The 56,965-nt window shown below is 73.5% G+C and carries 49 protein-coding genes (2 of these 49 only partly in view); 12 read left to right on the top strand and 37 right to left on the bottom strand.

The genetic code is table 11. The features are described from left to right. Both ACZ4U4_RS17000 and ACZ4U4_RS17005 read left to right on the top strand, forming a co-directional pair. Positions 1-811 carry the 3' portion of a DUF3533 domain-containing protein gene (locus ACZ4U4_RS17000; RefSeq protein WP_467874458.1) on the top strand. The gene continues 251 nt to the left of window position 1, outside the view, so only the last 811 of its 1,062 coding nucleotides appear in the window; its start codon lies beyond the left edge, outside the window; the stop codon is at positions 809-811. A 335-nt stretch (positions 812-1,146) separates the two neighbouring features. Beyond that, positions 1,147-1,650, top strand: coding sequence for a subtilase-type protease inhibitor (locus tag ACZ4U4_RS17005; RefSeq protein ID WP_467874461.1), 504 nt, complete (start codon positions 1,147-1,149; stop codon positions 1,648-1,650). A gap of 105 nt (positions 1,651-1,755) precedes the next feature. On the opposite strand, the gene ACZ4U4_RS17010 is transcribed toward ACZ4U4_RS17005, so the two are convergent. From ACZ4U4_RS17010 to ACZ4U4_RS17060, 11 genes are all read right to left on the bottom strand, one after another. Next, positions 1,756-2,823 carry a S1 family peptidase gene (locus ACZ4U4_RS17010; protein WP_467874463.1) on the bottom strand — a complete coding sequence of 356 codons (1,068 nt, stop codon included), beginning with the start codon at positions 2,821-2,823 and terminating at the stop codon, positions 1,756-1,758. A 488-nt stretch (positions 2,824-3,311) separates the two neighbouring features. Next, the gene (locus ACZ4U4_RS17015; protein WP_467874605.1) at positions 3,312-4,358 is read right to left on the bottom strand and encodes a slipin family protein; all 1,047 of its coding nucleotides are present in this window, start codon (positions 4,356-4,358) and stop codon (positions 3,312-3,314) included. Between the two features lie 210 nt (positions 4,359-4,568). Beyond that, a complete protein-coding gene (locus ACZ4U4_RS17020) occupies positions 4,569-5,474 on the bottom strand; it encodes a S1 family peptidase (protein WP_467874465.1) in 906 nt (301 codons plus the stop codon). Between the two features lie 303 nt (positions 5,475-5,777). Continuing rightward, on the bottom strand, positions 5,778-6,569 hold the full coding sequence (locus ACZ4U4_RS17025) for a DUF1684 domain-containing protein (RefSeq protein WP_467874468.1): 792 nt from the start codon (positions 6,567-6,569) through the stop codon (positions 5,778-5,780). After that, positions 6,566-7,942: an NtaA/DmoA family FMN-dependent monooxygenase gene (locus ACZ4U4_RS17030; RefSeq protein WP_467874470.1), complete on the bottom strand. Its 1,377-nt coding sequence runs from the start codon at positions 7,940-7,942 to the stop codon at positions 6,566-6,568. Before ACZ4U4_RS17030 ends, ACZ4U4_RS17025 begins: the two co-directional genes overlap by 4 nt. Beyond that, positions 7,939-8,976, bottom strand: a complete 1,038-nt coding sequence (locus ACZ4U4_RS17035; protein WP_467874472.1) for an LLM class flavin-dependent oxidoreductase — start codon at positions 8,974-8,976, stop codon at positions 7,939-7,941. The genes ACZ4U4_RS17030 and ACZ4U4_RS17035 overlap by 4 nt, the downstream gene beginning before the upstream one ends. Before the next feature lie 28 nt (positions 8,977-9,004). After that, on the bottom strand, positions 9,005-10,012 hold the full coding sequence (locus tag ACZ4U4_RS17040) for an ABC transporter substrate-binding protein (RefSeq protein WP_467874475.1): 1,008 nt from the start codon (positions 10,010-10,012) through the stop codon (positions 9,005-9,007). Between the two features lies 1 nt (position 10,013). Next, on the bottom strand, positions 10,014-10,784 hold the full coding sequence (locus ACZ4U4_RS17045; RefSeq protein WP_467874477.1) for an amino acid ABC transporter ATP-binding protein: 771 nt from the start codon (positions 10,782-10,784) through the stop codon (positions 10,014-10,016). Further along, complete coding sequence (locus tag ACZ4U4_RS17050; RefSeq protein ID WP_467874479.1) at positions 10,781-11,665, bottom strand: amino acid ABC transporter permease; 885 nt, start codon at positions 11,663-11,665, stop codon at positions 10,781-10,783. Before ACZ4U4_RS17050 ends, ACZ4U4_RS17045 begins: the two co-directional genes overlap by 4 nt. Beyond that, entirely contained in the window at positions 11,649-13,559 is a 1,911-nt protein-coding gene (locus tag ACZ4U4_RS17055) for an FAD/NAD(P)-binding protein (protein WP_467874481.1), read from the bottom strand. The genes ACZ4U4_RS17050 and ACZ4U4_RS17055 overlap by 17 nt, the downstream gene beginning before the upstream one ends. Continuing rightward, positions 13,556-14,434, bottom strand: coding sequence for an amino acid ABC transporter permease (locus ACZ4U4_RS17060; RefSeq protein WP_467874483.1), 879 nt, complete (start codon positions 14,432-14,434; stop codon positions 13,556-13,558). Before ACZ4U4_RS17060 ends, ACZ4U4_RS17055 begins: the two co-directional genes overlap by 4 nt. Before the next feature lie 508 nt (positions 14,435-14,942). Between ACZ4U4_RS17060 and ACZ4U4_RS17065 the strand changes: the two genes are divergently transcribed. From ACZ4U4_RS17065 to ACZ4U4_RS17075, 3 genes are read left to right on the top strand one after another with little or no spacing between them, the layout of a single operon-like run. Then, complete coding sequence (locus tag ACZ4U4_RS17065) at positions 14,943-16,046, top strand: LLM class flavin-dependent oxidoreductase (RefSeq protein WP_467874485.1); 1,104 nt, start codon at positions 14,943-14,945, stop codon at positions 16,044-16,046. Further along, positions 16,043-16,540: a GNAT family N-acetyltransferase gene (locus tag ACZ4U4_RS17070; protein ID WP_467874487.1), complete on the top strand. Its 498-nt coding sequence runs from the start codon at positions 16,043-16,045 to the stop codon at positions 16,538-16,540. Before ACZ4U4_RS17065 ends, ACZ4U4_RS17070 begins: the two co-directional genes overlap by 4 nt. Next, positions 16,537-17,493: an ABC transporter substrate-binding protein gene (locus ACZ4U4_RS17075; RefSeq protein ID WP_467874489.1), complete on the top strand. Its 957-nt coding sequence runs from the start codon at positions 16,537-16,539 to the stop codon at positions 17,491-17,493. Before ACZ4U4_RS17070 ends, ACZ4U4_RS17075 begins: the two co-directional genes overlap by 4 nt. Before the next feature lie 66 nt (positions 17,494-17,559). On the opposite strand, the gene ACZ4U4_RS17080 is transcribed toward ACZ4U4_RS17075, so the two are convergent. Genes ACZ4U4_RS17080 through ACZ4U4_RS17095 form a run of 4 tightly spaced genes read right to left on the bottom strand, consistent with a single transcriptional unit; the run spans position 17,560 to position 21,479 of the window. After that, on the bottom strand, positions 17,560-18,162 hold the full coding sequence (locus tag ACZ4U4_RS17080) for a GTP-binding protein (protein WP_467874491.1): 603 nt from the start codon (positions 18,160-18,162) through the stop codon (positions 17,560-17,562). Continuing rightward, positions 18,146-18,484, bottom strand: coding sequence for a DUF742 domain-containing protein (locus ACZ4U4_RS17085; RefSeq protein WP_467874494.1), 339 nt, complete (start codon positions 18,482-18,484; stop codon positions 18,146-18,148). The genes ACZ4U4_RS17080 and ACZ4U4_RS17085 overlap by 17 nt, the downstream gene beginning before the upstream one ends. Next, positions 18,481-18,906, bottom strand: a complete 426-nt coding sequence (locus ACZ4U4_RS17090) for a roadblock/LC7 domain-containing protein (RefSeq protein WP_345093419.1) — start codon at positions 18,904-18,906, stop codon at positions 18,481-18,483. The genes ACZ4U4_RS17085 and ACZ4U4_RS17090 overlap by 4 nt, the downstream gene beginning before the upstream one ends. Further along, positions 18,903-21,479 (bottom strand): sensor histidine kinase, encoded by a 2,577-nt coding sequence (locus ACZ4U4_RS17095; protein WP_467874496.1) that lies wholly within the window; start codon positions 21,477-21,479, stop codon positions 18,903-18,905. The genes ACZ4U4_RS17090 and ACZ4U4_RS17095 overlap by 4 nt, the downstream gene beginning before the upstream one ends. 397 nt (positions 21,480-21,876) lie before the next feature. On the opposite strand from ACZ4U4_RS17095, the gene ACZ4U4_RS17100 reads away from it, so the two are divergent. After that, on the top strand, positions 21,877-22,323 hold the full coding sequence (locus tag ACZ4U4_RS17100; RefSeq protein WP_391641667.1) for a cell division protein SepF: 447 nt from the start codon (positions 21,877-21,879) through the stop codon (positions 22,321-22,323). Between the two features lie 136 nt (positions 22,324-22,459). On the opposite strand, the gene ACZ4U4_RS17105 is transcribed toward ACZ4U4_RS17100, so the two are convergent. Both ACZ4U4_RS17105 and ACZ4U4_RS17110 read right to left on the bottom strand, forming a co-directional pair. Further along, the gene (locus ACZ4U4_RS17105) at positions 22,460-23,656 is read right to left on the bottom strand and encodes an acyl-CoA dehydrogenase family protein (RefSeq protein WP_467874498.1); all 1,197 of its coding nucleotides are present in this window, start codon (positions 23,654-23,656) and stop codon (positions 22,460-22,462) included. Positions 23,657-23,790: 134 nt separating this feature from the next. Further along, complete coding sequence (locus ACZ4U4_RS17110) at positions 23,791-25,413, bottom strand: MFS transporter (RefSeq protein WP_467874500.1); 1,623 nt, start codon at positions 25,411-25,413, stop codon at positions 23,791-23,793. Between the two features lie 214 nt (positions 25,414-25,627). Here ACZ4U4_RS17110 and ACZ4U4_RS17115 point away from each other — a divergent pair, with 214 nt between their 5' ends. After that, positions 25,628-26,818: a hypothetical protein gene (locus tag ACZ4U4_RS17115; protein ID WP_467874502.1), complete on the top strand. Its 1,191-nt coding sequence runs from the start codon at positions 25,628-25,630 to the stop codon at positions 26,816-26,818. Positions 26,819-27,130: 312 nt separating this feature from the next. Further along, positions 27,131-28,156, top strand: a complete 1,026-nt coding sequence (locus ACZ4U4_RS17120; protein WP_467874504.1) for a phosphatase PAP2 family protein — start codon at positions 27,131-27,133, stop codon at positions 28,154-28,156. A gap of 107 nt (positions 28,157-28,263) precedes the next feature. On the opposite strand, the gene ACZ4U4_RS17125 is transcribed toward ACZ4U4_RS17120, so the two are convergent. Beyond that, positions 28,264-28,479, bottom strand: coding sequence for an I78 family peptidase inhibitor (locus ACZ4U4_RS17125; protein WP_467874506.1), 216 nt, complete (start codon positions 28,477-28,479; stop codon positions 28,264-28,266). Positions 28,480-29,030: 551 nt separating this feature from the next. Here ACZ4U4_RS17125 and ctaD point away from each other — a divergent pair. Beyond that, the gene (ctaD, locus tag ACZ4U4_RS17130; protein ID WP_467874508.1) at positions 29,031-30,719 is read left to right on the top strand and encodes an aa3-type cytochrome oxidase subunit I; all 1,689 of its coding nucleotides are present in this window, start codon (positions 29,031-29,033) and stop codon (positions 30,717-30,719) included. 7 nt (positions 30,720-30,726) lie between these two features. Here the strand turns inward: ctaD and ACZ4U4_RS17135 are convergent, their stop codons facing one another. The 3 genes from ACZ4U4_RS17135 to ACZ4U4_RS17145 form a co-directional block, all read right to left on the bottom strand. Next, positions 30,727-31,620, bottom strand: coding sequence for a hypothetical protein (locus ACZ4U4_RS17135; protein ID WP_467874510.1), 894 nt, complete (start codon positions 31,618-31,620; stop codon positions 30,727-30,729). Next, the gene (locus ACZ4U4_RS17140; RefSeq protein WP_467874513.1) at positions 31,617-32,873 is read right to left on the bottom strand and encodes a glycosyltransferase family 4 protein; all 1,257 of its coding nucleotides are present in this window, start codon (positions 32,871-32,873) and stop codon (positions 31,617-31,619) included. Before ACZ4U4_RS17140 ends, ACZ4U4_RS17135 begins: the two co-directional genes overlap by 4 nt. Before the next feature lie 280 nt (positions 32,874-33,153). After that, positions 33,154-33,750 (bottom strand): transglycosylase family protein, encoded by a 597-nt coding sequence (locus ACZ4U4_RS17145; protein ID WP_467874515.1) that lies wholly within the window; start codon positions 33,748-33,750, stop codon positions 33,154-33,156. Between the two features lie 361 nt (positions 33,751-34,111). Here ACZ4U4_RS17145 and ACZ4U4_RS17150 point away from each other — a divergent pair, with 361 nt between their 5' ends. Both ACZ4U4_RS17150 and ACZ4U4_RS17155 read left to right on the top strand, forming a co-directional pair. Beyond that, positions 34,112-34,903, top strand: a complete 792-nt coding sequence (locus ACZ4U4_RS17150; RefSeq protein ID WP_467874518.1) for a hypothetical protein — start codon at positions 34,112-34,114, stop codon at positions 34,901-34,903. Positions 34,904-35,132: 229 nt separating this feature from the next. Next, positions 35,133-35,414, top strand: a complete 282-nt coding sequence (locus ACZ4U4_RS17155; RefSeq protein WP_467874520.1) for a hypothetical protein — start codon at positions 35,133-35,135, stop codon at positions 35,412-35,414. A 62-nt stretch (positions 35,415-35,476) separates the two neighbouring features. Here the strand turns inward: ACZ4U4_RS17155 and der are convergent, their stop codons facing one another. From der to ACZ4U4_RS17225, 14 genes are all read right to left on the bottom strand, one after another. Continuing rightward, positions 35,477-36,940, bottom strand: a complete 1,464-nt coding sequence (gene der, locus ACZ4U4_RS17160; RefSeq protein WP_467874522.1) for a ribosome biogenesis GTPase Der — start codon at positions 36,938-36,940, stop codon at positions 35,477-35,479. A gap of 90 nt (positions 36,941-37,030) precedes the next feature. Continuing rightward, a complete protein-coding gene (locus ACZ4U4_RS17165; protein WP_467874525.1) occupies positions 37,031-37,687 on the bottom strand; it encodes a lysophospholipid acyltransferase family protein in 657 nt (218 codons plus the stop codon). Next, positions 37,684-38,406 (bottom strand): (d)CMP kinase, encoded by a 723-nt coding sequence (gene cmk / locus ACZ4U4_RS17170; protein ID WP_467874527.1) that lies wholly within the window; start codon positions 38,404-38,406, stop codon positions 37,684-37,686. The genes ACZ4U4_RS17165 and cmk overlap by 4 nt, the downstream gene beginning before the upstream one ends. Before the next feature lie 98 nt (positions 38,407-38,504). Continuing rightward, positions 38,505-39,590, bottom strand: coding sequence for a prephenate dehydrogenase (locus ACZ4U4_RS17175; RefSeq protein WP_467874529.1), 1,086 nt, complete (start codon positions 39,588-39,590; stop codon positions 38,505-38,507). 224 nt (positions 39,591-39,814) lie between these two features. Further along, positions 39,815-40,819 carry an ADP-ribosylglycohydrolase family protein gene (locus tag ACZ4U4_RS17180; RefSeq protein WP_467874532.1) on the bottom strand — a complete coding sequence of 335 codons (1,005 nt, stop codon included), beginning with the start codon at positions 40,817-40,819 and terminating at the stop codon, positions 39,815-39,817. Positions 40,820-40,886: 67 nt separating this feature from the next. After that, a complete protein-coding gene (locus tag ACZ4U4_RS17185) occupies positions 40,887-41,984 on the bottom strand; it encodes a pseudouridine synthase (RefSeq protein ID WP_030285149.1) in 1,098 nt (365 codons plus the stop codon). Then, positions 41,984-42,664, bottom strand: a complete 681-nt coding sequence (gene scpB / locus ACZ4U4_RS17190; RefSeq protein WP_467874534.1) for an SMC-Scp complex subunit ScpB — start codon at positions 42,662-42,664, stop codon at positions 41,984-41,986. The genes ACZ4U4_RS17185 and scpB overlap by 1 nt, the downstream gene beginning before the upstream one ends. Next, entirely contained in the window at positions 42,661-43,764 is a 1,104-nt protein-coding gene (locus tag ACZ4U4_RS17195; RefSeq protein ID WP_467874537.1) for a segregation and condensation protein A, read from the bottom strand. Before ACZ4U4_RS17195 ends, scpB begins: the two co-directional genes overlap by 4 nt. A gap of 89 nt (positions 43,765-43,853) precedes the next feature. Next, positions 43,854-44,408 (bottom strand): hypothetical protein, encoded by a 555-nt coding sequence (locus tag ACZ4U4_RS17200; protein ID WP_467874540.1) that lies wholly within the window; start codon positions 44,406-44,408, stop codon positions 43,854-43,856. Further along, the gene (locus ACZ4U4_RS17205; RefSeq protein ID WP_030285155.1) at positions 44,393-45,409 is read right to left on the bottom strand and encodes a ParA family protein; all 1,017 of its coding nucleotides are present in this window, start codon (positions 45,407-45,409) and stop codon (positions 44,393-44,395) included. The genes ACZ4U4_RS17200 and ACZ4U4_RS17205 overlap by 16 nt, the downstream gene beginning before the upstream one ends. Positions 45,410-45,910: 501 nt before the next feature. Continuing rightward, the gene (ald, locus tag ACZ4U4_RS17210) at positions 45,911-47,026 is read right to left on the bottom strand and encodes an alanine dehydrogenase (protein ID WP_467874607.1); all 1,116 of its coding nucleotides are present in this window, start codon (positions 47,024-47,026) and stop codon (positions 45,911-45,913) included. A gap of 166 nt (positions 47,027-47,192) precedes the next feature. Beyond that, on the bottom strand, positions 47,193-49,511 hold the full coding sequence (locus tag ACZ4U4_RS17215; protein WP_467874543.1) for a tetratricopeptide repeat protein: 2,319 nt from the start codon (positions 49,509-49,511) through the stop codon (positions 47,193-47,195). A gap of 520 nt (positions 49,512-50,031) precedes the next feature. Further along, complete coding sequence (locus ACZ4U4_RS17220; RefSeq protein ID WP_467874546.1) at positions 50,032-50,658, bottom strand: NUDIX domain-containing protein; 627 nt, start codon at positions 50,656-50,658, stop codon at positions 50,032-50,034. 93 nt (positions 50,659-50,751) lie between these two features. Then, positions 50,752-52,446, bottom strand: coding sequence for a CTP synthase (locus ACZ4U4_RS17225; RefSeq protein WP_467874548.1), 1,695 nt, complete (start codon positions 52,444-52,446; stop codon positions 50,752-50,754). Positions 52,447-52,854: 408 nt separating this feature from the next. Between ACZ4U4_RS17225 and ACZ4U4_RS17230 the strand changes: the two genes are divergently transcribed. Then, positions 52,855-54,666, top strand: a complete 1,812-nt coding sequence (locus tag ACZ4U4_RS17230) for a glycoside hydrolase family 15 protein (RefSeq protein WP_467874609.1) — start codon at positions 52,855-52,857, stop codon at positions 54,664-54,666. Between the two features lie 68 nt (positions 54,667-54,734). Here ACZ4U4_RS17230 and ACZ4U4_RS17235 read toward each other — a convergent pair whose 3' ends face one another. Continuing rightward, positions 54,735-56,084 (bottom strand): MFS transporter, encoded by a 1,350-nt coding sequence (locus tag ACZ4U4_RS17235; protein ID WP_467874550.1) that lies wholly within the window; start codon positions 56,082-56,084, stop codon positions 54,735-54,737. 115 nt (positions 56,085-56,199) lie between these two features. Then, positions 56,200-56,965, bottom strand: partial view of a beta-1,3-glucanase family protein gene (locus ACZ4U4_RS17240; RefSeq protein ID WP_467874553.1) — the 3' portion only. It continues 398 nt past the right edge of the window; 766 of the gene's 1,164 nt are visible here — the last part of the coding sequence; the start codon falls outside the window, past its right edge; its stop codon occupies positions 56,200-56,202.

Consider the following 56,965-nt stretch of genomic DNA (forward strand, 5'->3'; position numbering starts at 1 on the left):
GCTGCCCTCCCGGGAGGCGGCGCTCCAGCAGTTGCGGGACCGGAAGATCGATGCGGCGCTGGTCGTCGACCCGCGCTCGACCACCGACCGGCTGCTGGTCGCGAGCGGCGGCGGGGCGGCGCTGTCGCAGGCGACGGAGGCGGTCGTCGGGGCGGCGCTGAAGGCCGAGGGGCGGACCGTGCACACCGAGGACGTACGGCCCGCGGCGGACGGCGACTCGCGCAGTCTGTCGTCGTTCTACCTGGTCGTCGGGTGGTGCGTGGGCGGATATCTCTGTGCCGCGATCCTGGCGATCAGCGCGGGCGCGCGCCCGGCCAACACCCACCGCGCGGTGATCCGGCTGGGCGCCCTCGCGGTCTACTCGATCGTCGCCGGGCTGGCCGGGGCGGTGGTGATCGGGCCGGTGCTGAACGCGCTGCCCGGCAGCCTGTTCGGGCTGTGGGGACTGGGCGCGCTGATCGTCTTCGCGGTGGGGGCGACCACCCTGGCGTTCCAGACCCTGCTGGGCGTCATCGGTATCGGGCTGGCGATCCTGGTGATCGTGGTGTTCGGCAACCCGAGCGCGGGCGGTGCGTATCCGTATCCGCTGCTGCCGCCCTTCTGGCGGGCGATCGGTCCCGCGCTGCCGCCGGGCGCCGGCACCTGGGCGGCGCGCTCGATCGCCTACTTCGGCGGCAACGGTATGACCTCGGCACTGCTGATCCTCGGCGCCTGGGCGGCGGGCGGCACGCTCCTCAGCATCGTCCTCGCGGCGCTCCGCGACCGGGACCGCCGGAACAACGCGCTGGCGCCGGTGACCCCGCGCCCCTGAGCGGACGCGGCGGCGGCCGGCGGGCCCCGGAAGCGCCGCTTCACTCCCCTGTACGCACCGCCTTCGGGCCAATCGGGGAGCGCCGGGCGACGGCCGCCGCCGGGGGCCGCGGCCGGAACCGCACGGCCGGGCCGGGCGGGCTCCGGGCGGACACCCCGCGCCAGCAGCGAAGGCACCACTCCGCCGCCGGATCTCCACATCTCCACCACATCCTTCGCGCCACTACCCACGGCTTTCATCCATCGACTCGAAGTGAGCGACGGAGATGCGGACGCCCGGCGGCTGGGCCAGACTCCCGTCCGGTATCTGCACCTACGGGCAAAGGAGTGTTCGCAATGCGGTACATCGTTGGGGTCGTCGCGCTTGGCACGGCCGTGGTCACCGGCACGCTCGCCACCACTGCGCAGGCCACCACCTCGCCGGTCACCACCGCCGCCCCGGTCGCGGTCGTCGCCCCGGCAGCGGCCGCCGCGCCGGCGGCCGACCGCACCCAGGCCCGGTCCGCCGGGCTCTACGCCCCGACCGCCCTCGTCCTGACGGTCGGCCAGGGGGAGCACCGCGCGGACGCCGCGGTGCAGCGCGCCGTGACGCTGAGCTGTGCGCCGACGGCGTCCGGCACCCACCCGCTGCCCGGCACGGCCTGTACCCGGCTGCGCGCGGTGAACGGCGAGTTCGACCGGGTGACCCGCACCGACAGCACCACGGTGTGCACCCGCGAGTGGAACCCGATCGTGGTGACGGCGGACGGCGTCTGGCAGGGCAGGCGCGTCGCGTACACGCACACCTTCGCCAACTCCTGTGAGCTGCGCTCCGCCGCGAACACCGTCTTCGCCTTCTGACCGGGCCCGGACGCGCCCCGGCCCCCGGACGCCGTACACGTCCGGGGGCCGGGGGCACCGTCCCACCGCGCCGGAGATCCGGCAGGGGCAGGGACCGGTGGAGCGTCAGCCGATCTCGGCGCCGTACTTCTGCAGGGCCGCGGGGACCGGCTGGAAGTAGGTCTCGCCGCCCTGCGAGCAGTCGCCGCTGCCGCCGGAGGTGAGGCCGAGGGCGGACTCACCGTCGAAGAGGGCGCCGCCGCTGTCGCCGGGCTCGGCGCAGACGTCGGTCTGGATCAGCCCTTCGACCGAACCCTCCTGGTAGTTGACGGTGGCGTCGAGCGCCTTGACCGTGCCGTCGTGTACCTGGGTGGTGCTGCCGCTGCGCTTCACCTTCTCACCGACGGTCGCGTCCGCGGCCTTGGTGATCTTCTGGGGGCTGCCGCTGTAGAGGTCCACCTCGCTGGGGTGCTCGGTGTCCCCGGTGTACTTGACGATCGAGAAGTCGTTGCCCGGGAAGGTCGAGTCCTCGGTGGTGGCGATCTCCTGGCCGCCCTGCTGGTCGGACCAGCTCTTGACCGCGTTACCGCAGTGGCCGGCGGTCAGGAAGTACGGCTGGCCGTCCTTGACGACGTTGAAGCCGAGCGAGCAGCGGGCGCTGCTGCCCCAGATCGCGTCGCCACCGGCGATCAGCGGCTTCAGCTCACCCTGGGTCCGACGGAACGTCACCTTGTCGCCGAGGCCCTTGGTGACCTTGGTGATCTTGGCGAGCGCGTCGCCCTTGACCGTGCGGTCGGCGGTCACCACGACCTTGTTGGTCCGCGGGTCGACACCCCAGGAGGTGCCGGGGATGGTGGCGTCGGCCTTCAGCGTCTGCCGGGCCGAGTCCAGCTGGGCCATCGAGTACTTGACCATTCTGGCCTCGGCGCCCTTGGCCCGTACGGTCTTGGCCGCCGCGTCGTTCACGACGTTGACCACGAGCTTCTTGGCCTGGGCGTCGTAGTACGAACCGGCGGTGCCCGCCGAGTTGACCTGCGAGGCGAGGGTGCTCGCCGCGGCCGGGGAGAGCTTCGCCGGCTGCGGGGCGGTTGCTGCGTTGGCGCTGTTCAGGGTGAGTGTGGCGGTGGCGGCGAGAGCCAGGGCTCCCGCGCCGGCCAGGACCGCACGGCGCTGGGATGTGCGACGGTGCTTCAACTCGGTACCTCCCGTGGGGGGAAGGGCCCGCGAGGGGGGACACGGACCCGAGAGTGTGGGGGAACAGGTCACGGACGGACGGCTCCCCGCACGACACCCGGGAAGTCGCGTCCATGCCAACGTGCGTCGCCGAGTATTCCCACCTGTCTCACCCGTGCACAAGACCGAGTTCCGGTCTCGCCGCCGGGAGTTCACCGCTTCCCCACCCGTCGGTCACACCGATATCCGCCCACGTCCGTCCCGAGTACGGACACTTCCGCCCGCCCCACGCCCCCGGCGCGCCCCCGGCCGGAGCGCGCCGTCCGCTGGCCGAAAATTTTCGCTCCGTTGGAGAGGAACTACCCGGAGCCGCCCACGCGCCGGGACAGACGCGGGCCCCGCGGCAGGTTCGCCGCGGGGCCCGTATCGGGGTGAGCTGTCGGCCAAATGCCCCCAAGTACCCCTACAGAAAGGTCAGTTGAACTTGTCCAGTGGAGCCGGTGGACGGTTCAGGCGCCCGTGTCCCGGCCGTCGCCGTCGGCTTCGACGTTCCGGATCCGGCCGATGTCCTCGACGCGGCCGACATCCTCGATGTCCGCCACGTCCTCGACCGGCGGGACCGGCCCCACCTCTGCGGCCGCCGACTCCCCTTCGTCCAGGTAATGATCGGGCCGGTGCGCCGGGTCCGGGCCGAGGTCCGGCGGGGAGCCGTCGGCGCTCGCGCCGGACGGCGGGGCCGGGACCTGACCGGAGGCGCCGGCCTCGGCCTCCGCGCGGGCCGTCTCGGCCTGGGCCTGGAGGCCGGAGCGCTCCAGGAAGCGCAGCAGCTCCACGGGGAAGGGCAGCACCAGCGTGGAGTTCTTCTCGGCGGCGACGGCCACCACGGTCTGCAGCAGCCGCAGTTGGAGGGCGGCGGGCTGGTCGGACATCGCCTGGGCGGCCTCGGCCAGCTTCCTCGACGCCTGGAGTTCCGCGTCGGCGTTGATGACCCGGGCGCGGCGGTCACGGGTGGCCTCCGCCTGGCGGGCCATCGACCGTTTCATGGTCTCCGGCAGCGACACGTCCTTGATCTCCACCCGGTCGATCTGGACGCCCCAGCCCAGCGCGGGGCTGTCGATCATCACGGCGAGGCCCTGGTTGAGCTTCTCGCGGTTGGAGAGCAGATCGTCGAGATCGCTCTTGCCGATGATGGAGCGGAGCGAGGTCTGGGCGACCTGGGAGACCGCGAAGCGGTAGTCCTCGACGGCGATGACGGCGTCGGCGGCGTCCACGACCTTGAAGTAGACGACGGCGTCGACGCGGACGGTGACGTTGTCGCGGGTGATACCCTCCTGTGCGGGCACCGGCATCGTCACGATCTGCATGTTGACCTTACGCATCCGGTCCACGCCCGGGACGATCATGGTGAAGCCGGGGCCGCGGACCGCGGACTTCAGCCGGCCCAGCCGCAGGACCACACCGCGTTCGTACTGCTTGACCACGCGCGCCGCCGCGAGGAGATAGACAGCGCCCACCGAGGCGGCGGCGATCCCGCTGGTCACCAGCTCTTCCAGCATCACGGTCCCCTGACTGGCCTCTGCCACTTCGACCGGTTTGCGTTCTTTACCATGGTATGCCTGGAGCGGCGGGTGTCGTCCGGGACGGAAACGCGGGAGGCCGGGCCCCTGCCTGCCGGCGGGCAGGGGCCCGGCCCGAGCCGGACCGTCGTCCGGCCGTACGCCGATATCAGCGGATCAGGGGCGGGGAGCAAGGCCGCCCCGAGGGGATCAGTAGACGCTCACGCCGTAGGCGCTGAGCGCCTCGGTGACGGGCTGGAAGAACGTCGTACCGCCCGAGGTGCAGTTGCCGCTGCCGCCGGAGGTCAGGCCGAGGGCCGTGGTCCCGGAGTAGAGCGGGCCACCGCTGTCGCCGGGCTCGGCGCAGACGGTGGTCTGGATGAGACCGGAGACGATCTCGCCGTTGCCGTAGTTCACCGTCGCGTTCAGGGCGGTGACCTTGCCGCTGTGGGTGCCGGTGGTGGAGCCGCGGCGGGTGACGGTCTGGCCGACCGTCGGGTTGCCGGCGCTGGTGATGTCCTGGCTGCCGACGGTGCCCTCGGGGGTGACCGAGCCGGTGTACTTCACGATGCCGTAGTCGTTGCCGGGGAAGCTGGACCCGGCGGTCGGCCCGATGCTCGACGTGCCCGAGGAGTTGGCGTACCAGGGCGGGTTGCCGTCGGTGCAGTGACCGGCCGTCAGGAAGTAGTTCGTGCTGCCGCTGCGGACGTTGAAGCCGAGCGAGCAGCGCCAGCTCGGCGCGTAGATGGCGTCGCCGCCGGAGATCAGCTTGCGCAGGGTGCCGGGCGTCCGCTCGACGCGTACCGCACCGGCGTTGCTGCCCGCCGCGCGCTCGACCTTGGCGAGGTCGGCGCGGGAGACGGTGGAGTCGGCGGTGACGACGACCTCGTTGGTGGCCGGGTCGACCGCCCAGGCGGTGCCGGCGACATCGGCGGAGCGAATGGCGGAGCTGGCCGCGGAGAGCTGGGCGGCGCTGTACTTCGGGGCTGCTGCGGAGTTCTGCGCGGTGGCGGTCGGGACCGCGATGGCCCCCACGGCCAGCAGTCCGGTGGCCACGGCGAGCAGTCGGGTGCGTCTCGCCACGCCGCTGCGGGGAATGGTGCGCTCGTTCCTCACGTGATTCCTCCGAGGGGATCGGTGGGCCGCCTGCGGCGGCCCGTGAGGCGCAGTCGAGGGGCGCGCCGCGGATTTCCGGCAGGCGGAAATCCGCATCTTCCGCACGATCATTTTTGCGTGCCCCTGACAAGCGCTGACGGGAGTCTCGGATGGATCGGGCCGCCGCGCAAGGGGGCCGTGAGGCGCGAGTGGGTGACGGACCGGGGTCAACCGTCTCCGGGCAGCGCGGAGTTCGCCGCCCCGGCAGACCCTCTCGGGTGCACCGGGACGGCGGTTGACCCCCTCGGTCAGGGGTGGGACGGATCAGGTGCCGGAACGGTTCCGCTCCCCCGCCCGCAGGGCGAACGGCAGGGTGTTGCCGGGCGGCGGGAACGGGCAGATGAAGTGGTCGGCGAAGGCGCACGGCGGCAGCAGCACCCGGTTGAGGTCGACGGTGACGGTGCCGTCCGCGGCGGGCGCCGGGGACCGCAGGAAGCGGAAGCGGTAGCTCTCGCTGCCGCTGGTGGCGTCCGCGAGGACCGCCCACAGCGAGCCGTCGCCCTCGACCGCGACCTGGAGCGCGTGCTCGGCGCCGTCCACCGCGAATGTCAGCTCCCCGGCGAGTCCCAGCTCCCGGCGGACGCCGTCGGCGTTGGGCACCCGGACCGCGCGGCTCTCGCCGTACGGGCGGAAGCGGCCCGGCACCGTCCGGCGCGGGTCGTGGTCGTAGGCGTCGATGCCGGTGAAGTCGCGGCGGGCGGGGGCGGCGGGGTCGAAGTCGCGGACCGCCCACAGGCCCTCGCGGCGCAGCACCGGCAGCCGCCGCTCACCGTGGGCGATCCGGGCGGACTCCGGTCCGGCATCCGGCCCGAGGCGGACCTCGCCGTCGAGCGGGGCGCCGTCGGCGGTGAGGCCGTCGGCGGCGGTGGCGTGCAGCACGACCGCGTCGCCGTCCTCGGTCCAGCGGCCCGGCAGCCCGGGTATCCGGCCGTCGGCGTGGTCGGCGAGCCAGAAGGTGCCGGTCAGGGCCAGGGGCCCGTAGGGGCGGGAGATCTCGGCGGTGCGGCGCTCACGCCAGGTCCGCCACGCCGCGCGGGCGTCCGTACCGGTGCTCATGACGCCTCACCCTGCCATACCGGAGTAACTGCTTCCGGAAGACCGAGATGGGAGCGGAGGGTGCTGCCGGTGTACTCGGTGCGGAAGACGCCGCGCTCCTGGAGCAGCGGGACGACCCGGTCGACGAACGGGTCGAGCCCGTCGGGCGTCAGATGCGGGACGAGGATGAAGCCGTCGGCCGCCCGGTCGCGGACGAATGCGGCCATCTCCGCGGCGACCGCCTGCGGGGTGCCGATGAAGGACTGCCGGCCGGTGGTCTCGATCACCGTCTCGCGCAGCGACAACCCCTTGGCCTGCGACACCGCCCGCCACTTGGCGACCACCGCCGCCGGGTCGCCGATCTTGACGCGGCCCTGCGCCAGCTCCGAGCGCGGGTCCGGGTCGATGTCCGGCAGCGGCCCGTCCGGGTCGTACGCGGAGAGGTCGACGCCCCAGATCTGCTCGGCGGCGAGCAGGGCGTTCTGCGGGGAGATCTGGCGACGGCGGATCTCGGCGGCGTGTTCCTGGGCCTCGGCTGCGGTGTCGCCGAGGACGAAGGTCACCCCCGGCATGATCTTGAGATCCTCCGGCCGCCTGCCGTGGGCCGCGAGCCGCCCCTTGACGTCGGCGTAGAACGCCTGGCCCGCGGCGAGTCCGCTGTGCCGGGTGAAGATCACATCGGCGGTGGCGGCGGCGAAGTCGCGGCCCTCGGGCGAGTCCCCGGCCTGGATGATCACCGGGTGGCCCTGCGGGGAGCGCGGCAGGGTGAACGGCCCGGCGAGGTCGAAGTGGGCGCCGCGGTGGCGGACCGGCTCGGGTGCCGGGCCGTCCCACGAGTCCCACAGTTTCCGGGCCGCGGCGACGAATTCGGCGGCGCGGGTGTACCGGTCGGCGCGGTCGAGGTAGCCGCCGCGGCGGAAGTTCTCGCCGGTGAAGGCGTCGGAGGTGGTGACGACGTTCCAGGCGGCCCGGCCGTCGCTGAGGTGGTCGAGCGAGGAGAGCCGGCGGGCCAGCTCGTACGGTTCGTTGAAGGTCGCGTTGACGGTGGCGGCCAGGCCCAGCCGGTCGGTGACGGCGGCGAGCGCGGTGAGCACGGTCAGCGACTCGGGGCGGCCGACCACGTCGAGATCGTGGATGCGGCCCTTGTGTTCCCGCAGCCGCAACCCTTCGGCGAGGAAGAAGAAGTCGAAGAGTCCGCGTTCGGCGGTCCGGGCGAGGTGGACGAAGGAGTCGAACCGGATCTGGCTGCCGAGCGAGGGATGGCGGGCCGCGCCCCGGCCGGTGGCGGGCGGGGCGTCGTCCCAGACGGTGGTGTTGTTGACGCCCGGGAAGTGCGCGGCCAGATGGATCTGCCGGGGCGTGGACGGGTCGGACGGGTGCGGGGCGGCGGTCATCGCGAGACCTCTCGGGCGCGGGTGTGGCGGTTGGCGGGGCGGGGCAGGCCCAGGTGCTCGCGGAGCGTGGCGCCCGGGTAGAAGCGGCGGAGCAGGCAGCGGTGCTGGAGGACCGGGACGGTGCCGTCGACGAGAAGGCCCAGGTCACGGGCGGGGTCCGCGGGCCGCAGATGGAAGCCGTCGACCGCGCCGTCCGCGTACCAGTCGCCGATCAGCTCGGCGAGGGCGACGGCGTCCCCGGAGGCGTACAGCTCGATCGCCACCGAGGCGAGGACCAGCAGCCGGTCCGGGTCGCGGCCCAGCGCGCGGGCGCGGGCGCGCAGATCGTCGCGGGCGGCGGAGGCGGCCGCCGGATCCTGGGCGCGGACCAGCGCGACATCGGCGTGCGCGGCGGCCACCTGCCGTACGGTCGCACCGCCGGGCCCGCCGCCGGTGGCGTCGAGGACGACGGGCGGGCGGCCCTGCGGGGACCGGGGCACGGTGGAGGGACCGCGGACCGCGAAGAACTCCCCGGTGTAGTCGGCGTAGTGGAGCTTGTCGCGGTCGATGAAGCGGCCGCTCGCCCGGTCGCGGATCTCGGCGTCGTCCTCCCAGCTGTCCCAGAGCCGGGCGGCGACCTCCGCGACCTCGCCCGCCTCCCGCCACGCCGCGTCGGGCGCGGGCGGGAGGCGGCGGCCGAAGAGCGCCGCCTCGGCCGCGGTGAGCGAGACGTCCGGCTGCCAGCCCGCCCGGCCGGCGCTGACCCAGTCGAGGGTGGCGATCGAGGTGGCGACGTGGAAGGGCTCGGTGTGGGTGGTGGTGACGGTGGGGACCAGGCCGATGCGGGTGGTGGCCGGGGCGATCCGGGACAGGACGGCGAGGGCGTCGGGCCCCGGGCGGCCGAAGGCGTCGCCGAGGGTGACGAAGTCGAGGGTGCCGCGCTCGGCGAGGCGGACCAGGGGGAGGTGGGCGGACGCGTCGAAGCGCTCCGGCGGGCCCGGGGGGCCGTCGAGGGCGACGGCCAGCGGGATCGGGCGCGGTGCGGGTGAGGCCATGGGGGTTGCCTTCCGGGAGGGGCGGTGGTCAGGGCGTCCGGGGCAGGCCGGGCGGGTTGATCTGCGAGGTGGTGAGGGCTTCGGCGCCCAGCCCCCAGCGGTCGAGGACGGTGCGGTAGCTGCCGTCGGCGATGACGGCGCGCAGCGCGGCGGCGTAGGCGCCGACCAGTCCGCTGCCCTTCTTCGTGGTCGCGGCGATCTCCCCCTGGACGGCGTCGCCGCCCCCGGAGAACCGCCCGATGCTCTGCGTTTGTCCCGCCGTGTCGACGTGGTACACGACGGACGGGTTGGGGCCGAAGTAGCCGTCGATCCGGCCCGATTGGAGGGCCAGGTAGGTGTCGGAGGTCTTCGGGTAGTAGCGGATGTCGACGGGCTTGCGGCCGGCCTTCGCGTTCTGCTCGCTCCACTCCAGGAGGATCTTCTCCTGGTTGGTGGCGGTGCCGACGGCGATGGTCCGCCCGGCGACGTCCGCGGGGCCGCGGACGCGCCAGCGGGTGCCCTTGCGCGCCTCCATCGCCAGTTCGTCGCGGCGGTAGGTGGCGAAGTCGTACTTCTCCTTGCGCTCCTCGGTCACCGTGACGTTGGAGAAGACGGCGTCGAGCTTGCCGCTGTCCAGGCCGACGAAGAGGTTCTCCCAGGACAGCGGCTCCAGGCGCAGCCGCAGTCCGAGGGCGTCGGCGACCAGGGTGGCGAGGTCGGTCTCCACGCCGATGAGGGTGCGGTCGTCGGTGGCGTAGAAGGTCAGCGGCGGGGAGCTCTCGGCGGCGACGCCGACCCGCAGTTCGCCGGTGGCGCGGACGCGGGCCGGGACCAGCGCCGCCGCCTTCGCGCTCTTCGCGGCGCGGACGCGGTGCTGGTCCGGGCCGATGTTGAACTTCGGCCCGCCCGCCGCGCCGACGGGTGCGGTGTCCTCGACGGCGGCGCCGGAGCCGCAGGCGGCCAGTGCCGGTCCGGCGGCGAGGGCGAGGACGGCGGCCAGGGCGCGGCGGCGGTTCACGGCGGGGCTCCTCGGGGCGGTCTCGCGGGGTCCGGGCATGTCACAGGACCTTGGAGAGGAAGGCGCGGGTGCGGGCCTCGCGGGGTGCGTCGAGCACCTGGCCGGGCGGGCCCTGTTCGACGATCCGGCCGTCGTCCATGAAGACGACGGTGTCGGCGACCTCCCGGGCGAAGCCGATCTCATGGGTGACGACGATCATCGTGGTGCCCCGGCGCGCCAGGTCCTTGATGACGTCGAGGACCTCGCCCACCAGCTCCGGGTCGAGCGCGGACGTCGGCTCGTCGAAGAGGAGGAGCTTGGGCTCCAGGGCGAGGGCGCGGGCGATGGCGACGCGCTGCTGCTGGCCGCCGGAGAGCTGACGCGGATAGGCGTCGGCCTTGTCGGCCAGCCCGACGCGGGCCAGCAGCGCCAGCGCGGTGGCGGTGGCCTCCTTGCGGGAGCGGCCCAGCGCCGACACGGGCGCCTCGGTGAGGTTCTCCACCACCGTCAGATGCGGGAAGAGGTGGAAGTCCTGGAAGACGAAGCCGATCTGCGTGCGCTGCCGCAGGATCTCCCGTTCGCGCAGCTCGTACAGCTTGTCGCCGGAGCGGCGGTAGCCGACGAGTGTGCCGTCGACGGCGACCGTGCCGCTGTCGACCTTCTCCAGGTGGTTGAGGGTGCGCAGCAGCGTGGACTTGCCGGAGCCGGACGGTCCGATGACGACGGTGACCTCACCGGCGGCGACCCGCAGGTCCACCCCCTTGAGGACGTCGAGCGGGCCGAAGCTCTTGCGGACGGCGCGGACCTCGACCATCGCGGGCTGTGGACTCATCGGGTGGCTCCCTTGGCGAAGTGACGTTCGACGTGGTGCTGGAGGACGGAGAGCGCGCCGGTCAGCAGCAGGTACCAGACGGTGGCGACCATCAGCAGCGGGACGACGCGGCCGGTGCGGCCGTAGATGACCTGGACCTGGTAGAAGAGTTCGCCGATCGCCATGACGGAGACGATCGAGGTGCCCTTGAAGAGCGAGATGACCTCGTTGGCGGCGTTCGGCGCGATCGCGCGCATGGCCTGCGGCAGCACGATGCGGCGCAGTTGGCGCAGGCGCGGGATGCCGAGGGCGGCGGCCGCCTCCCGCTGCCCGGCGTCGACGGCGAGGACCCCGCCGCGGACGATCTCGGCGGCGTACGCGGCCTGGTGCAGCGCGAGGCCGAGGACCGCCGCGCCCACCGCGCCGACCAGGTCCGTCGTGGCGAACGAGAAGAAGCCGGGGCCGAAGGGGACGCCGAGGTCGATACGGCGGTAGAGGTAGGCGAGGTTGAACCAGAACAGCAGCTGGACGATGAGCGGGACGGAGCGGAACACCCAGACGTAGCCGTGGGCGACGGCGCGCAGGAAGGGGCTGGCGGACAGCCGCGCAAAGGCCAGCACGATGCCGAGGGCGAAGCCCAGCGCGGTGCCGTAGGCCGTCAGCTGGAGAGTGGTGCCGACGGCGTGCAGCACCGCGGGGGCGAAGACGTACTGCGCGAACACCCCCCATTCCCAGGCCGGGTTGGTGGCCAGACCGTGGACGAACTGGGCGAGGAGCACGGCGGTCACGGCGACGGCAACCCAGCGCCAGGGGTGGCGCACGGGCACCACCCGCAGCGTCTGCGGGCCGTCCGCGCCGGGCGGTGCCGTGGTGGCGGCGGGGGGTTCAGCGGTCAGCGGCATGGCGGTCCTCGCGGGATGCGGCACGGACGGTGCGGGGCCGCGCGGCGGGCGGCGCCGCGCGCTCCGTCAGGAAGGTGAGCAGCGCCCGCGCGCTCGCGTCGTTCTGCCGGAAGGCGGGCGCGTTGGTACGGGGGCGGGTGAAGGCGCCGCCGGAGCGGGCGTCGGTGTGCGGGCCGAGGGCGAAACGGCGCGGGTGCGGGCGGCCCGCACGGTCCAGGACGCGGCCGTCGGCGGGGTCCACGGCGAGCAGCCCGGCGGGCGTCGCGGCGGCACCGTCGGCGTGCAGGGCGCGCAGCAGACTGTCGGCGGAGCGGGCCACGGTCGGCTCCGGCAGCCGCGCCTCGACCAGCGCGCGGGCGTCGGTCGCGGCGCCGGGCACGGTCGCCGACCGGGCCGTGAACCGCCCGGTGGCCGGGTCGGCGGTGACGGTGGTGCCGGCGCCGAGGAAGCGGACCAGTCCGGCGCGGGAGAGGGCGAGCAGCTGCCGCAGCCGGGGTCCGGGCGGCCCGGAGGCGAGGTAGCTGAAGAAGCCGTGCCACCAGGGGCCGCGGTCGCCGATCCGGATCAGCTGCCCGTAGACGGAGAGCAGCGCCAGGAAGACTGCCTGGTCGGGGCTGTACGCCGGGTCGTGGCGGCGGGTGAGGTCGGCCTCGATGTGGGTGCGCAGGGTGTCCTGGAGGGCGTCGGCGTCCGGGAGGCGCAGCCCGGCGAGCGGGTGGTCGAGGGCGGTGAGGTCGAGCCGGTCGGCCGGATCGGGCACCGCCTCCTCGGCCAGTGCGCGGCGCGCGGCCGCGTCCCCGGCGGCGTACCGGCGCTCGAAGGCGGGCCAGTCCAGCCGGGTGCGCCCGGGGTGGGCGGTGAAGAGGCGGTGGTAGTGGGCGAAGCCCAGCTCCGCCTCGATCAGCGGGCGGACGTCGGCGTCGAAGGAGAAGCCGCCGGGCCGGGCGAGCAGCGCGTCGACCTCGGCGGGGCCGAGGAAGCGCGGCAGCGGCGGGCGGGGCGCGTCCGGTTCGTAGCCGATCTTGGAGCGGTAGGGGACGCCGCGGCGCGAGCCGACGTGCAGCACCGGTTCGCGGCCCGACGGGTGGTAGGTCGGCCGGCCGTCGGCATCTTCCGTGTACCGGCCGCCGCGGCCCTCGGTCACCAGCACCATCAGATCGATGAAGGCGAGGCCGAAGCCGCGGACCAGTACCGGCTCACCGGGCCGCAGCCCGTCGAGATCGGCGTCGGCGGTGAAGCCCGGCGGCAGATACGTCAGCCCGTGCCGCGCCGCGAAGTCCGTCAGCTCCCGCTGGTCCGCGTCGGGTTCGGCGTCCAGATGCCCGAGGGCGAGCACCACGGCGTCGGCGGTGAGCGGCGCCGGGCAGCCCTCCAGCCAGATCTGCTGGCGGCCGTCGGCGGGCCCGGCGAGGCGGACCGCGCGGCGACGGTGCTCATGGACGGCGACGCGCGGCGGCAGCGCGGCCACCGCACGCTCGTACGCCCAGGTCAGATAGGCGCTCTGGAGGCGGCGGCCGGGGAAGTCGCGCGGGCCGAGGGCGGCGACGGCCGCGGCGACGTCCGCAGTGGTGCGGATGCCGCCGGAGCGGACCGCGGCGCACCACTGGGCGAGCGACGGCCCCGGGCGCACCGGCCCCGCCATCTCCACGGTGTCGTCGGTGAAGAGGGTGGAGTCGTCGGGCAGCGAGTTCATCCACAGCAGCGGCGACTGGTCCCGGCGCCAGATGCGGCCGCCGCCCGGCGGGTAGGGGTCGACGAGGTGCAGGTCGAGCGGGGCATCGCCGTACAGCTCGGGGGCGTTGGCGGCGATCCGCTCGATCAGGCCGGTGGCGCGGGGCCCGGCGCCGACGATCACCACGGCGGGGCGCCCGGTCCGGCGCCGTGCGGCGCTCACCGGGCACCGGCCGTTCCGCGGGCGTAGCGCCGCTCGACGTAGTGCTGGCCGACGGAGAGCAGCGAGGTGATGATCACGTACCAGACGGTGGCGACCATCAGCATCGGGATGACCTGGTAGGTGCGGTGGTAGATCAACTGCACGGAGTAGAGCAGGTCGTTGACGGCGATCATGGAGACGACGGAGGTGCCCTTGAGGGTGCCGATCAGCATGTTCCCGGCGGGCGGCACGATCGAGCGCATGGCCTGCGGCAGCACGATCCGCCGCAGCCGCCGCCACCGGCCGAGCCCCAGCGACTGGGCCGCCTGGATCTGCCCCCGGTCCACGGAGAGGATCCCGGCCCGCACCACCTCGGCGGCGTAGGCGGCCTCGTGGAGGGTCAGGCCGAGGACGGCGATGGCGGGCGGCGCCAGCAGATGGACGGTCCTGACGCCGAGGATCGTCGGGTAGAGCGCGCCGATGTTGAACCAGAACAGCAGCTGGACCAGGATCGGCATCGACCGGAAGAGCCAGATGTAGCCCGCGCTGACGCCGCGCAGCACGGGGTTGGCGGAGAGCCGCATGGTGGCGAGCAGGGTGCCCAGCGCGAAGCCGAGGACCATCACGGCGGCGGTCAGCCCGAGCGTGAGCAGCAGTCCGTTCAGGACCGGGGTGGTGAGGAAGTAGGCGGCGACGAGGTCCCACCGGAAGGCGTCGTTCCCGGCGACGGAGCGGAGGACCAGCCCCAGCAGGACGAGGACGACGGCGGCGGCCACCCACTGGCCGAGCGGGCGGCGGGCGACGATGCGCGGCGGCGCCTCACTCGCGGGGTGCCCGTCGGCGGGCGGTGGGGCGGACGAAAGGACGGCGGGGGTGCGGAGGGTGCCGGAGGGCATGCGAAGGCTCCGTGGATGCGGTGATCGAACACGGGAGATGCGCCTTCACAGGCAGAACGGTCGCGCCCCTCAGCACGGCCGTGGAGCGAGGCTATGGGGTCAACACGGCGTTCTGTCAAGGCTGTCCGCACTGTGAACAACACCGGGATCCGGTTGACGCGCAACCGGATGCCTGTTCCACTTGGCCGCATGAACGCATGGCAGTGGCTGGTCACCCGCGACCACATCGACTTCGGTCGCGTGTGGTCGTCGTCCTGTTGAGCTGACGCCCTGCCCTGAGGCCCGCCGCCTTCGCCGGACGGGCCGATCCGCGGTTCCGCCTTCCCGCCACCGCGCCTTCACACCGTGCCGCCCGCCGGCACACCTTCCCCTCGCGCTTCCCGGATCCCGGGCGCCCGCCGCCCTGTTTCCGGCGTACCACCTCCGCCTGAGCCCGGTCCGCCCGGACCGGCGCGGCCCCTGCCCCTGCCTTCTCATCCCTGCGGCACCCTCGAAGAAGGGCGCACCTATGCGCTTCGGCGTCATGACCCTCATCGACCACGTCCCGGACGCCCGCTCCGGGCACCTCGTCTCCCCCACCGAACGCTTCCGTGAAGTCGTCGAACTCGCCGTTCTCGCCGAGGAGTTGGGCTTCGACGCCTTCGGGGTCGGAGAGCGGCACGGCCCGCCGTTCCTCTCCAGCTCCCCGCCCGCGGTGCTCGGCGCGATCGCCGCCCGCACCCACCGGATCCGGCTGTTCACCACCGTCACCGTGCTCTCCACCCTCGACCCGGTCCGCGTCGCCGAGGACTACGCCACCGTCGACCAGCTCTCCGGCGGCCGTCTGGAACTCACCATCGGCAAGGGCAACGCCCCCGAACCGTGGGCCCTCTTCGGCCGCGACAGCCGCGCGCAGTACGCCCTCCAGGAGGAGAACTACGAACTGCTGCGGCGGCTGTGGCGCGAGGAGAAGGTCACCTGGTCCGGCTCCTACCGCCCGCCGCTCACCGGCGCGACCACCCTGCCGCGCCCCCATCAGCAGCCACCCACCGTCTGGCACGGCAGCGCCACCAGCGAACGCTCCGTGGAACTGGCCGCCCTCTGGGGCGACCCCCTCTTCGCCGCCAACGCCATCCAGCCGGTGGACAGTTACGCCACCTTGATCGACCGCTACCGCACCCGCTGGGCGGCGTACGGCCACGACCCGGCCGCCGCCCTCGTCGGCTCCGGCGGCACGCTCCACGCGGCGGCCGACGACCGCACCGCGCGCCGGCAGTTCGCGCCGTACTACGAGAGCGCCGTCGCCGCCCGGAACGTCCCCGGCAACAACACCCCCTTCCGCACCGTCGACGAGGCCGCCGACCTGGGACCGGCGTTCATCGGCTCGCCCGCCCGGATCGCCGACAAGATCGCCGCACAGCACCGGGCGTACGGCCACGCCCTCCAGTTCTTCTCCGTCGACACCGCCGGGCTGCCCTACGCCCGGCGCGCCGAGGTGCTGCGGCTGACCGCCGCCGAGGTGCTGCCGCAGCTGCGCCACGCCCTGCCCGACCCGCTGGACTGGCCGGACCCGACGGCGCCGGACGCGGCGCCGGGTGCGGACGCGGTGCCCGCCGCGGAGCCGGTCCGGTGACCGCCGTCCGCCGCGCCGACGGCCCCACCGTGCTGCACACCACCGTCACCGACCCGCTCGCCCGCCCGCTCCTCGACCAGCTCACCCACGAGTACACCTCCCGCTACGGCGCACCCGTCGACCTCGGCCAGGAGTACCCGCCGTCCGCGTTCGCCCCGCCGCACGGCGCGTTCCTGCTGCTCCTGGAGGGCGGCGAACCGGTCGCCGGGGGCGCCTACCGCCGCCGCGACGCCCGCACCGCCGAGCTGAAACGCATCTGGACGCACTCCGCCCACCGCCGCCGGGGGCTGGCCCGCCAGGTGCTGCGGGCGCTGGAGCAGGAGGCCGCCGCCCGCGGCTACACCCGCCTCTACCTGACGACGGGGCCCCGGCAGCCGGAGGCCCGGGGCCTGTACCTCGCGGCGGGCTACCGCCCGCTCTTCGATCTGACCGCACCGCCGGAGTCGATCGGCCCGCTGCCGTTCGAGAAAACCCTGGAGAACCGCCGCCCATGATCAGCCACCGCTCGGGACGGACCGCTCGCACCGCCGTGGTGCGCACCGCCGCCCTCCTCGCCGCCGCCGCGCTGACCCTCGCCGGATGCGCCGAACCCGCGGCCACCGGCAAGGACGCGCCGGGCGGCGCCACCACCGCCGTGCCCACCGACGATGTCGTCTCCGGCCTCGCCAAGGACCCGGCCGCCGCCGCGCTGCTGCCCGCCGATGTCCGCGCCCGCGGCACGCTCGCCCTCGCCGCCAGCATCAGCTCGCTCCCCGGCGCCGTCTACCTGCCGGACGGCAAGACCGTCGCCGGTGAGGACATCGACCTCGCGGACGCCGTCGGCAAGACCCTGGGCCTGCGGCTGAAGCGGGAGCCGGCGAGCTTCGAGGCGATCCTGCCCGCCCTCGGCAGCGGCCGGTACGACGTCGGCACCGGCAACTTCGGCGTCACCGACGCCCGCCGCAAGACCCTCGACTTCGTCACCTACGTCAACGACGGCCAGGGCTTCGCCGTCCGCGAGGACAGCACGCTGAAGAAGGTCACCGCGCTGACGCAGCTGTGCGGACTGACCGTCGCCACCGGCGCCGGGACCACCTTCGAGGCGACGCTGGAGAAGGAGCGCGGGCAGTGCGCCGCCGCCGGGAAGAAGCCGTACGACCTCAAGACGTACGCCGAGGTCTCCGCGCTCTACGCCTCGCTCCAGCAGGGCCGCACCGACGTGGTGATGAGCACCGTCAACGGACTGCGGTACGCCGTCAGCCGCCAGCCCGGACTGCGTTTCCTCAACGCCTACAAACGGCTGGACGTCGGCTTCGCCTTCAAGAAGAACAGCCCGCTGGCCCCCGCCTTCCGGGCCGCCGTCAACCATCTGATCAAGACCGGGAGTTACCGCAGGATCCTCAAGAAGTGGGGCACCGCCGACTCGGCGCTGGCCACCTCGCGGATCAGTCCCCCGGAGATCCGCTGACACACACGCGGGGCACGGGCCGCCCTCCCGGACCGCCCGTGCCCCGCACCGCCGATGCGCCGCCGCCTACCGCGCCGCCGCACCCGCCTTCGCCGGTCCGCCGGTGACGTGCTGGCGCACGACCCGGTCCATCAGCGCGGCCAGCACATCGCGGACCGCGGACCGGTCGCGCGCATCGCAGGTGAGGATCGGCACCTCCGGGCCGATGCCCAGCGCCTCGCGGACCTCGTCCAGCGCGAAGAGCTGCGCGCCGTCGAAGCGGTTGACCGCCAGGACGAACGGCGTGCCGCGCTCCTCGAAGTAGTCGAGCGCGGGGAACGAGTCCTCGATCCGCCGGGTGTCCACCAGCACGATCGCGCCCAGCGCGCCCTCCACCAGGTCGTCCCAGAGGAACGAGAACCGGTCCTGGCCCGGCGTGCCGAAGAGATAGAGCACGATCGACGGGTCGAGGGTGATCCGGCCGAAGTCCAGCGCGACGGTCGTGGTGGTCTTGTTCTCCACCCCGACCAGCGAGTCCACCCCGACCGAGACCTGGGTGATCGCGGCTTCGGTGTCCAGCGGTTCGATCTCCGAGATCGCACCGATGAACGTCGTCTTGCCCACCCCCAGACCCCCGCTGATCACGATCTTCACGGCGAGCGGTGCGGCTTTGTCAGAGCGCCCGGACATGGTCCCTGATCCTCTCCAGGACATGGAGCGGCAGCTCCATGGGTTGTTGACAGACCAGCAGGCCACCGACGACGAGATCGGAGATGAGCACCTTGGCCACCCCCAGCGGCACACCGATCTTCTCGGCCACCTCGGCGACCATCGTCGGCTGCGCACAGAGCGCCACGATCCGGCGCCGCTCGAACTCCAGGGAGCCCAGCGGCGCCTCGGGCACGGCCACGACCAGCGTCTCCAGCCGCAGATCGGCACGGGTCGGCTCGACGCGCCCGCCGGTCATGATGAACGGCCGGACGAACAGCGCGTCCTCCAGCTCCTCGCTCATCGGGGCAGGACCTGCCGCAGATCGGCGATGAGCGCCGGGGTCAGCAGATCACCGGCGCGCTCGGCGAGCACCGCCATCTCGTAGCCGACCAGGCCCAGTTCGCCGCTGCTGTCGGCGAGCACGCCCAGGCAGCTGCCGTCGCGGATCGCGGAGACCAGCAGGAAGCCGCGGCCCATCTCGATCATGATGAGCTTGACGCCGTCGAACTCGTAACGCCGCGAGGCACTGCGCGCCAGGCTGGACAGGCCCGAGACGACCGCCGCGAGATGATCGGCGTCGGTGCGGCCCAGCCCGTCGGAGACGGCGATCAGCAGACCGTCCGAGGAGACCGCGACGGCATCGCGGACACCGTCGGTGCGGCGGACGAAATTGGCCAGCAGCCAATTGAACGTCTGGGAATCGTTGTGCAGGTCGACGCTCACTTGTGGTCACCCTTCCCGTCGGTGGCCGTCCGCTCCGGCTCCTTCTGCTGCTGCGGTTCGGGCTGCCGCCCGGGGGCCGCGTCCGCCCCGCGCCGGTCGGACGCGGCGGGCGCCGGCTCCCGGACCGCCCGCTCGCGCGCCCGCTCCCCGTTCCGCTCCCGCTGCGCCTGCCGCTCCTTCTCCTTCTCGACGCTGATGGCGCCGCGCATATGGGCGCTGCGCAGCCCGGCGAGCATCCCGGAGACCTCGTCGGGCGAGCGCTCCGGCGTCGGCGCGGCCTCCTGCTGCCAGCGCGGCGCCACCGCCTCGTCCACCGCGGACCGGATGGCGCTCCGCCGGGCCCGCTTGACCAGGCCGTTACGGGTACGGGCCGCCGAGGAGCCGCGCGGACCGGCCGGGGCCGCCGCCCCCTCCTCGGCGCCCGTGGCCTCGGCGTCCCGGGCGGCGCGCGGCCGGGGCGGCGCCGCGTCGGCGCCACCGGCGGGACGGGGTGCGGGCGCCGCATCGCGGTCCGGGGCGGCCGGGGCGAGGGCCTCGGGGCGGGCCGGGCGCCGGCCCTTCGCGTCCGCCGGGGCGGTCTGCTCGTCGGGCACCGTCCGCTCCTTCTTCCCGCGCACCGCCGGGACGTCGGGGACGGCCGGCGCGGTCGCGGAATCGGTCAGCAAGGTCGCCGGGATGAGCACCCGGGCGACGGTTCCGGCGGCCGGTGCCTCGCCGAGGCGGACCTCGATCCCGCACTTGCGGGCCAGTGCGCCGACGACGAAGTGGCCCAGGAACCGGGTGGGTTCGGCCATGAAGCTGGCGGCCCCGGAAAGCCGGACGTTCGCCTCGGCCATCGCCGGGGCGGGCATGCCGGTGCCGTGGTCGACGATGGCGACGAGGTATCCGGCGCTGGTGCGGCGGCCCTCGACCTCGACGTCGGTGTCCGGCGGGGAGAAGCTGAGCGCGTTCTCGACCAGTTCGGCCAGCAGATGCGCGATCTCGGAGACGACGGTGCCGCTGACGAACGCGGCGTCCACCTGGCGCAGGCTGACCCGGCGGTACTCCTCCACCTCGGAGAGGGCCGCGCGGATGACGTCGGTCACCGACAGCGGGGTGGCCCAGGTCCGCGGGCTGGCCTCCCCGGCGAGCACCAGCAGGCTCTCGGCGTTGCGGCGCATCCGGGTCGCGAGGTGGTCCAGCTCGAAGAGGTTGGCGAGGGTCGCGGGGTCGGCGTCCTCGTGCTCCAGCTTGTTGATGAAGCTGATCTGACGGCGGACCAGGTTCTGGTTCCGGCGGCCGAGGTTGACCAGCGACTCGGTGGCGTTGCGGCGCAGCACGGCCTGCTCGGTGGCGAGGTCGTAGGCGACCTTCTGCATCTGGTCGAAGGCGTCGGCCAGCTGCCGGATCTCGGTGCCGGAGCCGCCCGGTACGGAGAGCGGGCCGAGCGGTTCGGGTGCGCCGGACTCCTTCTGGACCCGGGCGACGGCGGCGGGCAGCCGGTGGCCGGCGACGTCGCGGGCCTGCCGGGTCAGCGCGCCGAGCGGCGCGGAGACCGAGCGGGCGGCGCCGATCGAGAGGGCGGCGAGCGCGGCGATCGAGCCGAGCGCCAGCACCCCGAAGAAGATCAGCGTGCGGGTGGCGTCGGCCTCCAGCTCACCGGCGCGGGCGGTGATGTCCCGGCCCAGCGAGATCTGGACGGTGCGCAGCCCGTTGATGGTGGAGGTCGCCGACTCGTACCAGGCGGTGGCCGGGATCCGGGCGGGCAGCCGGCCGTGACCGGCGACGATCTGCTGGACGTAGCCGAGCAGCTGCTGCGCGGCGGGGGTCTGCAGCGCCTCCTTCAGCTGTTGCTGCTGCGGCCCGGTGGCCCACTCGGGGAAGGAGGCGGCGGCCGACAGGCGTCCGGCGCGGGCGGTCAGGAAGCGGGTGTAGTCGTCGCCGCGGAACGCCCCGTGGTGCAGCGAGCCGAGCACGACGGCGCGCTCCTGGCCCAGCAGCTCCTTCATCGAGCCCAGCACCTGGAGCGCCTGGTAGTCGGCGCGCAGCCGAGCGTCGCGGACGTGGACGAGGCCGAGGTCGAGACGGCCGAGGGCCTCGTCGGTCTGGGTGAAGTAGTCGTAGGTGCGGGCGACGACGCCGGTGCCGTTGTCGGCGGCGGTGCGGATGTCCTTGAGGGCGTCGGCGCGGTGGAGTGCGGTGCGGACGGAGTCGGCGGCCGGGTCGTCGCGGTCGGCCAGCTCGTCGTCGACCTTGGCGCGTGCGGCGTCGGTGAGCTTGCGCTGGGCCAGCATGCCGGTGCGGAACTCCGTGATCCCGCCGACGTAGCCGGTGGTCAGTCCGCGCTCCTTCTGGTGTTCATGGAGGAACCCCTGGAGGGCGTCGGCGAGATGGGCGTCCGACGCGGTGGCGCTGGCGTTCTCGTAGTCGCCGATCTGGTGGGCGGCGGAGTAGCCGAGCAGGGCCAGGAGTATCGCGAGTGCGACGCAGAGGATGCGGATGAGCTTGGCGCGGATGGTGCGCGGCGCCACGACGCCTGCCGTGAACGCCCGCCGGAAGCGCGCGGTTCCGGCTTCCGTGGTCTGTGTTTCCACTGAGTGACTTTCGAAGGTGTGTGGTTCGGACAGCAGACGGAATCTGCTGCCGTGTCAACGACCTTCCGTTGTGTCGGTCACCCGATCATCTGCCCGGCTCCGCGGCGTTTCCCCCGGCCGGGGACATATGCCCTGGTCCTCCGCCGGAACCTACCCGGCGGTCGAAGAGGCTTCCCGCGGGCCATATGTCGACACCGTCCGACGCCCGGGCCTATCGTGACTTCCGTCACCACGTCAGTTCCCGTGCCGCCCACGGAAGCTGACAAGCAGCCACCCGCTCTGCACCAGATCTGTCACGAACCCCCCGTGCGGCGGCTATCCACTTGGCACACCCTCCGCCTCATGAAGGACCATAGGGGGGCGGACATACAGACACCGCGGGTGAGAGGAGGCGTCCATGGGATCGGTGCGCAAGGCGAGTGCCTGGCTTGGCCTCGTCGACGACAACGATGACGAGCGTTACTACGACGACGACTATGCCGAGGGACCGGAGCACGGGGCCCAGGGGACCGGCTCCTGGGTGACCGACCCGGGTCTGCGGGTGGCCGAGAGCCCGGCCGAGGACCACAGCACCCGCATCGCCACGGTCACCCCGGACGGCTTCGGCGACGCCCGCGGCATCGGTGAGCTGTTCCGCGGCGGCGTCCCGGTGATCGTCAACCTCACGGCGATGGAGTCGTCCGACGCCAAGCGCGTGGTGGACTTCGCCGCCGGTCTCGCCTTCGGACTGCGTGGCTCGATCGAGCGGGTCGCCACCCGGGTCTTCCTGCTCACCCCGGCCGACTACCGCGTCGTCAGCGGGGAGACGCGGGACCGCAACGGCGGGTTCTTCAACCAGAGCTGACCGGGCGTGGACCCGGTTCCGTCCGGCGGAGGGGAAGGCGGCAGGACCGCCCCACCCTCCGCTTCTTACTGCCCGGCCCCCGCCCGGTGACGGCCGCGGGCGGGGCGGGCGCCCGGCCCTCCCGGACCCGCTCCGCTCAGCGGAAGGCGTCCAGCCCGGTGAGCGCCTTGCCCAGCACCAGCTGGTGCATCTCGACGGTGCCCTCGTAGGTGAGCACCGACTCCAGGTTGGTGGCGTGCCGCATGACCGGGTACTCCAGGGAGATGCCGTTGGCGCCCAGGATGGTGCGGGAGGTGCGGCAGATCTCGATGGCCTCGCGGACGTTGTTGAGCTTGCCGAAGCTGACCTGCTCCGGGCGGAGCCGCCCGGCGTCCATCCGCCGCCCGAGGTGGTGGGCGAGGAGGATGCCCTTGTGCAGTTCGACGGCCATGTCGGCGAGCTTGGCCTGGGTGAGCTGGAAGCCGCCGATGGGCTTGCCGAACTGCTCGCGGGTGCGGGCGTACTCCAGCGCCGCCTCGAAGCTGGCGCGGGCGGCGCCCATGGAGCCCCAGACGATGCCGTAGCGGGCGTGGCTCAGACAGCTCAGCGGGCCGCGCAGTCCGCGGACCTCGGGCAGCACCGCGTCGGCCGGGAGGCGGACGTCGTCCAGGACCAGTTCGCTGGTGACCGAGGCGCGCAGCGACCACTTGTGGTGGATCTCGGGGGTGGCGAAGCCGGGGGTGTCGGTGGGGACCACGAAGCCGCGGACGCCGTCGTCGGTGGCGGCCCAGACGACCGCGACGCCGGCGACCGAACCGTTGGTGATCCACATCTTGCGGCCGTTGAGGATCCAGTCGGAGCCGTCGCGGCGGGCGTGGGTGCGCATCCCGGCGGGGTCGGAGCCGTGGTCCGGTTCGGTGAGGCCGAAGCAGCCGATGACCTCGCCGGTCGCCATCCGCGGCAGCCACTGCTGCTTCTGCTCCTCGGAGCCGAAGCGGTGGATCGCGTACATCGCGAGCGAGCCCTGGACGGAGACGAGGGAGCGGATGCCGGAGTCGGCGGCCTCCAGCTCCAGGCAGGCCAGGCCGTACTGGACGGCGGAGGCCCCGGCGCAGCCGTAGCCGGTCAGGGACATGCCGAGGGCGCCGAGGGAGCCCAGTTCGCGGGCGAGGTCGCGGATGCCGGGGAGCTCACCGCGCTCGTACCAGCCGGCGATGTGCGGCAGCACCCGGTCGGCCGCCCAGCGGCGGACGGTGTCGCGGACGGCGCGGTCCTCGTCGGTGAGGAGGTCGTCGAGGCCCAGCGGGTCGGCCGCGTCGAAGGGCGGGAGCGGCGAGGAGGGCGTGGCGGACATGGCGGGGCCTCCGGCAGATCGGCGGAAAACTAGCAGTGGTAGTTACAGCGCGGTCCGACGGTACGGCGCACCCCGCCGCGCGGGCAAGAGCCACCGCGCGGCGGGGTGCGGGCAGAAGAAGGGAAGAGAGCCGGTCAGCCGTGGGACCGCGCGGCGGCGGGCTCGCTGCCCAGGCCGGTGGCGTTGTCACCCTCGGCGCGCTCGGCGGAGTCCGCGGCGCGGCGCGGCAGCCGCAGCGCGATGGCCGCACCGGCCAGCAGCAGCACCGCACTGGCGACGAGCGTGATGTGCAGTCCCCGCACGAAGGCGTCGCGGGCCACCACCCGCAGCGCCGCCCCGGCCGGACCGTCGAGCCCGGCCGCCACCTTGTACGCCTCCCCGAGCGAGTGCGACGCGGACGCCGCCTCCCGCGCGGGCACCCCGGCGATGTGCCCGATGCCGGGGGCGTAGGCGGCGTTCATGACGCTTCCCAGGAGGGCGACGCCGATGCCCGCACCGAGCTGGTAGGACGTCTCCCCGATGGCCGCCGCACCGCCCGCCTGCTCCGGAGGCGCCTCGCTGAGCATCGACTCGTACGCGCCGAAGAGCGTCGCCTGGAAGCCGAAGCCGAGGAGGACGAAGCAGGCGGAGAGCAGCCAGAAGCGGTCCTGGGAGTTCATCGCGGTCAGGCAGAGCACCGCACCGGCGGTGAGCACGAAACCGCAGGAGACCATGGTGCGCGGGCCGAGGACCTGGAGGATCCGGGAGCCGGTCAGGCCCGCCGCCATCGCCGCGAAGACCAGCGGGAGCATCCGCAGCCCGGTCTGGAGCGGCGAGAGCCCGAGGACCAGCTGGAGGTACTGCACGGCTATCAGCTGGAGGCCGACCAGCGCCAGCATCGCCAGCACGATGCAGCCGACCGAGGTGCCGAACGCCGAGCGGGCGAAGAGCCGCATGTCGATCAGCGGATGCTCCCGGCGGTGCTGCCGCCGGACGAAGACCACCAGCAGCAGCAGACCGACCACGATCGGGCCGAGCGTGGTCAGCCCGAGGACGGCGGTGCCGCCGCCGATCCGCTTGACGCCGAGGACGACACCGAGGACACCGAGCGCCGCGATCACCGCGCCGACCACGTCCCACGGGCCGTTGCGCTCACCCCGCGACTCGGGCAGCATCCAGCGGCCGATCAGCAGCATGACCAGCATCATCGGAACGTTGATCAGGAAGACCGAGCCCCACCAGAAGTTCTCGACGAGGAAACCGCCGAGGACCGGTCCGACCGCCGCGCCCACCGCGGCGACCGCGCTCCACACCCCGATGGCGACGGCCCGCTCCCGGCGGTCGGGGAAGACCTGCCGCAGGATCGACAGCGTGGCCGGCATGATCATGGCGCCGCCGATGCCGAGCAGCGCCCGGGCCACCATCAGCACCTGTGGGTCGGGCGCCAGCGCCGCGAGCGCCGAGGCCGCGCCGAACAGGCCGTAGCCCAGCAGCAGGATCCGGCGCCTGCCCACCCGGTCGCCGAGGGTGCCGAAGAGGATCAGCAGCGACGCCGCGATCAGCGGATAGACGTCGACGATCCACAGCAGCTCCACCGGCCCGGGACGCAGGTCCTCGGTGACGGAGGGCACGGCCACGTACAGGATCGTGGTGTCCAGTGCGACGAACAGCAGGCTGACGCAGAGCACGATCAGCACGGTCCAGCGGTTCGCACCCCCACCGGGGAGCCGGGGAACGCCGGCCGTCCGTCCCGTGCCGGACGGGCTCGTCCCGGTCATGCACGTACCTCCCTGTCAGGCACTCGCGGCCGCGGACCGGGGCACGAAGAAGCCCCGGGTCGAACCGGCGGCACGGGTGAGTTGAGACGTCAGACTACGCGAGTGGGCAGCGGTGCCGTGAGGCTCACCTCCTGATGAGACGCGTATCGCAGCGCCCGCAGTTGCCTCGCCGGGGCCGGTGAGGCGCCCGCCGGGCACCTGGATAATCGTCCGGATGAACGATCTCGCCTCGGCCGCCGCCCCCGGTCGGACGCTGTGCCGCCCCGCCGCGAAGGCCGCGCTGCGCCGCGCACTGCCGGGACTCGCGGCCTTCGCGGCGATCCGGCTGCTGGGCTGGGCAGTCCTCGCCGTCTGGTCCGCCGCGCGGGGCGCGAACTGGCACACGCTGCTCACCGCCCGCTGGGACTCGCTCTGGTACACCCGCGTCGCGGAGCTGGGCTACGGCTACACCGTGGTGCTCCCCGACGGCGGCTCCCACTCCAACCTCGCCTTCTTCCCGCTGCTGCCGTGGCTGGAGCGGCTGGGCTCCGCGCTCACCCCGCTCTCCCCCGCCGACGCCGGGATGGCCGTCGCCTGGCTCTCCTCCCTCGCCGCCGCCTGGGCGCTGTACGCGACCGGCGAGCGGCTGTACGGACCACAGGCCGGGGTCGCGCTGGCCGCGCTGTGGGGCGCGCTGCCGATCGGCATCGTGCAGTCGATGGCGTACTCCGAGTCGCTCTTCACCGCCCTCGCGGCGTGGGGCGTCTACGCGGCGTGGACCGGGCGGTGGGTGTGGGCCGGGGCGCTGGCGTCGCTGGCCGGGCTGACCCGGCCGGTCGGCGTCGCCGTGGTCGCGGCCGTGTGGCTGACCGCCGGGGCGGCGCTCCTCGCCGACCGGGCGGGCGGCGCCACGCTGCGCTCCAGCCTGGCACGGCGGCGCGGACTGGTGACGGGCGTGCTGCTGGCGCCGCTCGGCTGGTGCGGGTACTTCCTGTGGGTCGGCGCGCAGCAGCACAGCCTCACCGGCTACCTCGACGTCCAGGGCGCCTGGGGCAACGGCTTCGACGGCGGTTACGCCTTCGGCCGCTTCCTGTGGGGCCTGCTGTCCGGCCCCGGCTGGGCCGGCGGCCTCGGGCTGACCGCCGGGGTCGCGCTGGCCCTCGTCCTCTACGCGGCGGGCGTGCGCCGGGGGCAGCCGCTGCCGCTGCTCACCTACTGCGGGGTCGTGGTCTTCCTGGCGCTGACCGCGAAGGGCTTCTTCGGCTCCAAGCCGCGGCTGATGCTCCCCGCGTACCCGCTGCTGCTGCCGCTCGCCGCGGGCCTCGCCCGATGGCGCCCGCTGCGGGCCGGGCTGCTGCTCGGCGCGGTGGCCGTCGGCTCGGCGCTGTACGGGGCGTTCTGGCTCAACGGCACCGGCCCTCCGTGATCCGGCCGGCGGGAGGCCGCAGCCACCCACACCGGCCCTCCGTGACCGGACGGACCCGCTCCGTGACCGTAGCGGCGCCGGGAAACGGCGGGCGACGTCCGCGCCGCGCGCGGATAAACAGCCGTGGCGAAAAGCAGATAAAGCTCTGGACGGAGTGCGGCGAAGCGGGTCGGACGAGAATCCGATTCTCCGTTAATTCGATTCCGATTCCCCGCCGCCCGACGACTTACCGTGCACATTCCACATCACATCGTCATTACAAAGCGCACGGTCTGACCAGGTGCCTACATCACACGCGGTAACGTCGATTGAGTGCGTACCGATGACAAGCTGGACCAGAGGGAGGGGCACCCGCCCGATCGCGCCCGACCACGCATGACCCCGACCCGCCAATGGCTGTTCTGGGGCACGCTGGCGGTGTATCTCGCGATCGTGGCCGGGGTGCTGGCCTCCACATGGCTGGTCACCTTCGACTGGCAGGTCATGTTCTTCCGGCCCTACAAGCAGTGGCCGTCGGTCCATGCCTTCCTCGACTACTTCGTCGTGCTGGGCCAGCGCGGCCCCACGGCGGTGGCCGTGGCGGCGTGGCTGGGCTGGCGCTGCTGGCGCCAGCGCAACCTCCACCCGCTGCTGGTCCTCGGCGCCTCACTGCTGCTGCTGAACATGACGGTGGGCGCCGCGAAGCTCGGCATGGGCCGCCTGGGCCCGCACTACGCGACGGCCGTCGGCTCCAACGAGATGTGGCTCGGCGGCGATATATTTCCGTCGGGCCACACCGCGAACGCCGTGGTCACCTGGGGTGTGCTGGCGTATCTGGCGACCACGTCGCTGCGCCGCCGGACCCTCTCGGTGATCGCCGCACTGGGCGCGCTGGGCGTCGGCATGACGACCGTCTACCTCGGGACGCACTGGGTCAGCGACGTGCTGCTGGGCTGGGCCGCCGGACTGCTGGTGCTGCTGGCGCTGCCGTGGATCGAGCCGGGGATCATCTGGGTGGAGGACCGCCTGATGGGGATCATCCTGCGGCTGTGGCTGCGGCTGCGCCCCGATTCGCTGCGCGGCCCGCTCCCGGCCGCCGCCCCCGCCGGACTCTCACCGCAGCGCGTCACCCCCGAGGGCGAGGGGGTACGGCACGACACCGTCCCCACCGGCCCGACGGCCCGGTCCGGCGCCACCCGCGCGCCGGACGGACGCCCGCACCACCCGGCGCGGCCGCACGTCTCCCGTGCGGAGCGCGCGCCGGTCACCCCGGCGGGCAGCCGCCGGCCGCCGCACGCCGACCGCCTGCCGCGCACCACACCGCTGAGCCCGGTCACCGGGCGCGGCCCGGGCGGCTGAGACCGCCGCCCGCCCGCGGGGCAGGTACGCACAGCCCGCAGCCCCGCACCGCAAGGCCCCGGCCGCTCCTCGGAGCGGCCGGGGCCTTCGTTCGTCCTGGAGGCTCCTCACCCCCGCCAGCTGCGGCGCACCCGGCCGTCCTCGACCTCGAAATTGAGCCGTCCGACGCGGTACTCCATGGTGATCAGCGCGCCCGGCGGCAGCGAGCGGACGGTGCTCCAGCCGCGGCCGCCGGCGCGCTCCTCGGCCTCCTGCCGGGCGAGGCCGACATAGGTCTCGGGGTCGTCGTCGGGTTCGTTCGGAAGCTGTGGTTCGGGTGCCATGGGTGTCACGGTAGGCGCCCGCGGCGACACACGGAAGGGCGTTCGGTTCCGCGCTCCGGGTCTCTTCACGGTCTTTCATTGGTCACACTTGGGTCACGGCCAAGGTCTCGGCGTTTGCGGTACCTTCCGTCACTCTTTCGCGCCGTACCCCGGCGCATCCGGGTGGAAAACAAAGCGGCCGCCATTACGCCGGGCGCGAATTCCGGACACCCCGCACGCGCCCTTTACCCGGAAGGGTGAGCGCGGCCGGAATTACCCCTGGTCCGACCCGTGGATTCCCGGCGGCCGGGTGAATTCGCCGGCCGCACCCGGCCGCGAAATGAGACACATTCCACACACAGTTTTCGCACATCGGTCCTTCCGGCGGTCGGCGGACACCCGCCGCTTCCCCACGGCGGCCCGGTGGCACCGGCGCGGGGAAGCGGGTGAATCGCCAGGAACGGACCGGAGCGCCCCCTCGCTCCGTCCGAACGCCACGCGCATCATGTGGCGGGTCTCCCGGTCCGGCCGCCGCCCGGCACCGGTCCGCCCCGACGAACGAGGTGCCGCGCATGGGAACCGACACCGCCGCAGCCCGCCCGCCGGTCCGGGCGCGGCACCGCGGGCGGGCGCTGGCCGACTGGCTGTCGACGACGGACCACAAGAAGATCGGGCACCTCTACCTGATCACGTCGTTCGGGTTCTTCCTGGTCGGCGGGGTGCTGGCGCTGATGATGCGCGCCGAGCTGGCCCGTCCGGGGCTCCAGCTGATCAGCGCCGAGCAGTTCAACCAGGCGTTCACCATGCACGGCACGATCATGCTGCTGCTCTTCGCCACCCCGGCGTTCGCGGGCTTCGCCAACGAGATCATGCCGCTCCAGATCGGGGCGCCGGACGTCGCCTTCCCCCGGCTGAACGCGCTGTCGTACTGGTTCTACCTCTTCGGCGGGCTGATGGTCCTGGGCGCCTTCCTCACGCCGGACGGCGGCCCGTCCTTCGGCTGGACCGCGTACGCGCCGCTGAACTCCGCCTTCCACTCCCCCGGCGTCGGGCCCGACCTGTGGATCATGGGCCTGGCGCTGACCGGGTTCGGGACGATCCTGGGGGCGGTCAACTTCATCACCACGGCCATCACCCTGCGGGCGCCGGGCATGACGATGTTCCGGATGCCGGTCTTCACCTGGAACATCCTCTTCACCTCGGTGCTGGTGCTGATGGCGTTCCCGGTGCTGGCGGCGGCGCTGCTGGTGCTGGAGGCGGACCGGCGCTTCGGGGCGGTCGTCTTCGAGCCGCAGTGGGGCGGGGCGCTGCTGTGGCAGCACCTCTTCTGGTTCTTCGGCCACCCGGAGGTCTACATCATCGCGCTGCCGTTCTTCGGCATCATCACCGAGATCATCCCGGTCTTCTCCCGCAAGCCGGTCTTCGGCTACGTGATGCTGATCGGCGCCACCATGGCGATCACCGCGCTGTCGGTGATGGTCTGGGCGCACCACATGTTCGCCACCGGGGCGGTGCTGCTGCCGTTCTTCTCGCTGATGTCGTTCCTGATCGCGGCGCCGACCGGGGTGAAGTTCTTCAACTGGATCGGCACGATGTGGCACGGCTCGCTGTCGTTCGAGACGCCGATGCTGTGGTCGATCGGCTTCCTGGTGAGCTTCCTCTTCGGTGGGCTGACCGGCGTCATCCTCGCCTCGCCGCCGCTGGACTTCCACGTCACCGACACCTACTTCGTCGTCGCCCACTTCCACTACGTGGTCTTCGGGACGGTGACGTTCGCGACGTTCGCCGGCTTCTACTTCTGGTGGCCGAAGTTCACCGGCAGGCTGCTCGACGAGCGGCTCGGGAAGATCCACTTCTGGACGCTCTTCACCGGCTTCCACCTGACCTTCCTCGTCCAGCACTGGCTGGGCGTCGAAGGCATGCCGCGCCGCTACGCCGACTACCTCGCGGCCGACGGCTTCACCGCCCTCAACACGCTCTCCAGCATCGGCGCGTTCCTGCTCGGCGCCTCCACGCTGCCGTTCCTCTACAACGTCTGGCACACCGCCCGCCACGGCGTCCGCACCACGCTGGACGACCCGTGGGGCTTCGGGCGCTCCCTGGAGTGGGCGACGTCCTGCCCGCCGCCGCGGCACAACTTCACCACCCTGCCGCGCATCCGCTCCGAGTCGCCCGCCTTCGACCTGCACCACCCGGAGGTGGCCGCCGACGCCGCCCGGCGGGCCGCCGCCCGGCCAGGGGAAGCCGGGACGGGCGCCTGAGGCGCCGTCAGCCGGTGGTCTCCGGGCCCGCGACCCGCAGCGCCAGATCGTTGTCGAGCGTGTAGTACGGGCCGACCCGGACCTCCGCCCCGGCCGCCGGGACCGGCATCGCGGGGTAGGCGAAGATCTGCTTCTTGTCCGCGACGTCGTCCAGCAGCCGGCCGATCCGCACCGGCGGCGCGCCCTCGGCGGGCACCAGCCACAGGTCCCACGGCTCGGCGCCGCCGCGCCAGTGCCCGGCCGGACCGGCGTACGGCAGCGTGAAGGAGAAGTGGGCGCCGTCGGCGGTGAGCGGGACGGTGACGGTGGCGCCGCCGCCCGCGGTACGGCGGGCCCGCGCCTCGACATGGGCGCCCGCCCCGGGCAGCGCACCGTAGAGCCGCCCCTCGACGGTCATGCCCGTGCGCTCCACCTGGATGTCCCCGGCCTCGGCGTGCGGTCCGCGCAGCCAGCTGCGGAGCGCGAGATTGCCGAGCTTGGTGGTGTACGGGATGCGGACGCCGAGGCGGCCGATGCCGGCGAGCGGGCGGCGGTCCACCAGGGAGCGCAGGTCGTTGAGGCCGGGCAGCAGCCGGTGCGGGGCGTGGCCGTCGCCGAGGTCGGCGTAGACCTGCCAGCGGCCCTCGGCGAGCGCGACGGTGCTGGGCAGGACGGCGCGCAGCCCGCCCGCGCCGTTCGGCCCGAGCGGCAGCCGTACCTCCTCGGCGTCCGCGCCGCGCAGCCGCAGCACCAGCGCCGCGCTCCAGGTGGTGGGGACTCCGGGCGGGGCGGCGAGGTCGAAGGTGAGGCCGCCCGCGGAGTCGGCGATGGTGTCGGCGGTCAGCCCGGGCGGGGCGCCGTCGGTGCCGGCGGCCGACGGAGGGCCGGAGTCCGCGGCGGGCGGTCGCGTGGAGGTGTTCATACCGTCCGCACCCCTCTCAGCGCGGCGCTCGCCGCGTCCTTGGTGGCGTAGGCGCCGCTCAGCAGGGCGCCGCGGGTACGGTGCAGCGCGCCGCGCAGGCGGTTGCTCCGCTTCTCCTCCAGCAGCTGCCCGAAGAGGGTTTCGTACCGCGCGGCGATCCGGGCGGGGTCGAACCGGGCGGCGGCGGTGAGCGCCGCGCGGCCCATCCGGCGGCGCTCCGCGTCGTCGTTGATCAGGGAGAGCAGTCCCCGGGCCAGCGCCCCGGAATCGCCCACCGGGACGAGTCTGCCGTCCACGCCGTCGTCGATGATCTCGCGGGGGCCGTGCGGGCAGTCGGTGGCGACGACGGGCAGACCGCACCGCATCGCCTCGACGATCGTCATGCCGAAGGACTCCAGGCTGGAGGAGACCGCGGCGATCGAGCCCTTGGCCCACTCCGTCTCCAGGGGGTTGGCCGGGCCCATCAGGAAGACGTGGTTGTAGAGACCGAGTTCGTCGATGAGGGTGCGCAGTGCGGCCTTCTCGGAGCCGCCGCCGTAGATCCGCAGCCGCCAGTCCGGGCGGGCGGCCGCAACCTCGGCGAACGCCCGGATCAGCACGTCGTACCGCTTGACGCGGGCCAGCCGCCCGGCCGCCACGACCCACTTGCCGGTGGCGTCGGCCGGGGCGAGGCCCGGCGCGGGCACGCTGTTGGGCACGGCCTCGACGTGGACGCCGGGCAGCCGCAGACGGCGGTAGGCGGTGGCGTCCGCCTCGGTGACGGTGGTGAGCGCGTCCAGGCGCGGGTAGACGCCGCGCAGCGCCAGCCGCAGCGCCCGGCTGTGGGAGTCGAGGGTGAGGTGTTCCTGGCCGACGCGGACCACACCGCGGCGGGTCTGCCGGGCGATGTGGACGTTGAGACCGGGGCGGGTGCCGACGACGAGATCCGCCTCGATACGGCGCAGATGCCGGGCGATGCGCCGGTCGGTCAGCTCGCTGTACTGGCCGAAGCGGCCCTCGGCGGCGGGGAAGACCTTGGCCGCCCGGGCGAAGGCCGGGTCGTCGCCGTCGTAGGTGGGGCTGTCCTCGCGGAGGTCGACGAGGTGGCGCAGCCGGACGCCGGGGCCGAGGTCGAGGACGGGGGCGTCACGGTGGCGCAGCACGGAGACGATCTCGACGTCATGGCGTGCGGAGAGGGCGTGGGCGAGGTTGAACGTCGTGCGGATCGTGCCGCCGATGCCGTACGCGTTGTGAATCAGGAATGAGATCTGCATCCGTCCCGTATCCCCTGGCTTCCCGGTCGCCCTTGCGCCTGCTCGTGTCGTCGAGGCGGTGTGCGCTCCCGTCCCGCCGGGGCGGGCGACACCGCTCCCCGCCCGGGCGACGGGGCCCGCACCTCACTTCAGGAGGTCAGTGCATCCGACTCCTGAACGGTTGGACCGAGCGAAACGGTTCCGGGTTGAGGGCTTATGCCAAGTTGTTCCGAGAAAGTTAGGCCATCGGTAGCGATATGACGGAACCTGTGGCCCCCATTCCGCATCGACCGCGCGGCTGTCAGACCGGGACGACGACGGGGAGGCCCGGGAGCGGCCAGAGGGTACGGAGGTCCGGCACCCGCTCCCCCTCCCCGGCGGCGGGCGACGCGCCCGGCGGCGCGCCGTAGCCGTGGCCGCTGAGCCCGTACCGGCGGGAGCAGACCGGCCAGGCACCCCAGCCCTGGGCGGCGAGGACCTTCTCGGCGACCGCGATCTGTGCCGCGCGGGGCGCGAGGTCGGCGCGCGGGGCGTGCGCGAGACCGCCGTGCGCCTCCCAGGTGGCCTGCCGGAACTGGAGCCCGCCGTAGTAGCCGTTGCCGGTGTTGAGCCGCCAGTTCCCGCCGCTCTCGCACTCGGCGACACAGCTCCAGGGCCAGCCGTCCGCGGCACAGGCGGGCGCCGGCCCGGGGACGGGCGCCGGCATCGGATCCGCCGCGGCGGACGGCGGGGCGGCGAGGGCGAGCAGCAGCGCGGCGACGGCGGCGGCGAACGGTCCGGGGCGCACCGGGCGGCGGCTGGGCGTGGCGGGCATCGCCGCACCGTAGGCGGCCGCCCCGGAGACCGCCCGGCGCCACGCGCGTACGGCGCGGGGGCCCACCCGGTCGGCGGCGGGCATCCGGACACCTACGGGAAGGCGCAGTGCGGCCCGCTCGCCGCGGCTTCCCGACCGCCTGCCCGCCGGTGCCGAGCGGGACGCCCGCTCGCCGCGGGCTCCCGAGGGCTCACCGTCCCGCCCCGCCGCGGCCCCGCGCCCAAATCCCGCCCAAGTCGCCCCGGTTGACGCGTGAGGGGTGGCGCCCGGCGACCGTTTTCGGTACTCCATTCCCGTGTGCGGTGATCGGTTCGATTCCGTGCCGGTCCGCGCGTGACTCCGGCCGCCGCTCACCCGTTGTCCATGTCGGCGAGCCGGGGACGACCCCCGGCCCCCGTACCAGCCGGGGTCCCCCGGCACCCACGCACAGATCGAGGAGCCACCCGTGCCGCGCATGCTCGACGTCAGCGACGACGTTCGCGCCGAGATCGGCGACGAAGAAGCCGACCGCCTGCTGGCCGGTGGAGACGCCCCCGGCAGCTACGACTGCACCTCCTGCCGCACCCCGGGCGACAGCGAGCAGGAGCGCACCAGCACCGTCCTGTTCGTCGGCGAGGAGACCGCGGTGCTCGCCTTCGCCCACGCCACCTGCATCCCCTCGCAGGTCGTATCGGTCTCGGAGGAGCAGCTCAAGGGCGCCGTCCAGTCCATCACCGCCGCCCAGCAGTCCGGGACGGCGCCGACCCGCCCGGTCCCGGTGAGCGAGCGTCAGGCGACGCTCGGGATCACCTGCGGGCTGGTGCTGGTCGCGGGCGAGCTGCGGGCGGCGCTGGTCGTCGAGCCCGACGGCCCGATCGCCCGCCCCGGTTCGGTCAGCCTGGACGACGACTTCCTGCCGCTCCTGCTGGAGCAGGGATTCCACCCGGTCACCGATGTGGACGCCCTGCCCGCGCCCAACCCGGGCTGGTCTGCGCTGCTGGCCATGGGCAAGCTGCACGCCGTGCTCCAGCCGGGCAGCACCGGCAGCCAGGCCGCCTGGTGGCAGGCGCACCAGCCGCTCGCCGTGTCCGACGGCTGGCGCGCCGCCGCCACCAAGGCGCAGTCGGTGCTGATGTACGCCGCGCCGTCCGGCTCCATCGGCCACCAGCCGCGGGAGGACCTGATGCGCCAGGCGATGGAGAAGGCCGCGGCCCAGGGGGTACTGGTCGCCGGGGAGATGCCGCTGGCCGGCACCTGAGCCTAGGGGGTGTCTTTCCGATCTTCGCCACGACCCCACGAAGATCGGGAAGACACCCCCTAGGAGCCCGCTGATCGCGGGGGCGTTCCCGCCGAACCGTACGGGAACGCCCCCGCGATCCGTCATTTCCGCACCCAAGCCGCATCCCCGGCGATTCGGGTTCGTTGGTGCAGACGTGCACCCATATGACCCCTTCTCGCGCTCCCGCCCTCCGCAGCAGATCCCCGGTATGCGTCCGTCGCAGGATCCCGGGGCCACCACGACCGGCCGTTCGGCCACCCCGATCTACGACGCGCTCTACGCCGAGTACCGGCGGGCGTTCCGGGCGCTGCCCGGCGACCGGACCGGTGAGGAGGAGGGGCCGGGCCCGGGCCACGGCTCCAGCAGCTGGAGCCGGGCCGCGGCCTCGCCCGGCCAGTGGGAGCGCGTCGCCCGCCAGCCGTACCGGCCGCGGGGCGCACTGCCCGCACTGCCGCCGGGAACGCGCGGCGCCCGGCCGCACGATCACTGATCCGTGCGACCGGGCGCGGGCCCGGACCGGGGCCGGACCGCACTGCGGACCGGCCCCCGCCGTCACTTCTTCTTCTGGCCGCGCTTCTCGCGCACCCGGACGGAGATGTGGATCGGGGTGCCCTCGAAGCCGAACTCCTCGCGCAGCCGGCGCTCGACGAAGCGGCGGTAGCCCGCCTCCAGGAAGCCGGAGGCGAAGAGCACGAACCGCGGGGGCTTCGTGCCCGCCTGCGTACCGAAGAGGATGCGGGGCTGCTTGCCGCCGCGGATCGGGTGCGGGTGGGCGGCCACGATCTCACCGAGGAAGGCGTTCAGCCGGCCGGTGGGGATCCGGGTCTCCCAGCCGGCGAGGGCCGTCTCGATCGCCGGGACCAGCTTCTCCATGTGGCGGCCGGTGCGCGCGGAGACGTTCACCCGCATCGCCCAGGGCACCTGCACGAGATCCCGCTCGATCTCCCGCTCCAGGTAGAAGCGGCGCTCCTCGTCGAGGGTGTCCCACTTGTTGTACGCGATGACCAGGGCGCGCCCGGCCTCCACGGCCATGGTGACGATCCGCTGGTCCTGCACGCTGATCGACTCGGCGGCGTCGATCAGGACGACGGCGACCTCGGCCTTCTCGACGGCGGCGGCGGTGCGCAGCGAGGCGTAGTAGTCGGCGCCCTCCTGGAGGTGGACCCGGCGGCGGATACCGGCGGTGTCGACGAACTTCCAGGTGGTGCCACCCAGCTCGATCAGCTCGTCGACCGGGTCGCGGGTGGTGCCGGCCAGCTCGTTGACGACCACGCGCTCCTCGCCCGCGACCTTGTTGAGCAGCGAGGACTTGCCGACGTTGGGGCGGCCGATCAGGGCGATGCGGCGGGGGCCGCCGAGGGCGGTGCCGAAGGTCTGCGCGGGCGCCTCGGGCAGCGCGTCGAGGGCGGCGTCCAGCATGTCGCCGGTGCCGCGGCCGTGCAGCGCGGAGACGGGGTGCGGCTCGCCGAGGCCCAGCGACCAGAGCATCGCGGCGTCGGCCTCGCCGGAGGGGCCGTCGACCTTGTTGGCGACGAGCACCACGGGCTTGCCGGAGCGGCGCAGCAGCTTGACGACGGCCTCGTCGGTGTCGGTCGCGCCGACCTTGGAGTCGACGACGAAGATGACCGCGTCGGCCGCCTCGATGGCGAACTCGGCCTGCATCGCGACGGAGGCGTCGATGCCGAGGACGTCCTGCTCCCAGCCGCCGGTGTCGACGACCTTGAAGCGGCGGCCGTTCCAGTCGGCCTCGTAGGTGACGCGGTCGCGGGTGACGCCGGGGCGGTCCTCGACGACCGCCTCACGGCGGCCGATGATGCGGTTCACCAGCGTCGACTTGCCGACGTTGGGGCGGCCGACGACGGCCAGGACGGGCAGCGGGCCGTGCCCGGCCGCCGCGATGTCCCCGCCGACCTCCTCGGGGTCGAAGCCCTCCTGCGCGGCGAGCTCCATGAACTCCGCGTACTCGGCATCGCCAAGCGCACCGTGCTCGTCGCCGGTGTCGATCTGGTCGTTCATGAAGTCCGTTCCTCGTCCTGCTCACTGTGCGGCGTCGGCCGCGTGGCTTCGTCATCGGCGGACCGCGTCGGTCCGCCGCTCAAGTGTCGGTCAGCGCCCGGTCAGGCGCCTGGCGTTTTCCAGGTGGGCGGTGAGCCGGCCCTGGATCCGCACGGTCGCCTCGTCCAGCGCCTTGCGGGTGCGCCGCCCCGAGCCGTCCCCCGCCTCGAAGGCGTCGCCGAAGACGACGTCGACGCGGGAGCGGAGCGGCGGCACCGCCGGGGTGAGGCGGCTCTTGCGGTCGGCGGAGCCGAGCACCGCCACCGGGACGACCGGCGCGCCGGAGCGCACCGCGAAGTACGCGAGACCGGCCCGCAGCGAGGCGAAGTCGCCCTCGCCCCGGGTGCCCTCCGGGAAGATGCCCAGCACGCCGCCGTGCTCCAGCACCGCGAGGGCGTCGGTGATCGCCTTGCGGTCGGTGGAGGCGCGGTCCACCTTCAGCTGGCCGATGCCCCGCAGGAACGGGTCCAGCGGGCCGACGAACGCTTCCTTCTTGATCAGGAAGTGCACCGGCCGGGGCGCCGTGCCCATCAGCATCGGACCGTCGAGGCCGTGCGCGTGGTTGACCGCGAGGATCACCGGGCCGGCCGACGGCACCCGCCAGGCGCCCAGCACCCGCGGCCGCCACAGGCCGTACATCAGGCCGATGCCGATCCGCCGGCCGACCGCGGCACCCGACTCGCTCGGGGCCACGTCGCTGGTGGTCACCGGGCGTCCCGCCCCGCCTTCGCGGCGCTCGCGCCCTCGATGAGGGTGACGACGCACTCGATGACCTGCTCCAGCGTCAGCTCTGTGGTGTCCACCTCGACGGCGTCGTCGGCCTTGGCCAGCGGGGAGGTCTTACGGGAGGAGTCGGCGGCGTCGCGCTTGATCAGGGCCTCGCGGGTGGCGGCCAGGTCGCTGGCCTCCTTGCCCTTCAGCTCACCGCTGCGGCGGGCGGCGCGCGCCTCGGCGGAGGCGGTGAGGAAGACCTTGAGGTCGGCGTCGGGCAGCACCGTGATGCCGATGTCGCGGCCCTCGACGACGATGCCGCGCGGCGCCTCGGCGGCGATGGTGCGCTGCAGCTCGGTGATCCGGGTACGCACCTCGGGCACGGCGCTGACGGCGCTGACCGCGGAGGTGACCTCCTGGGTGCGGATCGGGCCGGCCGCGTCGAGGCCGTCGACAGCGATGGTCGGGGCGGCCGGGTCGGTGCCGGAGACGATGGCGGGCTTGCCGCTGGCCTCCGCGACGGCGGTGGCGTCGTTCACGTCGATGCCGTTGTTCAGCATCCACCAGGTGATCGCACGGTACTGGGCGCCGGTGTCGAGGTAGCCGAGGCCGAGCTTGGCGGCGACGGCCTTGGACGTGCTGGACTTGCCCGTGCCAGCGGGGCCGTCGATGGCGACAATCACTGCAGCCGGGGCGGTCCGGGCGGCGGTTTCCACGGTGGTGAACACCTTTCTGGTTACACGGGGCGGGGGTCCACGGGCCGAATGGCCTCCGTCAAGGTTACTGGCTCCCTTGCGGCCCGTGGTCCACGGTGTCAGCGGCGGATCGACCAGCCCCGTTCCTTCAGCTCCGCGGTGAGCTGCGGCACCGCGCCCGGCTCCACCGTGAGCTGGATGAAACCGGCCTGCTGACCGGTGGCGTGCTCGATGCGGACGTCCTCGATGTTGACCCCGGCGCGGCCCGCGTCGGCGAAGATCCGGGCCAGCTCACCGGGCTGGTCGCCGATGTGGACGGCGACGACCTCGTACGCGGCGGGGGCGGAGCCGTGCTTGCCCGGGACCCGCTCGCGCCCGGCGTTGCCGCGGCGCAGCACGTCCCCGATGTCCGCCGCGCCGTCGGCCCGCTTCCGCTCGTCCGCGGACTCCAGGACGCGCAGCGCCCGGACGGTGCCGTCCAGGTCGGCGGCGACCTCGGCGAGGATGTCGGCGACCGGGCCGGGGTTGGCGGAGAGGATGTCGAGCCACATCGCCGGGTCGGAGGCGGCGATGCGGGTGACGTCCCGGATCCCCTGGCCGCACAGGCGCACCGCGGTCTCGTCGGCGTCCCTGAGGCGGGCGGCGACGAGGCTGGAGATCAGCTGCGGGGTGTGCGAGACGAGGGCGACGGCGCGGTCGTGGGCGTCGGCGTCCATGACCACCGGGACGGCGCGGCAGAGCGCGACCAGCTCCAGCGCGAGGTTGAGCACCTCGGTGTCGCCGTCCGGGGACGGGGTCAGCACCCAGGGCCGCCCCTCGAAGAGGTCGGCGGTGGCCGCCAGCGGACCGGAGCGCTCCCGGCCGGCCATCGGGTGCGTGCCGAGGTAGGCGGAGAGGTCGCAGCCCAGCTCCTGGAGCTGCCGGCGCGGGCCGCCCTTGACGCTGGCGACGTCTATGCAGGCGCGGGCGGCACCGCGGCCGAGCACCCCGGCGAGGGTCTCCGCGACGTGGGCGGGCGGGACCGCGACGACCGCGAGGTCGACCGGGCCCGGCGGCTGCGCGTCGGTGCCCGCGCCGAGCGCCGCGGCCGTGCGGGCCTGCGTCGGGTCGTGGTCCTCCAGGTACACCTGCACGCCGCGGGCCTGGAGGGCGAGCGCGACGGAGGTGCCGATCAGGCCCGTGCCGATGACGAGTGCGGATCTCACTGGGCGATGTCCTTTCGCGGCGCCGCGACGGCGCCGGGCTACCCATGCGCGCCACCGGCCCCGGCGAAGCCGCTGTCGACGGCCCCACCGGCCGCTCGTACGCGCACGTCCTGCTCCCTGTGCGCACACCCCGCACGCACACGATCAAGCGTAGCCAGCACCACCGACAGCCGTACCCGGCGACCGCCCACCGGACGGCGGGCGGCGGGCCGACGGCCGACAGGTCAGGCGTCCCAGGCGGATCCCAGGGCCAGCAGGACGGCGCGGTGCTCGATGCGGTCGGTCCACTCCCGGGGCCAGGCGCCGGCGCCGAGGCGGGCCCCGGCGAACGCTCCGGCGAGGCAGGCGAGGGAGTCGGAGTCACCGGAGCTGACGGCGGCCCGGCGCAGCGCGGTGACCGGCTCGTCGGGGAAGAGCAGGAAGCAGTACAGGGCGGTGGCGAGCGCCTCCTCGGCGATCCATCCGGCGCCGGTGGCCTCGCAGGGGTCGGCCTCGCGGTCCGGGGCGCGCAGCGCGGCGTCCAGCCGGTCCAGGACGCCCAGGCAGTCGTCCCAGCCACGGGCGGCGTACGCCTGCGACCCGGCGTCCCCGGAGCGGCGCCACAGGTCGCCGAGCCACTCCTCCCGGTAGACGGTGCGGGAGGCGTGGGCGTACCCGCGCAGCAGGGCGGTCAGCTCGCGCGGGTGCGCGCCGTCGGCGAGGACGCGTACGGCGTACGCGGTGAGGTCGGAGGCGGCCAGCGCGGTGGGGTGGCCGTGGGTGAGGGCGCCCTGGAACTGCGCGGCGCCGGAGCGCTGCGCCACCGTGAGGCCCGGTACGAGGCCGACGGGCGCGACCCGCATGTTGGCGCCGCACCCCTTGGAGCGCATCGGCGCGGCCTCGGTCCAGTGCGTGGCCGGTTCGGCGAGCCGGGCGCAGGCGGTGAGGCAGGTGGTGCCGGGGGCGCGGTTGTTCTCCGGGGAGCGCCACCAGGCGATGTACTCGGCGCGGGCCGGGGGCTCCAGGGTCCGGGCGGTGAGCGGCCCGGCGGGGCGCGCGAGCTCCAGCGCCCGGCCCAGGGCCAGCGTCATCTGGGTGTCGTCGGTGATGAGGGCCGGCTCCGGCAGCGGGAGGCGGCGCCAGTCGCCGTGCTCGGCCAGGATCTCCGGTACGCCCTGGAACTCGGTCGGATAACCGAGCGCGTCCCCCAGTGCGAGCCCCATCAGTGCGCCGGTCGCTGCGGACCCCATGAAAACCACCCCTTAATCGTCACAGTGACAATAAGGGGTGGTGATCACTACGGGCAAGGGGTGCCGGTTACAGGTCGACCTCGCGCATCAACATGCCGACCTCGGTGTTGGTCAGGCGGCGCAGCCAGCCGGACTTCTGGTCGCCCAGCGCGATCGGACCGAACGCGGTGCGCACCAGCTTGTCGACGGGGAAGCCCGCCTCGGCCAGCATCCGCCGCACGATGTGCTTACGGCCCTCGTGCAGGGTGACCTCGACGAGGTAGTTCTTGCCGGTCTGCTGCACGACGCGGAAGTGGTCCGCGCGGGCGTAGCCGTCCTCCAGCTGGATGCCGTCCTTGAGCATCCGGCCGATCTCGCGCGGCAGCGGGCCCTGGATCGCGGCGAGGTAGGTCTTCTGGACGCCGTAGCGCGGGTGCGTCAGACGGTGGGCCAGCTCGCCGTGGTTGGTGAGCAGGATGATGCCCTCGGTCTCGGTGTCCAGCCGCCCGACGTGGAAGAGCCGCGTCTCCCGGTTGGTGACGTAGTCGCCGAGGCACTGGCGGCCGTCCGGGTCCTCCATCGTGGAGACGACCCCGGCGGGCTTGTTCAGCGCGAAGAAGAGGTACGACTGGGTGGCGACGGTCAGGCCGTCGACCTTGATCTCGTCCTTCTCCGGGTCCACGCGGACGCCCTGCTCCAGGACGATCTCGCCGTTGACCTCGACCCGTGCCTGCTCGATCAGCTCCTCACAGGCGCGCCGCGAGCCCATACCGGCGCGGGCCAGCACCTTCTGCAGCCGCTCGCCCTCCTGCTCGCCGAACGTCTTCGGGGTCTTGACCTGCGGCTTGTTGTGGCGGGCGCGGTTGCGCTCCTCGATCTTGGCGTCCAGCTCGCGGGGGCGCGACGGCGCCTGGCCCCGGCCGCGCTGCGGGCCGCCCTTGGGTCCGCCCTGCTTCGCGCCGGTGCGGGGGCCGCCCTTGGCGCCACCGCGGGCCGCGGCACCCCGGGCGCCGCCGCTCTTCGGGGCGGATCCGCGGCCGTCGCCGGACTCGCCCACGTCGTAGCGGCGCTCTTCGGGACGGGGCCGACCCGCGCGCTGCTGCTTCTCGTCGCGCTTGTTCCCGGCGCCACGGTAGTTGCCCCTACCGCCGCCGCTGCCCGTGCTGTTCCTGCCGCTGCTTCGCATCAATGATCCGTCTGAGAGTCGCCGCTGTCGTCCACTTCGAACGACGGGATACCTTCCGGGGAGTCGCGCTCGACCGCCTCCGCCTCCGGGAGGAACGGTGCGAGCTCCGGGAGCTCGTCCAGGCCACGCAGGCCCAACCGCTCCAGAAAGTACGTCGTCGTCCTGTACAGGATCGCACCTGTTTCGGGTTCCGTCCCCGCCTCCTCCACCAGCCCGCGCTGCAGGAGGGTGCGCATCACGCCGTCACAGTTGACCCCGCGTACGGCGGAGACCCGGGAACGGCTGACCGGCTGACGGTACGCGACCACGGCCAAGGTCTCCAACGCGGCCTGGGTCAGCCGGGCCGTCTGCCCGTCCAGGACGAAGCCCTCCACGGCGTCGGCGTAGGCGGCGCGGGCGTAGAACCGCCAGCCACCGGCGACCAGCCGCAGGTCGAAGCCGCGGCCCTGGCGGGTGTACTCGTCGGCCAGCTCGCGCAGCGCCAGCGCGACCGCGCGGCGGGGCCGCTGCACCACCCGGGCCAGGTGCTCCTCGGTCGCCGGGGCGTCGACGACCATGAGGACGGCCTCCAGCGCGGGCTTCAGCTCCAGCTCCGCCGTGCCGGGCGCCCCGGCCGGCTCCCCGGACCGCGCGGGCCCGCCCTGCTCCGTGACGTCGTACGCCTCGCCGGCCCCGCTCACGCCTGTTCTCCCTCGGTCTCGTCGGTCGCGTCGTCCATCGGGCCCGCCGCCGCCTCGGCGGGCTCGGGCCGTCCTTCGTATCCGTCGGTGACCTGCGGTGTCGCGTCCTCGGGGCCCGTCCAGCGGACCGTGAGGGTGCCCAGGGCCTCCGGCTGGTCCAGGGCCACCGCCCGCTCCCGGTACAGCTCCAGGAGGGCCAGGAAGCGCGCCACGACGGTGAGGGTGTCGGGGGCGTCGGCCACCAGCTCGGCGAAGGTGCGCACCCCCGCCTCCCGCAGCAGCGCCGCCACCACCTCGGCCTGTTCGGCGACGCTGACCAGCGGTGCGTGGATGTGGTCGACGTAGACCTGCGGCCGGGCCTTCGGCTGCATCGCCTTGACGGCGAGCCGGGCGAACCCCTCGGGGCCGATGCCCAGCACCACCTCCGGCAGCAGCTCGGCGTGCTCGGGCTCCAGGCCGACGGTGCGGGGGTGGCGGCGCGCCTCGTCCGCCAGCCGGTCGCCGAAGATGTCCGCGATCCGCTTGTACGCGCGGTACTGCAGCAGCCGGGCGAAGAGCAGGTCACGGGCCTCAAGCAGCGCCAGATCCGCCTCGTCCTCGACGGCGGCGACCGGCAGCAGCCGGGCGGCCTTGAGGTCCAGCAAGGTGGCCGCGACGACCAGGAACTCGGTGGTCTGGTCGAGGTCCCAGTCCGCGCCCATGGCCCGGATGTGCGCCATGAACTCGTCGGTGACCTGCGAGAGCGCGACCTCGGTGACGTCCATCTTGTGCTTGGAGATCAGCTGGAGGAGGAGGTCGAAGGGGCCCTCGAAGTTGTCCAGCCGGACGGTGAAACGGCCGTCGGCGGGGGCGTCCGCGGACTGTGTGGCCCCGTCGGCGGGCCCAGGGGGCTCCTCGCCAGGCCCTGGTGCGCCGGGCTCCGGCGTCTCCTCGGACGTGGCGGGCTCCGGCGCTCCGGCCGCGGGTGTCTCCTCGGCCGCCGGGGCGCCGCCCGGATCCGCTGCGGCGCCGTCCGGTTCCGCGGTGCCGTCCTCCGGCCCCCGGCCGAGGGTACGGCGCGGGGGCCGCGAAGAGGCGGTGTCGTGCTGGGTCGTCGGCATCGTGGTCCAGGGTGCTGCGGGCCCCGCGCGCGGGCGGGCTGGCGCGCGGGCAGCGGCCCGCGTAGGCAGGCTATCGGGGCCCGGGGCGGCTACCTGCCGCGCAGCCGCCGTACCAGGATGCTGGCGTCGCCGCGGGACTCCAGGTCGGCGAGGACGACGGCGACCGCCTCGCGGACGATCCGGCCGCGGTCGACGGCGAGCCCGTGCTCGCCGCGCAGCACCAGCCGGGCGTGTTCGAGGTCCATCAGCTCCTCGGCGGAGACATAGACGGTGATCTTCTCGTCGTGGCGCTCGCGGCCGCTGGGGCGGCGGTTGGCGCCCCGGCCCCCGCGGCGGCGGGCGGCGCCGCCCTGCTGCCCGGCCGCGGCCGCCGCCTCCGGCACTCCGCGGTTCTCCGGCCGGCGGTGCCCGCCCGCGGTCTCCTGGTCCGCGCCGCGCCCGCCGTGCTCGGCGGATGCGGTACGCGCCGCGGTGGCGTCCGCCGCACCGGCGGGCGCCACCTCCAGCTCACCGCCGGGAGACGGCACCCGGGCCGCCTCGTCGCCGGATTCGCCCGTGCGGCGGGGCGGTGAGGACTGCAGGCCCGTGCCCCCGGTGGTGCGGAACAACTCGTCGGCGCCCGGCAGACTCACTCGGCGTGACACCGGGCGAGCACCTCCCTGGCGAGCTGACGATAGGCGGCGGCCCCCACGGAGTTGGAGGCGTACGTGGTGATCGGCTCGCCCGCGACGGTCGTCTCGGGGAAGCGGACCGTACGGCCGATGACGGTGTGGTAGACGTGCTCGTCGAACGCCTCCACGACGCGTGCCAGTACCTCACGGCTGTGCACGGTGCGGGAGTCGTACATCGTCGCGAGGATGCCGTCCAGCTCCAGGTCGGGGTTGAGCCGCTCCTGGACCTTCTCGATCGTCTCGGTGAGCAGCGCGACACCGCGCAGCGCGAAGAACTCGCACTCCAGCGGCACGATGACCTTGTGAGCCGCCGTCAGCGCGTTGACGGTGAGCAGACCGAGCGAGGGCTGGCAGTCGATGACGATGTAGTCGTAGTCGTTCATCAGCGGCTTGAGCGCGCGCTGCAGCGTCGACTCGCGGGCCACCTCGCTGACCAGCTGCACCTCGGCGGCGGAGAGGTCGATGTTGCTGGGCAGCAGGTCCATGTTGGGGACCGCCGTCTTGAGCAGCACCTCGTCGGCCGACATGCCCCGCTCCATGAGCAGGTTGTAGACCGTCAGGTCGAGCTCCATGGGGTTGACGCCGAGGCCGACCGACAGGGCGCCCTGCGGGTCGAAGTCGACGAGCAGCACCCGGCGCCCGTATTCGGCGAGTGCCGCGCCCAGGTTGATGGTCGAGGTGGTCTTGCCGACCCCGCCCTTCTGGTTGCACATCGCGATGATCTTGGCGGGGCCGTGCTCCGACAGCGGTCCCGGGATCGGGAAGTACGGCAGCGGACGGCCGGTCGGGCCGACGCGCTCGCGGCGCTGGCGGGCAGCGTCCGGCGCGAGCGTGGCCGCGTACTCGGGGTCCGGCTCGTACTCCGCGTCCGGATCGTAGAAATGCCCCTGGGGCAGGTCTTCGTAGTCGGCGAGACGGGTGGGATCTCCACTGCCCCGGTCGCCGGCCGTGGCGTTCACGTAATGGCCGTCCATGCTCTGGTGGGCTGTCGAGGTCGTGCTCGGGCGGGCTGCGGAGGTGTGGACCGCTACGGAGCCGACAGCCTCGTGCCCCGAGGGGGCCTGGCCCCGCGCAACTGCTCCTGGCTGAGCCCCTCCGGGAGTAATTGTCGACTCATTCACAAGTCGTCGTACCTCCTTGGATGGAACCAGGAAACTTATCGATAGGTCAGCGTGACACCATGCCGACGGTTGGCGACTCTATGGCGTGTCGGGCGTCCGCAGCAACACAATCCACCCGACCCGGCGCGATGTGACGGATAAGAAACCCGCCCATGTCAAGGGTGCAAGCCGCGCGCACATGAGGCTTCGGGGGGACGCGAATCACCTCAAGGGTTACGTACGACGCGAGTTGCGCGCCCCCGCGCCGAGGCCGCACCGAGGGCGTGGTACGGGCGTGTCCTCCCACACGCGACCGGCCGGGTCCCGTCGACGGGACCCGGCCGGTTCTGCCGCGCACGCGCGCGGAGTTGACGCTCAGCCCAGCAGGTCGCCCAGCTCCACGGAGTCCAGGCCGTGGGCCTCGGCGACCTCGCGGTAGACGACCTTGCCGTCATGGGTGTTGAGGCCCTTGGCCAGCGCGGCGTCCCGGCGCAGCGCCTCGACCCAGCCGTTGTTGGCGAGCGAGACGATGTACGGCAGGGTCGCGTTGGTCAGCGCGTAGGTGGAGGTGTTGGGCACCGCGCCGGGCATGTTGGCGACGCAGTAGAACACCGAGTTGTGGACCTGGAAGGTCGGGTCGGCGTGCGTGGTGGGGTGCGAGTCCTCGAAGCAGCCGCCCTGGTCGATCGCGATGTCGACAAGGACACTTCCGGGCTTCATCTTGGCGACCAGCTCGTTGGTGACGAGCTTGGGGGCCTTGGCGCCGGGGATCAGGACCGCGCCGACGACGAGGTCGGCCTCGATGACGGCCTTCTCCAGCTCGAAGGCGTTGGAGACGATCGTCTGCACCTTGGTGCCGAAGATCCGGTCCGCCTCGCGGAGCTTGTTGATGTCCTTGTCGAGCAGGGTGACGTGGAAGCCGAGGCCCACGGCGATCTGCACGGCGTTCCAGCCGGAGACGCCGCCGCCGATGACGACCGCCTTGCCCGCCTGGACACCGGGGACACCGCCGGGCAGCACACCGCGGCCGCCGGCCTGGCGCATCAGGTGGTAGGCGCCGACCTGCGGGGCGATCCGGCCCGCGACCTCGGACATCGGGGCGAGCAGCGGCAGCGCGCGGGTCGCGGTCTCGACGGTCTCGTAGGCGATGGCGGTGGTGCCGGACTCCAGCAGCGCGTCGGTGCACTCACGGGAGGCCGCGAGGTGCAGGTACGTGAAGAGGGTCTGGTCCTTGCGGAGGCGGTGGTACTCCTCCGCAATCGGCTCCTTGACCTTCAGGAGCAGGTCGGCGGTGGCCCAGACCTCGTCGGCGGTGTCGAGGATGGTCGCGCCCGCGGCCACGTACTCCTCGTCGGGGATGGAGGAGCCGACGCCGGCGTCCTTCTCGATGACGACCTGGTGGCCGTTGCGGACCAGCTCGTTGACACCGGCGGGCGTGATCGCCACCCGGAACTCGTTGTTCTTGACCTCGCGGGGGATGCCGACCTTCACGTCGATCACGGTCCTTGAATGAGTGCTTACAGGAGAATTATCCCTCATGTGACACATGACGGAACTGACCGCGAGCGACGCGGCGAACCCAGTCTATTGAAGGATCCTCTCTTGTCTAGCCTTGCAAAGCATTAATTGTTTCGATGACCACCACCGATTTCGTAGGTCACTTGGGGTGATCTTGGAGGAGTTGTTCCCCTGCGGCACGGTGCAGCCGTGCCGCCGCCGGGTCGCCGAGCCCGTCGAGGAGGTCCGCAATCCGTAGCTGCAGCCCCGCCTCCAGCACCGCGTCGTCCGCGCCGCGTGCGGTGTGCAGGGCCTCCAGAGCGGTCCGCAGCGCCTCCTCGGGCCGTCCGGCACGCTCCTGGACATGTGCCGCTTCAGCGGTCGCACGCGCCTGACCTGCAAGATCGCCGAGCCTGCGGGAGGTGCGGGCCGCCGCCCGCCACTCCTTGAGCGCCTCCGGCCAGCGCCCGGCCCGGCCGTGCGCCCCGCCGATCCGGCCGTGCAGCCGCGCCGCGTCCGCGCTCTCGCCCCGGCTCAGCCGCAGCTCCAGCGCCCGGCCGTACCAGTCGGCGGCGCGCTGCCAGTCCCCCAGCTCGCTGTACGTACCGCCGAGCGACTCCAGAGCACGGCCGGTCGCCACCGCGTCGCCCGCCGAACGGGCCGCCTCCAGGGCGCCGCGGTACCGGGCGAGCGCCGCCCCGGTCCGCCCGGCGCCGCCGTCCAGATCGGCGAGGTTGAGCAGCGCCGCCGCCTTCTCCCGCCCCAGGCCCCGGCGTTCGGCGACCTCCAGGACCAACTCGTGCAGGGCGTAGAGGTCACCGGCGGCCGCCTCCGGGCCCTCGTGCGCCATCAGTGCGCGGACCAGGGTGGCGATCAACCGCCGGTCCAGGGTGTCGAGTTCACCGTCGGACACCGCGAGGCGGGCCGCGTCCAGCAGGGCGGCGCGGCGGCGGCGCAGCCAGGCGGCGGCCGCCGCGCGCGAGGGGAAGCGCAGCGCGAACGGCAGCGCCTCGGCCCGCTCCCACGCCGGTGACCCGGGCGGCTCGCCGCTCCCCCGGCAGGACTGGAGCAGCCGGACGGTGCGCTCCAGCATCCGCGCGCGGGCCAACTGGATCTCGGCCGGGCGCTCGTGCGTCCGCAACAGCTCGGCGGCGCGGGCGGCGAGGCAGCCGGGGAGCCGGTGGCGGGGACCGGTGGCGGTGCCCGGGGAGGCCGGACCGTCGTCCGGCTCCGTCTCCTGGTGCAGCAGTCCCAGCGCGGCCAGATCGGCGAGGGTCTCCTTGGCGGTCTCCACCGTGCAACCGGCCAGCGCGGACGTGGTGTGCGCGTCGACGAGACCGGGCGGGGCGAGGGTGAGGAGCCGCAGCGTCCGGGCCGTGGACGGCGGCAGTCCGTCGTGGGCGAGGTGGAAGGCGCGGTACAACGGGCGCTCCCCGACGGGGAGTTCGGCCGGGATCTCCACCGCGCGCAGCGCCGTACGCAGATCCGAGACGGAGGCCTTGGGGCGGGCGGCGAGCCAGCCGCCGGCCAGCACCAGCGCGGCGGGCTGCCCGCCGCACTCCTCGATGACGGAGTCGGCCGACCGCGGGTCGACGGTGATCCGCACCGGTCCGGCGAACCGGGCCAGCAGCGCGACCGCGGCGGCGCCGTCCAGCCCGCCCAGGGTGCACGGCCGGACGTCGGGGATACCGGTGAGCGGGCCCTCGGAGACCACGACGACCAGGCAGTCCGGCGCATCGGGCAGCAGCGGTTCGACGTGGTCGGCGCCGGGTGCGTCGTCGAGGAGGAGGACCGCACGGCGGGCGGCCAGCTCCGCGCGGAGCGCCTCGGCCGGTTCGTCGTCGTCCGAGCCGGCCGGGACGGCGGCGCCGAGCGCGGTGAGCAGCCCGCGGGCGACGTCGCCGGTGGGGACGGGCGCACCGTCCGGCCCGGACAGCCGGGCCCGGAACACCCCGTCCGGATAGGTGCCGGAGAGCGTCCGCAGCAGCTCCTCGGCGAGCGCGGTACGGCCGCAGCCGGGCCGCCCGGCGATGAGCAGCACCCGGCTGCGGGGGCTCTTCCGGCCGGAGAGGGTGTCGAGACCGGCCCGCTCGATGTCGGCCCGGAGCGCCTTCAGCTCGCGGGACCGGCCCAGCAGACCGCGGGCCGGCAGCGCGTGGGCGGCGGGCCGGGGCGGGGCGACCGGCGGCGGAACGGTGGGGCGCGGGGGGATGCCGGGACGGGGGACGGAGGGGGCGGCGGCCGGTGCCCCGGAGCGTCCGGGGTACGCGTCGGAGGGCCCGGAGTACGACGATGCCTCGGCCGGGGGTGCGGGGGCGGATGACTGCGACGAGGACACGGGGGCGGAGGTCTCCGGCACGGCGGGCGCAGGAGCGGTGACCGGTGAAACGGAGGGCGCGTCCCCGGCGGCCGGAAGCGCCTCGTCCGGCGGACCGCAGGCGGCGGGCACGGAGACGGAAGGCACGGAGACGGAAGGCATGGAGGCAGGCGGCGCAGAGGCCGAGGTACCGGGGGTCGGAGGCCCGGAAGCCGGTGGCACGACGGAGGCCGGGGGCCCGGAAGCCGGTGGTGTGGCGGGCTCCGCCTCCTCCCCCGGTCCCGCGGCGCCCGGTACCTCGAAAGGTTCGGTCCCCTCCGCCGCCGCCCCGGCCGGCGGCGCCTCCGGCATCGCGGGCACGGTCGATGACGGCCGGCCGGCCACCGCGTCCTCGCCGTCAACCGGCACCCGTCCGCTCCCCGCCGGTGCGGCGCATCCCGCCGCCTCCGGGGGGAGGTGCCCTGTGCCCACCGCCTGGTCCGTCACGGGCCACTCTCCCGTCCACCTGCGCATACGAGCCCGCCGCCGATCGCGTACGGGAACGTTGCCGAGCGTAGTTCACGCCCCGTCATGCCCCGCGCCCCGCGCGGGTCTTGGCGTTCGGGTCACTCCGCCGGATCAGCGGATCATCCGACCGGGACGGCGTGGCGGCACGGTGGACCGGCGGCGGGCCGGCGGTGGATCAGGCGCCGAAGGGGCGCGCCGGCCAGGGCGCGTCGGCCGGGCGCAGCGACTCCAGGCCCGCCCCCTGCTGCGCCGCGACGAGCGACAGCACGCCGACGACCAGACAGTTGTTGTGCAGCTCCCCGGCGAGCACCCCGCGCACCAGCTCGTCGACCGGGACCCGCGCCAGCTCCATGTCGGTCTCCTCCTCGGAGACCGCGAACCGCTCGCCCTCCGCCTCGGCGAGACCGCGCGCCAGGAAGATCCGGACGGCCTCGTCGCAGCCGCCCGGCGTGGTGTAGACGTCGGTCAGCACCCGCCAGTCGTCGGCCTTGACGTGCGCCTCCTCGTACAACTCGCGCTGGGCGGCGTGCAGCGGGTTCTCGCCGGGGACGTCCAGCAGTCCGGCGGGGATCTCCCACAGCTTGTGGCGCACGGGGTGGCGGTACTGGCGCAGGACCAGGACCCGGCCGTCGTCGTCGAGGGCGAGGACGGCCACCGAACCGGGGTGGACCTGGTAGTCACGGCGGGCCGTGGAGCCGTCCGGCATGACGACGTCGTCGGTCCGCACGCTCGTCTTGTTCCCGGTGAACGGCGTCGCGGTAGCGGTGACCGTCCACTCCTCGGGGGTGTCCTCGATCGCCATACGTCCTCCTGATTGTCCTGGTCAACGCAGAAACCGGGGCAGCGACCTCGTACGAGATCCCTGCCCCGGTCCACGGTAGCGGCCGGGTACCGCTTACTTACCGGCGCCCTTCTTCGGCTCCGCCTGCTGCTGCTGCTGCGCAACAGCTGCCTTCACCAGACCCGCGAAGAGCGGGTGCGGGCGGGTCGGGCGGGAGCGCAGCTCCGGGTGGGCCTGGGTGGCGACGAGGTAGGGGTGCACCTCGCGCGGGTACTCGACGTACTCGACGAGCTTGTTGTCCGGGGAGGTGCCGGAGAAGAGCAGACCGGCCTTCTTCTCCAGCTCACCGCGGTAGGCGTTGTTGACCTCGTAGCGGTGGCGGTGGCGCTCCTCGACGTACGGCTGGTCGTCGTAGGTCTCGCGGACGATCGAGCCCTCGGCGAGCTTCGCCGGGTACATACCGAGCCGCATCGTGCCGCCCATGTCGCCCTCACCGGCGACGATGTCCATCTGCTCGGCCATCGTGGAGATCACCGGGTGGGCGGCGGCCGGGTCGAACTCGGTGGAGTTGGCGCCCTCGATACCGGCGAGGTTGCGGGCCGCCTCGATGACCACGCACTGCAGGCCCAGGCAGAGGCCGAGCAGCGGCAGCTTGTGCTCCCGGGCGTAGGTGATCGCGCCGACCTTGCCGTCCACGCCGCGGTCGCCGAAGCCGCCGGGGATGCAGACCGCGTCGCAGTCGCCGAGCTGTTCGGCGGCGCCGGCCGGGGTCGTGCAGTCGTCGGAGGTGACCCACTTGATCTTCACGCGGGTCTTGTTGGCGAAGCCGCCCGCGCGCAGCGCCTCGGTGACCGAGAGGTAGGCGTCCGGCAGGTCGATGTACTTGCCGACCAGCGCGACCTTGACCTCGTGGTCGGGGTTGTGGACGCGCTCCAGCAGGTCCGCCCACTGGGTCCAGTCGACGTCGCGGAACGGCAGGTCCAGCTTGCGGACGACGTAGGCGTCCAGGCCCTCGGCGTGCAGCACCTTGGGGATGTCGTAGATCGACGGGGCGTCGATCGCGGCGACCACGGCCTGGTCGTCCACGTCACACATCAGCGAGATCTTGCGCTTGATGGCGGTGGGGACCTCGCGGTCGGCGCGGAGCACGATCGCGTCGGGCTGGATGCCGATGTTGCGCAGGGCCGCGACGGAGTGCTGGGTCGGCTTGGTCTTCAGCTCACCGGACGGGCCGATGTAGGGCAGCAGCGAGATGTGCACGACGAAGACGTTGTCCCGGCCGACCTCGTGGCGGACCTGACGGACGGTCTCCAGGAACGGCAGCGACTCGATGTCGCCGACCGTGCCGCCGACCTCGGTGATGACGACGTCGACGTCGTCGGTCGCCATCCGGCGGATGCGGTGCTTGATCTCGTTGGTGATGTGCGGGATGACCTGCACGGTGTCGCCCAGGTACTCGCCGCGGCGCTCCTTGGCGATCACGGTGGAGTAGACCTGGCCGGTGGTGACGTTGGCGCTGCCGTCGAGGTCGACGTCGAGGAAGCGCTCGTAGTGGCCGATGTCCAGGTCGGTCTCGGCTCCGTCGTTGGTGACGAAGACCTCACCGTGCTGGAACGGATTCATCGTGCCGGGGTCGACGTTCAGGTACGGGTCGAGCTTCTGCATGGTGACCCGCAGACCCCGCGCCTTGAGGAGCGCGCCGAGGCTGGAGGCCGTGAGGCCCTTGCCGAGCGAGGAGGCGACGCCCCCGGTGACGAAGATGTGCTTGGTCGTCGTGGCTGCGTTCTGTCGAGAAGCAGAGGGCGGCATGGCCAAGAGGGGGCTCCCGTGGTCGCGAGTGGAGAGGTGCGATGCGGCGCCGTCCCCGGGGTACGAGGGGTGCCTTCGCTGCGGCTCGGGGGTGCCGTGACATCTGCCGTGACATTTGTGGGGCCCACCGGTCCACGGGATACCAGGCTATCAGCGACCGGGGATGGTCGCGCCCGTCGGCGTCCGCCGCGGCCGCTCCGCCCCACGTCACCCGAACGAGTGACACGCCCCTCCATGGGCGTCGCGCGGGGGCCCGTGGGCCGTCGTATCCTGCTCGGACACTCGTTACGAGCCGTCCGGTGAGGCACCACCCCCGCCCGATTTCCGGTCCCGCTGCTCGACAACGTTTCATGGGCAGGACGGACAGCTACCACGTCCCGAGGGGGCGTGACTCCAGTTCGACAGGAGATGCACGTGGCCGGGCGCATCGAGGACTACGCACTCATCGGCGATATGCAAACCGCCGCTCTCGTGTGCAGGGACGGCATGGTGGACTGGCTCTGCCTGCCGCGATTCGACTCCCCGGCGGTCTTCGCCGGGCTGTTGGGCACCGAGGAACACGGCTTCTGGCGGATGGGCCCCGCCCACTCCGAGGGCACCCGCCCGCTCCCCGCCGACCGGCGGCGCTACCGCGGCGACTCGCTGGTGCTGGAGTCGGAGTGGGACACCCCGCAGGGCACCGTCCGGGTGATCGACTTCATGCCGCCGCGCGACGGCGCGCCGCAGCTGATCCGCATCGTCGAGGGCGTCAGCGGCACCGTCCCGGTCCGCTCCGAGCTGCGGATGCGGTTCGCGTACGGCTGGGTGGTGCCGTGGGTGCACAAGGTCGACGGGCGGACGGTCGCGGTGGCCGGTCCCGACTCGGTGTGGCTGGACACCACGGCGCAGACGTACGGCGAGGAGCTGACCACCTACTCCGACTTCACCGTCGCGCCGGGCGAGCGGATCGCCTTCACGATCAGCTGGCAGCCCTCGCACCACCAGCCCCCGGCGCTGGCCGAGCCGGAGAACGCGCTCGTCGCCACCGAGGATTTCTGGCGCGAGTGGGTCGAGCACTGCACGTACCACGGGCCCTACCGGGACGCGGTGGTCCGGTCGCTGATCACCCTGAAGGCGCTGACGTACGCGCCGACCGGCGGGATCGTGGCCGCGCCGACCACCTCGCTGCCGGAGGACCTCGGCGGCTCCCGCAACTGGGACTACCGCTTCACCTGGCTGCGCGACGCCGCCATCACCCTCTCCTCGCTGCTGCGCACCGGCTACCGCGAGGAGGCGCGGGCCTGGCGCGAGTGGCTGCTGCGGGCGGTCGCGGGCGACCCGGAGAACCTCCAGATCATGTACGGCATCGCCGGTGAGCGGGAGCTGGGCGAGAACGAGCTGAGCTGGCTGCCGGGGTACGAGAACTCCCGGCCGGTGCGGGTCGGCAACGGCGCCGCGGGCCAGGTCCAGCTCGACGTCTACGGCGAGGTCATCGAGGCGCTGCACCTGGCGCACATGACGGGGCTGGCCCGGAACGACTACGCCTCGCTGCTCCAGCTGAAGCTGATCGACTGGGTGGAGAAGCACTGGAGCGAGCCGGACGAGGGCATCTGGGAGGTCCGCGGGCCGCGCCGCCACTTCGTCCACTCCAAGGTCATGACGTGGGTCGCGGTGGACCGCACGATCAAGCTGATCGAGGCGGGCGACGCCGAGGGGCCGCTGGAGCGCTGGAAGGAGCTGCGCGAGCGGATCCACCGGGACGTCTGCGAGAAGGGGTACGACAAGGAGCGCAACACCTTCACGCAGTCCTACGGCTCCCAGGAGCTGGACGCCTCGCTGCTGCTGATCCCGCAGATGGGCTTCCTGCCGCCGGACGACAAGCGGGTGATCGGCACGATCGAGGCGATCCAGCGGGAGCTGTCCACCGAGGACGGCTTCATCCTGCGCTACCCGACCTCCGGTGACGAGGCGGGCGTCGACGGGCTGGAGGGCGACGAGGGCGCGTTCCTGGCCTGTTCGTTCTGGATGGCGGACGATCTGGCGATGATCGGGCGGGTGGAGGAGGCGCGGGCGCTCTTCGAGCGGCTGCTCGCGCTCCGCAACGACCTGGGGCTGCTGGCCGAGGAGTGGGACTCCGCCAACCAGCGGCAGGTGGGGAACTTCCCGCAGGCGTTCAGCCATGTCCCGCTGATCGACACCGCGCTGCGGCTGACGGCGAGCGGCGCGTACGGCGGCGGCTGAGCCGCAGGTCACAGACGTACGGAAGGGGCCGCCCCGGGTGGGGCGGCCCCTTCGCCGTGCGCCGGCGGTCAGGGCCTGGCGCGGGTGCCGGGTGCCAGGGCGAGGGCGAGGACGGGCAGGGTGAGGAGGGCGGCGACGCCGTTGAGACCGCCGTAGCCGATGAGGGCGACGAGGCCGCCGGCGACGGCGCCGCCGGCCGCGCCCGCGAGGTTCATCAGGGTGTCGGCGAGGCCCTGGATCTCGGAGCGCTGTGCGGCCGGCAGCGCCTCGGTGAGCAGGGTGGATCCGCCGATGGTGACGAAGGACCAGCCCAGGCCGAGGGTGAACAGGGCGCCGACGGCGGCGGTGTGACTGGCTCCGGCGAGCCCGGCGACGGCGGCGGTGAGCAGGTAGAGCGCCTGGCCCAGCAGGATCACCGGGATCCGGCCGAGGCGGTCGGCGAGCCGCCCGACCAGCGGCGACAGCGCGTACATCCCCGCGATGTGCAGGCTGACGCTGAAGCCGACGACGCTGAGACCGGCGCCGTGGTGGGCGAGGTGGATCGGGGTCATCGTCATCACGGAGACCATGACGGCGTGGCCCAGGACGACGGTGACCAGGCCGAGGCGGGCGGCGGGCACGGCGCGGACCACGCGGAGCGCCTCGGCGAAGCGGGCGGTGAAGCGCGGGGCGGCGGGCGCGTCCGGGGCGGGCGCGGCCGCCTCGGGTATCCCGTCGGCCCCGGCGCGGCTCAGGGTGGCGGCGAGGTGGAGCGGGTCGGGGCGGAGCAGGAAGTGGTTGAGGGCCCAGCCGCCGAGGAAGGCGACGGTGGAGAAGAGGAACGTCCCCGCCTCCTCGGGCAGGCCCAGCGCGCGGGCGACGGGCTCGCCCGGGCCGGTGAGGTTGGGGCCGATGACACTGCCGACGGTGGTCGACCAGACGACGAGGGAGAGGGAGCGGGCGCGGTTGCCGTCGTCGGCGAGGTCGGTGGCGGCGTACCGGGACTGGAGGTTGGTGGCGGTGCCTGCGCCGAGCAGGAGGGTGCCGAGGAGGACCGGTTCGGGGCGGCCGAGGCGGGCGCCGAGGAGCACGGTCAGCGCGCCGACGGCGGCGATCAGCCAGCCGGTGCCCAGGCCGATGCGGCGCCCCCGGGAGCGGGAGAGCGCGGCGAGCGGGATGCCGAGGAGGGCGGCGCCGAGCGTGGCGGAGGTGGTGGCGAGCCCGGCGAGCGCCTCCGAGCCGCTGAGCCGCCCGATCAGCAGCGCCCCCGCCGAGAGCGTCGAGCCGATGCCGATGCCGGCCACGACCTGGGCCGACATCAGGACCCGGACGGTACGCCGCTGGGCGGTGGCGACGGCCGTACGGTCCGGGCCGGGTGGCGGCGGGCCACCGAGGGTGCGGTCGGCCGGGCCGTCGGACGTGTGTGCGGTACCTGACATGCGGCACAGCGTACGAGCCGGGTGCGGCGCGGCCCTACCCAATTCCGGCCAGGACCGGGCGGGCGGCCGGAGCGTGCGGCGGCCGCCCGGTGCCGGGGCGGCCGCCGTCGGGCCGTCAGAAGGCGGTGAGGGTCAGGGTGATCTCCTTCGGGGCGCCGTCCTCGATGTACGAGGCGAACCCGGCGACGTCGTCGAAGGCGAAGCCGTACGCCTTGCCGTCGCGGGTGGCCTCGTGCATGGCCTTGGCGTAGTGGTGGGTGAGCTGCTGCTGGTAGAAGGTGGCCGGGTCGGTGCCGGGCTGGGCGTCGGCGGTGGTGAGGATGGAGCGGTTGAGGGCGGCGCCGAGGATCGCGGCGACCGGGCCGAGGGTGCCGTCGTTGGGGGCGGCGAGGGCGCCGTCGCAGAAGAGGACGTCGCGGGTGGAGGGCTTGTCGAAGGAGACGCTGCCGGGGCCGGTGAAGGCGAGCTTGCCGCCGGAGACCCGGCCGGTGAAGGTCCCGGCGTTGGTGGTGACCTTGAGGTCCTTCTTCTCGTACGTGGACCACGCCTCGTCGATGGCGGGGGCGAAATAGTCGGTGGCGAACAGGCCGCTGTCCAGGCCGTGGCCGGGGGCGATGACCCGCTTGTCGTCGACGACCAGCTTCCCGAAGCCGTCGGCCGCCTTGACGTCGGCGAAGACCTTGGCGCGGGCGCCGTCCTTGAGGGTGCCGGTGGTCTGCTCCTTGGCGCCGTTGAGCTTGATCTCCAGCGGCACGCTGAACATGTCGACCATGGTGGTGTTGCAGTACATGCCGCCGGAGTTGTAGGTGAATTCGGCGCAGTCGTGCAGCACCGGGTAGTTGGGGTCGCCCTCGACCCAGCCGGCCGGGTAGGCGAGCGCC

This window comes from Streptomyces sp. NPDC029159, from assembly GCF_055564055.1.

Bases quoted from the DNA above. Each gene is read 5' to 3' on its own strand.
- ACZ4U4_RS17105 (WP_467874498.1), bottom strand. From the start codon at position 23,656: ATGTCCGCCACGCCCTCCTCGCCGCTCCCGCCCTTCGACGCGGCCGAC.
- ACZ4U4_RS17115 (WP_467874502.1), top strand. From the start codon at position 25,628: ATGAACGATCTCGCCTCGGCCGCCGCCCCCGGTCGGACGCTGTGCCGC.
- ACZ4U4_RS17140 (WP_467874513.1), bottom strand. From the start codon at position 32,873: ATGCAGATCTCATTCCTGATTCACAACGCGTACGGCATCGGCGGCACG.
- ACZ4U4_RS17195 (WP_467874537.1), bottom strand. From the start codon at position 43,764: ATGCCGACGACCCAGCACGACACCGCCTCTTCGCGGCCCCCGCGCCGT.
- ACZ4U4_RS17030 (WP_467874470.1), bottom strand. From the start codon at position 7,942: ATGACCGCCGCCCCGCACCCGTCCGACCCGTCCACGCCCCGGCAGATC.
- ACZ4U4_RS17215 (WP_467874543.1), bottom strand. From the start codon at position 49,511: ATGCCTTCCGTCTCCGTGCCTTCCGTCTCCGTGCCCGCCGCCTGCGGT.
- ACZ4U4_RS17075 (WP_467874489.1), top strand. From the start codon at position 16,537: ATGATCAGCCACCGCTCGGGACGGACCGCTCGCACCGCCGTGGTGCGC.
- ACZ4U4_RS17235 (WP_467874550.1), bottom strand. From the start codon at position 56,084: ATGTCAGGTACCGCACACACGTCCGACGGCCCGGCCGACCGCACCCTC.
- ACZ4U4_RS17125 (WP_467874506.1), bottom strand. From the start codon at position 28,479: ATGGCACCCGAACCACAGCTTCCGAACGAACCCGACGACGACCCCGAG.
- ACZ4U4_RS17060 (WP_467874483.1), bottom strand. From the start codon at position 14,434: ATGCCCTCCGGCACCCTCCGCACCCCCGCCGTCCTTTCGTCCGCCCCA.
- ACZ4U4_RS17230 (WP_467874609.1), top strand. From the start codon at position 52,855: ATGCACGTGGCCGGGCGCATCGAGGACTACGCACTCATCGGCGATATG.
- ACZ4U4_RS17205 (WP_030285155.1), bottom strand. From the start codon at position 45,409: ATGGACGGCCATTACGTGAACGCCACGGCCGGCGACCGGGGCAGTGGA.
- ACZ4U4_RS17135 (WP_467874510.1), bottom strand. From the start codon at position 31,620: ATGAACACCTCCACGCGACCGCCCGCCGCGGACTCCGGCCCTCCGTCG.
- ACZ4U4_RS17180 (WP_467874532.1), bottom strand. From the start codon at position 40,819: ATGGGGTCCGCAGCGACCGGCGCACTGATGGGGCTCGCACTGGGGGAC.
- ACZ4U4_RS17225 (WP_467874548.1), bottom strand. From the start codon at position 52,446: ATGCCGCCCTCTGCTTCTCGACAGAACGCAGCCACGACGACCAAGCAC.
- der (WP_467874522.1), bottom strand. From the start codon at position 36,940: ATGAACGACCAGATCGACACCGGCGACGAGCACGGTGCGCTTGGCGAT.
- ACZ4U4_RS17005 (WP_467874461.1), top strand. From the start codon at position 1,147: ATGCGGTACATCGTTGGGGTCGTCGCGCTTGGCACGGCCGTGGTCACC.
- ACZ4U4_RS17035 (WP_467874472.1), bottom strand. From the start codon at position 8,976: ATGGCCTCACCCGCACCGCGCCCGATCCCGCTGGCCGTCGCCCTCGAC.
- ACZ4U4_RS17155 (WP_467874520.1), top strand. From the start codon at position 35,133: ATGCGTCCGTCGCAGGATCCCGGGGCCACCACGACCGGCCGTTCGGCC.
- ACZ4U4_RS17100 (WP_391641667.1), top strand. From the start codon at position 21,877: ATGGGATCGGTGCGCAAGGCGAGTGCCTGGCTTGGCCTCGTCGACGAC.
- ctaD (WP_467874508.1), top strand. From the start codon at position 29,031: ATGGGAACCGACACCGCCGCAGCCCGCCCGCCGGTCCGGGCGCGGCAC.
- ACZ4U4_RS17080 (WP_467874491.1), bottom strand. From the start codon at position 18,162: ATGTCCGGGCGCTCTGACAAAGCCGCACCGCTCGCCGTGAAGATCGTG.
- ACZ4U4_RS17065 (WP_467874485.1), top strand. From the start codon at position 14,943: ATGCGCTTCGGCGTCATGACCCTCATCGACCACGTCCCGGACGCCCGC.
- ACZ4U4_RS17045 (WP_467874477.1), bottom strand. From the start codon at position 10,784: ATGAGTCCACAGCCCGCGATGGTCGAGGTCCGCGCCGTCCGCAAGAGC.
- ACZ4U4_RS17085 (WP_467874494.1), bottom strand. From the start codon at position 18,484: ATGAGCGAGGAGCTGGAGGACGCGCTGTTCGTCCGGCCGTTCATCATG.
- ACZ4U4_RS17025 (WP_467874468.1), bottom strand. From the start codon at position 6,569: ATGAGCACCGGTACGGACGCCCGCGCGGCGTGGCGGACCTGGCGTGAG.
- ACZ4U4_RS17015 (WP_467874605.1), bottom strand. From the start codon at position 4,358: ATGCTGGAAGAGCTGGTGACCAGCGGGATCGCCGCCGCCTCGGTGGGC.
- ACZ4U4_RS17220 (WP_467874546.1), bottom strand. From the start codon at position 50,658: ATGGCGATCGAGGACACCCCCGAGGAGTGGACGGTCACCGCTACCGCG.
- ACZ4U4_RS17185 (WP_030285149.1), bottom strand. From the start codon at position 41,984: ATGCGAAGCAGCGGCAGGAACAGCACGGGCAGCGGCGGCGGTAGGGGC.
- ACZ4U4_RS17050 (WP_467874479.1), bottom strand. From the start codon at position 11,665: ATGCCGCTGACCGCTGAACCCCCCGCCGCCACCACGGCACCGCCCGGC.
- ACZ4U4_RS17110 (WP_467874500.1), bottom strand. From the start codon at position 25,413: ATGACCGGGACGAGCCCGTCCGGCACGGGACGGACGGCCGGCGTTCCC.
- ACZ4U4_RS17145 (WP_467874515.1), bottom strand. From the start codon at position 33,750: ATGCCCGCCGCCGACCGGGTGGGCCCCCGCGCCGTACGCGCGTGGCGC.
- ACZ4U4_RS17040 (WP_467874475.1), bottom strand. From the start codon at position 10,012: ATGCCCGGACCCCGCGAGACCGCCCCGAGGAGCCCCGCCGTGAACCGC.